The 57,671-nt window shown below is 57.6% G+C and carries 49 protein-coding genes and 2 tRNA genes (1 of these 51 running past the window's edge); 27 read left to right on the plus strand and 24 right to left on the minus strand.

Features of this window, described 5'->3' with window-relative positions; genetic code table 11:
• Positions 1 to 47: 47 nt before the first annotated feature.
• Positions 48 to 124: transfer RNA gene (locus GWQ27_RS19670), tRNA-Met, on the minus strand.
• Positions 125 to 217: 93 nt separating this feature from the next.
• Positions 218 to 294 (minus strand) — tRNA-Met (locus GWQ27_RS19675).
• A gap of 196 nt (positions 295 to 490) precedes the next feature.
• Between GWQ27_RS19675 and glgX the strand changes: the two genes are divergently transcribed.
• Positions 491 to 2,554: a glycogen debranching protein GlgX gene (gene glgX, locus GWQ27_RS19680; protein ID WP_275908136.1), complete on the plus strand. Its 2,064-nt coding sequence runs from the start codon at positions 491 to 493 to the stop codon at positions 2,552 to 2,554.
• Positions 2,555 to 2,641: 87 nt separating this feature from the next.
• Here the strand turns inward: glgX and GWQ27_RS19685 are convergent, their stop codons facing one another.
• The 3 genes from GWQ27_RS19685 to GWQ27_RS19695 form a co-directional block, all read right to left on the minus strand.
• Positions 2,642 to 3,361 carry a hypothetical protein gene (locus tag GWQ27_RS19685; RefSeq protein ID WP_017412051.1) on the minus strand — a complete coding sequence of 240 codons (720 nt, stop codon included), beginning with the start codon at positions 3,359 to 3,361 and terminating at the stop codon, positions 2,642 to 2,644.
• Between the two features lie 169 nt (positions 3,362 to 3,530).
• Entirely contained in the window at positions 3,531 to 5,168 is a 1,638-nt protein-coding gene (locus GWQ27_RS19690; RefSeq protein ID WP_125606796.1) for an ATP-dependent endonuclease, read from the minus strand.
• Between the two features lie 262 nt (positions 5,169 to 5,430).
• Complete coding sequence (locus tag GWQ27_RS19695; RefSeq protein ID WP_139040931.1) at positions 5,431 to 6,318, minus strand: helix-turn-helix domain-containing protein; 888 nt, start codon at positions 6,316 to 6,318, stop codon at positions 5,431 to 5,433.
• 155 nt (positions 6,319 to 6,473) lie between these two features.
• Here GWQ27_RS19695 and GWQ27_RS19700 point away from each other — a divergent pair, with 155 nt between their 5' ends.
• Positions 6,474 to 7,391, plus strand: a complete 918-nt coding sequence (locus GWQ27_RS19700; RefSeq protein ID WP_159166319.1) for an EamA family transporter — start codon at positions 6,474 to 6,476, stop codon at positions 7,389 to 7,391.
• Between the two features lie 57 nt (positions 7,392 to 7,448).
• Positions 7,449 to 8,306, plus strand: a complete 858-nt coding sequence (locus GWQ27_RS19705) for a LysR family transcriptional regulator (protein WP_275908137.1) — start codon at positions 7,449 to 7,451, stop codon at positions 8,304 to 8,306.
• Between the two features lie 48 nt (positions 8,307 to 8,354).
• Here GWQ27_RS19705 and GWQ27_RS19710 read toward each other — a convergent pair whose 3' ends face one another.
• Together GWQ27_RS19710 and GWQ27_RS19715 are read right to left on the minus strand one after the other, a co-directional pair.
• Entirely contained in the window at positions 8,355 to 9,134 is a 780-nt protein-coding gene (locus GWQ27_RS19710; protein ID WP_005311090.1) for a TSUP family transporter, read from the minus strand.
• A gap of 197 nt (positions 9,135 to 9,331) precedes the next feature.
• Positions 9,332 to 10,099, minus strand: coding sequence for a tRNA-uridine aminocarboxypropyltransferase (locus GWQ27_RS19715; RefSeq protein ID WP_275908138.1), 768 nt, complete (start codon positions 10,097 to 10,099; stop codon positions 9,332 to 9,334).
• Positions 10,100 to 10,264: 165 nt separating this feature from the next.
• Here GWQ27_RS19715 and GWQ27_RS19720 point away from each other — a divergent pair, with 165 nt between their 5' ends.
• Positions 10,265 to 10,678, plus strand: coding sequence for a VOC family protein (locus GWQ27_RS19720; RefSeq protein WP_099993092.1), 414 nt, complete (start codon positions 10,265 to 10,267; stop codon positions 10,676 to 10,678).
• Positions 10,679 to 10,739: 61 nt separating this feature from the next.
• Here the strand turns inward: GWQ27_RS19720 and GWQ27_RS19725 are convergent, their stop codons facing one another.
• Together GWQ27_RS19725 and GWQ27_RS19730 are read right to left on the minus strand one after the other, a co-directional pair.
• Positions 10,740 to 11,729, minus strand: a complete 990-nt coding sequence (locus GWQ27_RS19725) for a D-alanine--D-alanine ligase (RefSeq protein WP_275908139.1) — start codon at positions 11,727 to 11,729, stop codon at positions 10,740 to 10,742.
• 202 nt (positions 11,730 to 11,931) lie between these two features.
• Positions 11,932 to 12,540, minus strand: a complete 609-nt coding sequence (locus tag GWQ27_RS19730) for a 2OG-Fe(II) oxygenase (RefSeq protein ID WP_034523454.1) — start codon at positions 12,538 to 12,540, stop codon at positions 11,932 to 11,934.
• A gap of 277 nt (positions 12,541 to 12,817) precedes the next feature.
• On the opposite strand from GWQ27_RS19730, the gene GWQ27_RS19735 reads away from it, so the two are divergent.
• Positions 12,818 to 13,294: a glutathione peroxidase gene (locus GWQ27_RS19735; RefSeq protein ID WP_265463315.1), complete on the plus strand. Its 477-nt coding sequence runs from the start codon at positions 12,818 to 12,820 to the stop codon at positions 13,292 to 13,294.
• Between the two features lie 217 nt (positions 13,295 to 13,511).
• Positions 13,512 to 14,900 (plus strand): DEAD/DEAH box helicase, encoded by a 1,389-nt coding sequence (locus GWQ27_RS19740; protein ID WP_275908140.1) that lies wholly within the window; start codon positions 13,512 to 13,514, stop codon positions 14,898 to 14,900.
• A 140-nt stretch (positions 14,901 to 15,040) separates the two neighbouring features.
• Here the strand turns inward: GWQ27_RS19740 and GWQ27_RS19745 are convergent, their stop codons facing one another.
• The 3 genes from GWQ27_RS19745 to GWQ27_RS19755 all read right to left on the minus strand — a co-directional run bounded on the left by GWQ27_RS19745 (position 15,041) and on the right by GWQ27_RS19755 (position 18,106).
• Positions 15,041 to 16,831, minus strand: coding sequence for an NACHT domain-containing protein (locus GWQ27_RS19745; RefSeq protein WP_275908141.1), 1,791 nt, complete (start codon positions 16,829 to 16,831; stop codon positions 15,041 to 15,043).
• Between the two features lie 79 nt (positions 16,832 to 16,910).
• Positions 16,911 to 17,756 (minus strand): DUF5718 family protein, encoded by an 846-nt coding sequence (locus GWQ27_RS19750; protein WP_275908142.1) that lies wholly within the window; start codon positions 17,754 to 17,756, stop codon positions 16,911 to 16,913.
• Between the two features lie 41 nt (positions 17,757 to 17,797).
• A complete protein-coding gene (locus tag GWQ27_RS19755) occupies positions 17,798 to 18,106 on the minus strand; it encodes a hypothetical protein (protein WP_265422834.1) in 309 nt (102 codons plus the stop codon).
• A gap of 79 nt (positions 18,107 to 18,185) precedes the next feature.
• Here GWQ27_RS19755 and cyaB point away from each other — a divergent pair, with 79 nt between their 5' ends.
• The 6 genes from cyaB to GWQ27_RS19785 all read left to right on the plus strand — a co-directional run bounded on the left by cyaB (position 18,186) and on the right by GWQ27_RS19785 (position 22,282).
• Complete coding sequence (gene cyaB, locus GWQ27_RS19760; protein ID WP_058406976.1) at positions 18,186 to 18,728, plus strand: class IV adenylate cyclase; 543 nt, start codon at positions 18,186 to 18,188, stop codon at positions 18,726 to 18,728.
• Positions 18,729 to 18,807: 79 nt separating this feature from the next.
• Positions 18,808 to 19,320, plus strand: a complete 513-nt coding sequence (locus GWQ27_RS19765) for a DUF4823 domain-containing protein (RefSeq protein WP_265422835.1) — start codon at positions 18,808 to 18,810, stop codon at positions 19,318 to 19,320.
• Positions 19,321 to 19,345: 25 nt separating this feature from the next.
• Positions 19,346 to 19,738, plus strand: coding sequence for an NUDIX domain-containing protein (locus GWQ27_RS19770; RefSeq protein ID WP_275908143.1), 393 nt, complete (start codon positions 19,346 to 19,348; stop codon positions 19,736 to 19,738).
• 196 nt (positions 19,739 to 19,934) lie between these two features.
• Positions 19,935 to 20,441, plus strand: coding sequence for a GNAT family N-acetyltransferase (locus GWQ27_RS19775; protein WP_275908144.1), 507 nt, complete (start codon positions 19,935 to 19,937; stop codon positions 20,439 to 20,441).
• Positions 20,442 to 20,686: 245 nt separating this feature from the next.
• A complete protein-coding gene (locus GWQ27_RS19780) occupies positions 20,687 to 21,805 on the plus strand; it encodes a glycerol dehydrogenase (RefSeq protein WP_275908145.1) in 1,119 nt (372 codons plus the stop codon).
• Positions 21,806 to 21,922: 117 nt separating this feature from the next.
• On the plus strand, positions 21,923 to 22,282 hold the full coding sequence (locus GWQ27_RS19785) for an antibiotic biosynthesis monooxygenase (RefSeq protein WP_275908146.1): 360 nt from the start codon (positions 21,923 to 21,925) through the stop codon (positions 22,280 to 22,282).
• A 24-nt stretch (positions 22,283 to 22,306) separates the two neighbouring features.
• Here GWQ27_RS19785 and pdxY read toward each other — a convergent pair whose 3' ends face one another.
• From pdxY to GWQ27_RS19800, 3 genes are all read right to left on the minus strand, one after another.
• Positions 22,307 to 23,170, minus strand: coding sequence for a pyridoxal kinase PdxY (pdxY, locus tag GWQ27_RS19790; protein ID WP_059111957.1), 864 nt, complete (start codon positions 23,168 to 23,170; stop codon positions 22,307 to 22,309).
• 377 nt (positions 23,171 to 23,547) lie between these two features.
• A complete protein-coding gene (locus GWQ27_RS19795) occupies positions 23,548 to 24,303 on the minus strand; it encodes a DUF429 domain-containing protein (RefSeq protein WP_275908147.1) in 756 nt (251 codons plus the stop codon).
• Positions 24,304 to 24,381: 78 nt separating this feature from the next.
• Entirely contained in the window at positions 24,382 to 24,945 is a 564-nt protein-coding gene (locus tag GWQ27_RS19800) for a phaC PHA synthase (RefSeq protein WP_275908148.1), read from the minus strand.
• A gap of 317 nt (positions 24,946 to 25,262) precedes the next feature.
• On the opposite strand from GWQ27_RS19800, the gene GWQ27_RS19805 reads away from it, so the two are divergent.
• From GWQ27_RS19805 to ybcJ, 4 genes are all read left to right on the plus strand, one after another.
• Positions 25,263 to 25,613 carry a phasin family protein gene (locus GWQ27_RS19805; RefSeq protein ID WP_021138288.1) on the plus strand — a complete coding sequence of 117 codons (351 nt, stop codon included), beginning with the start codon at positions 25,263 to 25,265 and terminating at the stop codon, positions 25,611 to 25,613.
• A 93-nt stretch (positions 25,614 to 25,706) separates the two neighbouring features.
• A complete protein-coding gene (locus GWQ27_RS19810) occupies positions 25,707 to 27,491 on the plus strand; it encodes a class I poly(R)-hydroxyalkanoic acid synthase (protein ID WP_265448364.1) in 1,785 nt (594 codons plus the stop codon).
• Positions 27,488 to 27,892 carry a MaoC family dehydratase gene (locus GWQ27_RS19815; protein WP_265422841.1) on the plus strand — a complete coding sequence of 135 codons (405 nt, stop codon included), beginning with the start codon at positions 27,488 to 27,490 and terminating at the stop codon, positions 27,890 to 27,892. The genes GWQ27_RS19810 and GWQ27_RS19815 overlap by 4 nt, the downstream gene beginning before the upstream one ends.
• A gap of 175 nt (positions 27,893 to 28,067) precedes the next feature.
• Positions 28,068 to 28,301 carry a ribosome-associated protein YbcJ gene (gene ybcJ / locus GWQ27_RS19820; protein ID WP_005311045.1) on the plus strand — a complete coding sequence of 78 codons (234 nt, stop codon included), beginning with the start codon at positions 28,068 to 28,070 and terminating at the stop codon, positions 28,299 to 28,301.
• Positions 28,302 to 28,446: 145 nt separating this feature from the next.
• On the opposite strand, the gene GWQ27_RS19825 is transcribed toward ybcJ, so the two are convergent.
• The 4 genes from GWQ27_RS19825 to GWQ27_RS19840 all read right to left on the minus strand — a co-directional run bounded on the left by GWQ27_RS19825 (position 28,447) and on the right by GWQ27_RS19840 (position 35,585).
• Positions 28,447 to 28,920 carry a DUF4442 domain-containing protein gene (locus GWQ27_RS19825; RefSeq protein WP_058394447.1) on the minus strand — a complete coding sequence of 158 codons (474 nt, stop codon included), beginning with the start codon at positions 28,918 to 28,920 and terminating at the stop codon, positions 28,447 to 28,449.
• 157 nt (positions 28,921 to 29,077) lie between these two features.
• Complete coding sequence (locus tag GWQ27_RS19830; protein WP_265421441.1) at positions 29,078 to 30,829, minus strand: ABC transporter transmembrane domain-containing protein; 1,752 nt, start codon at positions 30,827 to 30,829, stop codon at positions 29,078 to 29,080.
• A 76-nt stretch (positions 30,830 to 30,905) separates the two neighbouring features.
• Positions 30,906 to 32,642, minus strand: a complete 1,737-nt coding sequence (locus GWQ27_RS19835; RefSeq protein WP_265421440.1) for an ABC transporter transmembrane domain-containing protein — start codon at positions 32,640 to 32,642, stop codon at positions 30,906 to 30,908.
• Between the two features lie 141 nt (positions 32,643 to 32,783).
• Complete coding sequence (locus GWQ27_RS19840) at positions 32,784 to 35,585, minus strand: response regulator (RefSeq protein WP_275908149.1); 2,802 nt, start codon at positions 35,583 to 35,585, stop codon at positions 32,784 to 32,786.
• 141 nt (positions 35,586 to 35,726) lie between these two features.
• Here GWQ27_RS19840 and trxC point away from each other — a divergent pair, with 141 nt between their 5' ends.
• Both trxC and GWQ27_RS19850 read left to right on the plus strand, forming a co-directional pair.
• Entirely contained in the window at positions 35,727 to 36,161 is a 435-nt protein-coding gene (gene trxC, locus GWQ27_RS19845; RefSeq protein ID WP_034523445.1) for a thioredoxin TrxC, read from the plus strand.
• A gap of 158 nt (positions 36,162 to 36,319) precedes the next feature.
• Positions 36,320 to 37,705, plus strand: a complete 1,386-nt coding sequence (locus GWQ27_RS19850; protein ID WP_021138281.1) for a DASS family sodium-coupled anion symporter — start codon at positions 36,320 to 36,322, stop codon at positions 37,703 to 37,705.
• Between the two features lie 65 nt (positions 37,706 to 37,770).
• Here GWQ27_RS19850 and GWQ27_RS19855 read toward each other — a convergent pair whose 3' ends face one another.
• A complete protein-coding gene (locus tag GWQ27_RS19855; protein WP_021138280.1) occupies positions 37,771 to 40,248 on the minus strand; it encodes a glycogen/starch/alpha-glucan phosphorylase in 2,478 nt (825 codons plus the stop codon).
• 387 nt (positions 40,249 to 40,635) lie between these two features.
• On the minus strand, positions 40,636 to 40,833 hold the full coding sequence (locus GWQ27_RS19860; protein ID WP_005311031.1) for a DUF4250 domain-containing protein: 198 nt from the start codon (positions 40,831 to 40,833) through the stop codon (positions 40,636 to 40,638).
• Positions 40,834 to 41,065: 232 nt separating this feature from the next.
• Between GWQ27_RS19860 and GWQ27_RS19865 the strand changes: the two genes are divergently transcribed.
• Entirely contained in the window at positions 41,066 to 41,557 is a 492-nt protein-coding gene (locus tag GWQ27_RS19865) for a cell division inhibitor (protein WP_099993470.1), read from the plus strand.
• Between the two features lie 291 nt (positions 41,558 to 41,848).
• Here the strand turns inward: GWQ27_RS19865 and GWQ27_RS19870 are convergent, their stop codons facing one another.
• On the minus strand, positions 41,849 to 43,372 hold the full coding sequence (locus tag GWQ27_RS19870; protein ID WP_275908150.1) for a fumarate hydratase: 1,524 nt from the start codon (positions 43,370 to 43,372) through the stop codon (positions 41,849 to 41,851).
• Positions 43,373 to 43,667: 295 nt separating this feature from the next.
• On the opposite strand from GWQ27_RS19870, the gene pabB reads away from it, so the two are divergent.
• From pabB to GWQ27_RS19885, 3 genes are all read left to right on the plus strand, one after another.
• Positions 43,668 to 44,957, plus strand: a complete 1,290-nt coding sequence (pabB, locus tag GWQ27_RS19875; protein ID WP_275908153.1) for an aminodeoxychorismate synthase component I — start codon at positions 43,668 to 43,670, stop codon at positions 44,955 to 44,957.
• 74 nt (positions 44,958 to 45,031) lie between these two features.
• Entirely contained in the window at positions 45,032 to 45,598 is a 567-nt protein-coding gene (locus tag GWQ27_RS19880) for a CoA pyrophosphatase (protein ID WP_059113760.1), read from the plus strand.
• Positions 45,599 to 45,814: 216 nt separating this feature from the next.
• Positions 45,815 to 47,113: a serine/threonine transporter gene (locus GWQ27_RS19885; protein ID WP_034523441.1), complete on the plus strand. Its 1,299-nt coding sequence runs from the start codon at positions 45,815 to 45,817 to the stop codon at positions 47,111 to 47,113.
• Positions 47,114 to 47,615: 502 nt separating this feature from the next.
• On the opposite strand, the gene sstT is transcribed toward GWQ27_RS19885, so the two are convergent.
• On the minus strand, positions 47,616 to 48,866 hold the full coding sequence (gene sstT, locus GWQ27_RS19890) for a serine/threonine transporter SstT (protein WP_059113759.1): 1,251 nt from the start codon (positions 48,864 to 48,866) through the stop codon (positions 47,616 to 47,618).
• 338 nt (positions 48,867 to 49,204) lie between these two features.
• Between sstT and GWQ27_RS19895 the strand changes: the two genes are divergently transcribed.
• From GWQ27_RS19895 to GWQ27_RS19910, 4 genes are all read left to right on the plus strand, one after another.
• A complete protein-coding gene (locus tag GWQ27_RS19895; RefSeq protein WP_275908151.1) occupies positions 49,205 to 51,130 on the plus strand; it encodes a RecQ family ATP-dependent DNA helicase in 1,926 nt (641 codons plus the stop codon).
• Between the two features lie 568 nt (positions 51,131 to 51,698).
• Positions 51,699 to 53,621 carry a PrkA family serine protein kinase gene (locus GWQ27_RS19900; RefSeq protein ID WP_021138270.1) on the plus strand — a complete coding sequence of 641 codons (1,923 nt, stop codon included), beginning with the start codon at positions 51,699 to 51,701 and terminating at the stop codon, positions 53,619 to 53,621.
• Positions 53,622 to 53,646: 25 nt separating this feature from the next.
• Entirely contained in the window at positions 53,647 to 54,918 is a 1,272-nt protein-coding gene (locus GWQ27_RS19905) for a YeaH/YhbH family protein (protein WP_058394461.1), read from the plus strand.
• A 10-nt stretch (positions 54,919 to 54,928) separates the two neighbouring features.
• Positions 54,929 to 56,446 carry a SpoVR family protein gene (locus tag GWQ27_RS19910; protein ID WP_169046198.1) on the plus strand — a complete coding sequence of 506 codons (1,518 nt, stop codon included), beginning with the start codon at positions 54,929 to 54,931 and terminating at the stop codon, positions 56,444 to 56,446.
• Positions 56,447 to 56,505: 59 nt separating this feature from the next.
• Here GWQ27_RS19910 and fadR read toward each other — a convergent pair whose 3' ends face one another.
• Positions 56,506 to 57,219, minus strand: coding sequence for a fatty acid metabolism transcriptional regulator FadR (gene fadR, locus GWQ27_RS19915; RefSeq protein WP_059113755.1), 714 nt, complete (start codon positions 57,217 to 57,219; stop codon positions 56,506 to 56,508).
• Positions 57,220 to 57,552: 333 nt separating this feature from the next.
• On the opposite strand from fadR, the gene nhaB reads away from it, so the two are divergent.
• On the plus strand, positions 57,553 to 57,671 hold the 5' portion of the coding sequence (gene nhaB, locus GWQ27_RS19920; protein WP_021138266.1) for a Na(+)/H(+) antiporter NhaB. 1,462 nt of this gene lie beyond the right edge of the window; 119 of the gene's 1,581 nt are visible here — the first part of the coding sequence; it begins with the start codon at positions 57,553 to 57,555; its stop codon lies off the right edge, out of view.

Here is a 57,671-nt window from a genome sequence, read left to right on the forward strand (position 1 = left end):
CTTTACGTTCACCGCTTGGCATCAGCCTCGCCGTGAGCACAAATAGTTGGTTGCGGGGGCCAGATTTGAACTGACGACCTTCGGGTTATGAGCCCGACGAGCTACCGAGCTGCTCCACCCCGCGTCCATATTTTTTCCGAATTGGCCGAGCAGTAGCCAGTTCGAATTATCTTTGTCTTCAATGCGTTAATCAGCGTTTTCGACTCTGATACCCAGATGGTTGCGGGGGCCGGATTTGAACCGACGACCTTCGGGTTATGAGCCCGACGAGCTACCGAGCTGCTCCACCCCGCGTCTGAGGTCGCCAATAATAGGCGCCAGCGCTCAGATTGCAAGTAAATATCCTAAAAAAACTTCATTCGAAGGTTAAAGCGGCACAAATTGAAGAAATTTGCAACAGGGCGCTGTTTTTTCAGACAAGCAGGTTTGGGGCCAGCTTGGCGCACTACACTCAAAAGGCTTGTCACTCCTCTTTTTAGGTAGCCTTATCATGCGCATATCCGCCGGTCATTGCCGTCAATTGGGGGCCACACCCGAGAACGACGGCGTCAACTTTGCCATCTGGGCCCGCCTGGCCAGTCGGGTTGAACTGCTGCTCTTCACCAGTGCCGATGATGACACCCCTGAGGTGATAGTGCTCTCCCCCCGTCTCAACCGCACCGCTTACTACTGGCACATCCATATCGAAGGCATTCCACTGGGCCAGCGCTATGCCTATCGCATCCAGGGCCCCTGGCGTCCCTACTACGGTACCCGCTTCGATGCAGACAAGGTACTGCTGGACCCCTATGGTCGCAGCATTGAGCTGGGGCCGACCTACGACCGCTGGGCTGCGGCCCGTCCCGGCAGCAACCTGGCTGTGTGTGCCAAGAACCGGGTGGTGGAGACCCGCGACTATGACTGGGAAGGGGACAAGCTCCCCGCTCACTCCCTCTCCCGCTCCGTGATCTACGAGCTGCATCTGGGGGGATTTACCAAGTCGCCGAGCTCGGGGGTGGATCCTGCCCTGCGCGGCACCTATCTTGGCCTCATCGAGAAGATCCCCTATCTGCAATCCCTCGGCATCACAGCCGTCGAGCTGCTGCCGGTGTTCCAGTTCGATCCCCAGGATGCTCCCAAGGGGCTATCCAACTACTGGGGCTACAGCCCTATGTCGTTCTTTGCCCCCCACGCTCAATATGCCAGTGGCGGCGATCCGCTCACCGAGTTCAGGGACATGGTCAAGGCCCTGCACAGAGCCAATATCGAGGTGATCCTGGACGTGGTTTACAACCACACGGCCGAAGGGGGCGACGATGGCCCCATCTTCTCGTTTCGCGGCATAGACAACGAGGCTTACTACATCCTCGACAGCAATCAGAAGGACACCAACTATTCGGGCTGCGGCAATACCTTCAACGGTGCCCACCCAGTGGTGCTGCGCATGATCATGGACAGCCTCCACTTCTGGCGCCAGGAGATGCACGTGGACGGCTTTCGATTCGATCTGGCCGCCATACTGTCGCGGGACGAGTCCGGCATGCCGCAGGCCAATGCACCAACCCTGCGCACCATAGACACGGATCCCCGCATCGCCGACATCAAGCTCATCGCCGAGGCCTGGGATGCGGGTGGACTCTATCAGGTGGGCAGCCTGGCCGGCGCGCGCTGGCGTGAGTGGAACGGCCAGTTCAGGGATGACGTGCGCCACTTTCTGCGTGGGGATGACAACGCCGTCACCCCCTTCGTGGAGCGACTGTGCGGCAGCCCGGATATCTATCACTATCACCACGCCGATCCGGAGAAAAGCATCAACTTCGTCACCTGTCATGACGGTTTCACCCTGTGGGACTGGGCCAGTTATGACCACAAGCACAACGAGGCCAACGGCGAGCAGAACCGGGACGGGTGCGATCACAACTTCAGCTGGAATCATGGCCATGAAGGGGTCACTGAGGATCCTCACGTCAATGCGCTGCGCATACGCCAGGCCAAGAACATGATGGTGGCCACCCTGTTGTCGGTGGGCTCCCCCATGCTGCTGATGGGGGACGAGGTGCTGCGCACCCAGCATGGCAACAACAATGGTTACTGCCAGGACAACGAAACCTGCTGGATGAACTGGCAAACCAGTACCATGGGACAGGAGATGTTCCGCTTCATGAAGGAGCTGATCCAGTATCGCAAGCACCTGTTCCAGCGACCGGAGCAGGAGAGCATGCCGCTGTCGCTGACCGAGATCCTGCGTCACAGCGAGATCTGCTGGCACGGGGTCAATGCCGCCCAGCCAGACTTCAGCCCTCACTCCCACGCCATCGCCATGTCGGCACTTTCCAGCGAAACCAAGCTGGCACTCTATGTGCTGTTCAATGCCTACTGGGAGCCGCTCACCTTCAATCTGCCAAGCCCCCCCAAGGGGGTGGGCGGCTACTGGCGCCGGATCCTGGATACCGCCCTGCCCTCCCCCCACGACATCTGCACCTTCGGCATGCCGCTGGAGGGGCTGACCCGGGAGTACCTGGCACAGCCGCGCAGCAGTTGCCTCTTTATCTGCGGGGCGGATGACTTCTACTAGGCCCGGATTGCACTGTTGCGGCCATCAAAAAGCCCACCCTGAGTGACTCGGGGTGGGCTTTTCTATCTCATGCAATGCGGTACGCTATCAGGTCAGCTGGTGCAGCACGCTGGTCGCCGCTATCTGGGCAATGACGAGGCCGCACAGGGCGGTGGAGACCACAACGGGCGCCGTCTCTTTTTGCAGGTAGATGGGACTGAACCAGAGCAGCAGGGCTGCAATCAGCAAGATGGCCTGGGTCAACACACCGGGGATCAGGGCATCAAGCGCGGCACCATTGCCCTGCCAGCCCACCAGCACGGCCAGCCAGAGCAGGCTCAGCATGGCAGCCACCAGCCCCGCCAGTGGCAGCAACAGATTGAACGCCTGCAGACGGTGGCGGGCCCGCAGCAGCATCAGGTGCGCGAAGGCAGCCCCCAGCAAGGTCATTTGCAGCAGGCCGCTCAGCCAGCCCTGGATCTGCAGCAGGCCGACCCCATAGACCAGCAGCGGCATGGCAGGCAGCCAGAGCAGGGTGGACGGGATGGCACGCTTGCCCTCCAGCCGTGACTGGGCAAGGGACAGCACTATCCCCAGGATCAGGGCGGCGCCACCGCTCCAGACGAGCCAGCTCGCCACCTTGGCCTCCACCGCCAGCATCAGTGAGAGCCCGGTGATCACCCAGATGGAGAAGAGCTGGGCCGTGATCCGCGAGCGCTGGCCCGGGCAGAGATCACCGCGCCACAACACTATGCCGAGGGCAATGAGGGCCCCCAGCGCCATCAAACCTGTCAGGGGAAAAAGCCAAAAAGGGAGTTGGACGAACATGACGCCTCCAGCAGCAAAGATTCGGGATGCGCCTGTGGGGCGCCAGAGAAGGGGCCGAGTATACCCAAACCCAGCCATGTCCCCAATCTCTGCAAGCGCCTTGCGAGGGATTTGACGCTCAGCGCCATCTGGATGACAAGGCGGGATCACACTTGGCCGGCACAGACCATCAGCCCTGACCGCGCGCCAGTGCCACCACCTTGGCAAACATCTGCCGGATCACAGATGGTATCTGCTCGCCTCCCAGGCGCTCAGCCTCCTCCACCACCGCCAGCGCCATGCCAGGCTTGCTGCGATGATGAATGGCCTTGTTGATGATGCGCCCGGCATTGAGGGTCGAGCGACCACCGACCCCGGCCTCACGCCTGAAAACCGCCTCGAAGCCGTTGTGATAGAGGTAGTGCTCGATATCAGCCGCCGGCAACTGGGTCAGCCGGTCTCGCTCCCGCTCCCCCTTGAGCAGCGCCCGGGCCGAGGTGGCGTATTTGATCCCCGCCTCGTCACCGTCGGTGAGCAGATGCCACTCGATGCCAAAGTCGCGCGCCACCTTGATGAGGGGCGACTGACCGCACTGGGCAAATTCGATGATGCGCACCCCTTCCGCCCGCAGGCTGTAACCGCAGATCTGGGCCAACTCGGAGAGCAGCCAGATCTCGGTCTCCCCCTCCACCAGCAGCCAGCAACGGGCAAACATCGACATGGGGCGATTGATGCGCACATGGAAGGCAATCTTGCGCAGATCATCGCTGCTGTAACGCTCGCCCCCCAGCTGATGACAGACGATGTCCTGCTGACGGCGCACCAGACGGCGCACCTGATTTAGAGGCAGGGAGGAGAGCAGGTCACCTGAATTGGTGGTCAGCAGCTTCTGGCCAGGCAGGTGCTCCAGCAGACCCCAGGCCAGCGCCATCATGGTGGGGTGCAGGCGACTCTCTGGGTCTTCCAGGATCATGATGGGCCGTGCCCCCTGTTCCAGCTCACGGTTGCCACGGGCGTTGAGCAGGGTGGCCGCCATGCCTGCCATCGCCAGTTGCAGCGCCCGGTTGTCGGCATTGCGCAGCAGCGTCTGCAGATTGCCGGGATTGCGCAGTGTCATGGGGCGATTGACGATGTCCCGCTGGCTGCGAGGCTTGTGCTTCATGGGGGCAAGGGCGTTGAAGTAGTGATCCATCAGCTGGCGCACGGCCTGCAGCGCCTCTTTCAGCTCAGCCTCACCGATGCGCTGGGGTTCGTCGATGAGCTTGTCGGCGAGCTGGCTCAACCGGTTCTGTGACAAATCCCCCCACTGCAACATCTCGACCCCGTTGCGTGCGGTGCGGGCATCCCGCAGCCGGAACACAGGGTTCATGGTGATCAGCAGGCAGACCAGTTCATGGGCATTGTCGATGGGCAGGCTCTTGCCGATGCCGTCGAGAAAATCATGGGTGGTGAGCACTGAACCATCGGCCTGCAATTCGGCACTGGCACGGTAGTGAATGCGGTGGAATTTGTCTTTGTGCTTGACCCAGGAGGCGCCAAGACGGGCAAGGCGATGGGAGTGCAGACACATCTGGGGTCTGTGTTCACTGAAGGTGAGCACCAGTTGCAGATGACGGGCGGGTGCGAGTTCGGGATCTTCCGGTTGGTGAAAATCATCGCTGCTGAACTGATAGGGTTCGGCATCCTGCCCCAACAGACACCAGAGGGCGCGCAGCAGGCTGGATTTGCCCCAGGCGTTCTCACCGATGAGAACCGTGGTGTTATCCAGCCCGAGCGAGAGGCGATTTATCCCGCGAAAACCTTTGACTTCAATGCGTTCCAGAAACATGCAGCCATATCCAATCCATTCAGATGGCGCAATAGTGGCAAAGTTGCCGGAAAAAACCTATCGGGTCGTATCGATTTTCAGCGGGAACTGTGAGGCACTACGGGTTCGGGAGGGGTGGGAATACAGGTGCGATCTTGGGGAGCATTCCAGTGGCTGAACCAAAGGTGACGAGTACGGGTCTGGCGTTTGCGATAATTCAATGGGCATTCCTTTCAATGGGTAAGTGGCAGATGGTACACCTCTTTTGCCCAGAGTCTCAGCGTTATCTGTGACGAGAAGATGACAATTGTGTACGCCACTGGCCCGGAGTGAGGCCAAACGCCTCGCGAAAACGATTGCCAAAATGCGCCTGGGAGGAGAAACCGCACAGGATGGCAATGCTGGCCAGGGAGTCGGATCCTGCCAGCAACTGTTTGGCCCGTTTGAGCCGCAGCCCAAGCAGATAGCGATGGGGCGGACACCCCAGACTCTGGCCAAACATGCGGGCGAAGTGATATTCGCTGAGGCTCGCCTGCTGTGCCAGCTCAGCCAGGGTAACCGGCTCGGCCAGATGGGCTTGCAGGTACTCCTGCACCCGCCGGATCACACCGGGTGCCAGGCCGCCACGCACCTCGGGCAGGCTCGGCGCCTCCCGGGTGTGGTGGCGATAAGCATGCAGCATCAGCATCCAGACGCCGTGGGAGAGCGCCATGCGGTCGATGCCGTGCTGCCACTCCAGCTTCATCAACTGTGTCTGTACCAGCGCCGATGCCTGGGGGTCATCGATGAAGGTCTTGTCTTCCAGCAGCAGATGGCGCCCCTCCTTGTCGCAGACCTGCTCGGCGATGCGGGTGAGGTGGGCCGGCGTGAAGTAGAGGTGGAAAAAGCGGAACTCTTCGCGCACCAGCCATTCGGATCTGTGATGATCCGGCATGATGCAGACCTTGCCGGTGCCGCCATGGCCGCCGGGACCATCGAGGCGCTCAGTCTGCTCGCCCCCTTGCAAATAGACGCTCAGGGTATGGTGACCCGGCTTGTGATAGCGGGTCTGATCGTAGCAGTTGCGCCAGCTGGCTACCCCAAGGCCCGGCTCCAGCCAGCAGGAGTCTTCCAGCCGCGCTCCCGTGCTGACCAGTGCATCAAATACGCCCGCCTGTCTTATCTGTTGCACCTTGCTGCCTCGCCCATCATGCCTTGCGGCCATCTTACCGCGCCGCTGGGCCAAACGCTGCGGCCCTGCGGAAAAAACCGCAAGATGGTGCAAGCCAGTCGCTCCGGCCCGCGCCATGCTGCTTCTCATGCCCTCTTCACGTAACCGGATCCCTCATGAACCTACTGCTCTATCTTGCCACCGTCCTTATCTGGGGCAGCACCTGGATCGCTATCGCCTGGCAGCTCGGCCCCATTCCCATCGAGGTCTCAGTGCTCTATCGCTTCCTGCTGGCGGCGCTGGCGCTGTTTGCCCTGCTCACCGTCAGCGGCCGTTTCCCGCGCCTGCCCTGGGCGGGCCAGCGCTACGCGGCCCTGCTCGGTGCCCTGCTCTTTTCCACCAACTTTCTCTGCTTCTATCACGCCACCCTCTACATACCGAGTGGCCTGTCAGCGGTGATCTTCGCCAGTGCCAGCATCTTCAACGGCCTCAATCTCTGGCTGTTCGAGGGCAAACGCCCCAACTTGCGCTGGCTGCAAGGATCCTTGCTGGGATTGTTGGGCACACTGTTGCTGTTCTGGCCCGTGCTGGCGGATGCGCAACTGGGTGCAAACGGCTGGAAGGGGTTGCTGCTGGCCTGTGGCGGCACCCTCTGCTTCTCGCTGGGCAACCTGGTCTCTGCCCGCGGCCAGCGTCACGGCTATCACGTGCTGCAACTGGTGCCCTGGGGCATGGTATACGGCGTCGTGCTGTTGCTGGGCTGGGTCACCCTGCTCGGCCAATCCCTGACCATTCCGACCGACGGCCATTATCTGGCGGCCATGGTCTATCTCGCCCTGTTCGGCTCTGTCATCGCCTTCACTGCCTACCTCACACTGGTGGGCAGGATTGGCGCCAGCAAGGCCTCCTACGCCACTGTGCTGTTCCCGCTGGTAGCGCTCACGCTCTCGACGTTTTATGAAGGGTTTGTCTGGCAGACGGTCTCAGTGGTGGGCGTTGTGATCAGTTTGCTCGGCAATCTGGTGATCTTCGCCCCACCCGTGCGGGAGTGGCGCTGGCGGCCTGCCAAGGCGGTGAACGACACTTGCTCCTGACGCCATCAGCCCCTAAGGTAACGCCATTCGATATACGGTGAGACACCAGGGGCCCTAATGTTACTGGAAGGATTGGAGACACTCAGCCTGCTGGCAAGCGAGGGCACCATGGCCAAAGTGGCCAGTCGCCTCTACATCAGCCAGTCGGCGGTGAGCAAGCGTATTGGTCAGCTGGAGCTGCGCCTTGGCAAGAAGCTGATCGAGCCGGATGGCCGCCAGATCCGGCTCACTCCCCAGGCGCAGGAGCTGCTCGACCGGGTTGCCCCGAGTCTCGCCGAGATGAAGGGGGTGCTGGCTGACAGCCAGACCCTCACCGATCTGACTCCCCTGCCAGTCGCCTGCTCCGAAACCTTGCTGGCGGGCTACCTCGCCCGCTTCATGCACGACTATCTGGGCCGCGATCCCCATATTGCCCTCTCCACCCATCACACCCCGGTGATCCTGGCGCGGGTGCGCAGTGGCGACGCCCTGCTCGGCATCTGTGCCGGCCGCCTGCCTCCCGGCCATGGCCTGGGAGCCGAGCTATTGCTGGAGGAGCCCTTCTATCTGGTGGGGGACGATCAGCATGAGGCGCCTTCGGCAGATCAGCGCAAGATCCTGACCATGGATCTGGATAACCCCTCCAACCGCTATCTGCGCGACCCGCTGGCGCAATTGGGGTTGGTGCCCGCAATGGAGCTGGACTCCTATCTGGCGCTGATAGAACTCGCCAAGGCAGGCATAGGCCCTGTGCTGCTGCCGGCAGGTCTGCTGGCACTGGTGGGAGAACAGGGGGAAACGGCTCGCCCCCTGCCTGGGCTGGGGCGCCCTTTGCATCTGGTCTATCGCCAGAGCAGCCTGAAGCGGGAACGCATTGCGCAGCTGGTGAGTACGCTGCGCAGGCACTTTCATCATTTCAGCGGGCCGAGTCAATAAACCCGTGCAAACAGTAGAGAGCACGGGTTGATAAGCAGATCTGCCGTCTCACTGGATCCAGGCAAACAGCTCGGGATACTGGCTCCACATCAATTTGGCTGACATCAGCACAGAGACAGTTACCAGCAGGGGCTTGATGAGCTTGACCCCTTTCTTCAGCACCAGTCTGGAGCCAACACGGGCACCGATAAACTGCCCCAGCGCCATGCAGAAACCAACGCTCCACACCACCTTGCCACCCAGAGCAAAAAACAGCAGGGAGGCAAGGTTGGAGGTTAAGTTCAGGAGCTTGGTGTGTGCTGTGGCCCGAGCCATGCCAAAACCCGCCAGCGCCACGAAGCCGATGGCAAAAAACGACCCTGTGCCCGGGCCGAAGAAGCCGTCATAAAAGCCCACTCCGCCCCCCACCAGCAGCGCAAACACCATGGGCGTCAGGCGGCGTGCGCTCTCTGCATCGCTCACTCTGGGGGAGAAAAAGAAGTAGCAGGCAAACGCCATCAGCAGGAAGGGCAAGAGCCGTTCCAGAATGGCGGCGTCTATGGTCTGCACCGCCAGGGTGCCGATGGCGGCACCGATAAAGGTGCAGATCACCGCGGGCCAGATCATGGCCCACTCCAGCAGCCCCTTGCGGGCATAAAACCAGGTGGCAGAGAAGGAGCCAAAACTGCTCTGCAGTTTATTGGTGCCCAGTACCAGCGCCGGCGGCATGCCGGTCGCCAGCAGGGCGGGGACGGTCAAGAGGCCACCGCCGCCGGCAATGGCATCGATAAAGCCGGCAATCAGCGCCACCCCGAACAGGGCGAGCAGGGTAAACAGTTCCAATTCCATCCATAGACCTCGCGAGACAGGGTCGCCCGCCAAAGAGGGGCCCCTTGTTGAATTTGCTGTGTAAACAAGCCGGACAAGCTGACTTGGCCGCTATCCTAAAGGCCATGGGTTCATGAGGCTAACGAAACAGTGGCAGCCAATCGATTCCATATTTTCATCAGTCTTATTCATCTCGCCCTGTTTTCCCCTTCCCGCCATCAGGCGGCGCTATCAGTCAGCGCCTCAGCCGGTGCGCTGGCCTTTATCGCAGCCAACGCCTGCTGCAGTTGCACTTCATCCTCACCGGGTGCGCGACTGACACGGCCCGCCATGTAGCGGCGGCTGAACAGATTGAACCAGAGCTGCAGCGCCTGTCCGGCTTGCAGCTGACCGGCCACCTCCAGCACACAGGCCGCCACTTCGGCGGTACAGAGGTGCTCGTCGCAATTGGCGACCCGCATGCCATAGGTGGAGAGTGCATCCGGTTTGACCGCCAACACGGGAAAACCATCCAGAAAGGGGCTCATGTTGAACATCTTGCGCGCCTCGGGCCAGGTGCCATCCAGCAGGATAAAGAGCGGCTTCTTGCCATTTGCCAAGGCCACGTGTTCGGTCACTCGCGCCGGGTTTTTCTCGCACGCGGGGAACACCACATAGGGCTGCCAAGCGGGATCGGCCAGCAGTGCCAACAACTCAGGATGGGGCTGGGTGCGCTTCCAGAGAAAGGCCCAGGTGGTATCCGGCAGGACGTCGGCGATGAGGCGACCCGTGTTGGAGGGTTTCATGGGCTCGCTGTCATACATCAGCAGGCAGAAGCCGGCCTCGGCCTTGAGCTCTGGCCGCCATTCGCAGGCGCACCAGTCAGAGCGCAACTGGCATGCCTCGCAGCGGGGCACTGTGCCACCACGGGCGAGAAACGGACGAGTAGAGATACTCTTGCGCCATACGCGCAGGCGATTGACGGCGTGATCTGGGATTGGCTTCATGGGGGCGCGGCTCTGGCGGTGCACGTTGCGGAAAAAAGGGGGCAGATTGTAACGAGCCGTCCGCCGCGCAGCAAGGCCCCCCATCCGGGGCAAGCCGGGGTGCCACGCCTCTCTATACTTGGTCGTCAACCCATGCGCCCACGCATGGGACACAGGAGGAAGACAATGGCAGAACAAGATATGGCAAGAGAGCATGCCCTGGCGGAAGGCTCTGCCTTCACCTGGCACGAGCTCTATGTTCCGGACGCCGAGGCCGGGATCCGCTTTTACACGGAAGTGCTCGGCTGGGAGAGCCAGACCATGGCCATGGAGGGAGGCAACTACCCCATGCTGGTCGTCAATGGCAGACCTGTAGCCGGGGTACAGACGACCCGTGACAATCCCGATATGGCCGGTGTTCCGCCGCACTGGGCAACCTACATAGCGGTGGATGACGTGGACGCCAGGGTGGCCAAGGTTAGCCAGCATGGAGGATCCGTGGTGGTGCCGGCCCTGAATATCCCGGAAGTCGGGCGCATGGCCCTGATTGCCGATCCACAAGGGGCGCATATCTGGCTGTTCACCCCTGATCCCATGTGAGCTGGACAAGCTGCAAACAACAGAGGGGCCCGCAGGCCCCTCTGTTGTTGCTGGCAAACCATCAGGCGGGTTTGCGCAGGATCTGCTCGAGGTAGTGAGCAAAGCTGTGACCGTGATGCTCCAGCAGTTTCGGGAACATGGAGATGGAAGTCATGCCGGGGAAGGTATTGATTTCGTTCAGCAGGATCTCGCCCTCTTCCGTCAGGAAGAAGTCGATGCGCGACAGATGGGTCAGTTTCAGCTGACGGAACGCCTTGAGGGCATACTCGTGGATTGCATCTTCCTGGGCCTGGGTCAGGCCTTCGGCCTTGAGGCTGGTTGCCGTGTGGCTGGCGCTGCTGTACTTCTCTTCATAGGTGTAGAACTTGTCCTGCGGCACGCAGATCTCGCCAGGGTAGGTGGCAATGAGCTCGTCACCGTACTGGTAGACAGCCACTTCCAGCTCGCGGGGCTTGACCGCTTTTTCGATCAACACCTGCTCGGAGTAACCGAAGGCATCCTTGATGCCCTGCACCAGATCGGTTTCGTTGCTGGCGGAGTAGCAGCCCACGGAAGAGCCCTGGGAGGCGGCCTTGATGAAGACCTTGCCCCACTTGGCCAGGGCGGCTTTTGCCTCGGCCAGGGCGGCGTCGTTCTGTTCGGTCAGGAACAGATAGGGGGTGTTGGGAATGCCGATGGCGGAGAGCCACAGCTTGGTGCTGATCTTGTTGAAGCAGATCTTGCTCGCCTCGGCATCGCAACCGAGATAAGGCAGGCCCGCCAACTCGAGGAAGGATTGCAGATCGCCGGTCTCACCCGGGTAGCCGTGGATGCAGGGCACCACGTAGTCCACCGGACGGGCCACGCTGTCAAACGAGAGCAGCTTGTCCAGCCCCAGCTTGCACTCGCGGCCATCGGCAGAGAGCCAGCGATCGGCAAACATCTCGACCCGGGTCACTTCGACACCGGGCACCAAACCGAGTTGTTGCTCAAGGAAATTGGCGCTGCGCAGAGAGACTTCGTGCTCGGCGCCGCCGCCGCCGCACAGCAGCAAGACATGCATGTTCTTCATTAGATGTGATCCCTTGGGAGAAGCGGCTTCGTCATGACAATGTGATAAATCAACCGCACTAAAAATGGACGAAGCCAGATACGAACATAAGTGCGAGCCAGTGTAGCAAGGGAAATAAAGCCTTGTCAGCTGATGGGGGCACCATCAGGCAGCCACGGCCCGTAAAAATCCCTTCTTGTGTCAAAAACGGGATGAAAAGGGCTCAGCGCGGCGGATCCACACGCCCCATGCCGTTGCCATTGACCCGAAACCAGCCGGCTATGCTGTAACGCTCACGATTGGCGGGCAGTACCTCGTGGGGGAACTCCTCCGACAGGAACAATACCAGCCGCCCTCCCTTGGGAGAGACATCCATCAAGAGCTGCTCGTCGTTGTCATAGACCCTGAGCACACCGCCCGCCTCAGGTTGCCAGTCGTTGTTGAGGTAAAAAACCGAGGTGAGACGGCGGTTCGACCGACCAGCGAAAGCATCGCGATGGGTGGCATAAAAATCCCCGCTGCGATAACGGGCAAAGTGGGCCTCGTAATCGAACAGCCCCAGCATCAGCATGCGGTTGGCGGCGAGGCGCAGGGACTCCATGCGACCGAGATAGTCCGCCACTGGCGCGCCAAGGGAAGGCTCCAGCCAGTGGATTTGATCACGGCGAATATCGGGATTGCCCTGATGCAGACTTTCCCGTCCAATCCCGGCCGGATGCCACGCATGGGGCAGACAGGCTTTGAGGGCATCCACCTCAACGGCGGTTAAAAAGTCATCCACAATCACCCATCCCCGGGTGTAAATGGCATCCATGACAGCTTGATAGTCCAAGATTGGCTCGCAATAAGTGGAGAGAGGGCGCTTTTTAGCGACTTCCTGGCCTGAGCACAAACCAGTTTGCTTCTCCTGAGAAGTCCCACCATCAATACGCTATCCCGCCACAGAAGGCGCCCTTTATCGTACCGGCCTCGCCGCCCTGTGATCTGGCTCGACAAAAGGATGCATGAGGGGAGGCAAACCCGGCACTTGCTGCTTGCCTCGGGATCCCGGGCCCGTTAACGTGCATAACCACTGCCCTGAATGGGCCCCATCCTCTCTGGAGTGCACCATGTCTCTGCCCGATCTTCCCCTGCAACGTCTCGATGGTACCGAGTTCTCTCTCACCGCCCTGCAAGGTCAGGTCATTCTGGTGGTCAATGTGGCCAGCCGTTGTGGTTTTACCCCCCAATACACGGGGCTGGAGGCACTCTATCAGCAGCTGGGACCCGAAGGGCTGGTGATCTTGGGCTTCCCCTGCGATCAGTTCGGCCATCAGGAACCGGGGGATGCGGACGAAATCGCCCGCTTCTGCTCGCTGGATTATCCGGTCAGTTTCCCCATCATGGCCAAGTGCGAAGTCAACGGCGAGCACGCCCACCCCTTCTATCGCTGGCTGAAACAGCAAAAACCCGGGCTGCTGGGGCTGGAAAACGTCAAATGGAACTTCACCAAGTTCCTCATCAACCGTGAGGGTGTGGTGGTGGAGCGCTTCGCCCCCCAGACCAAGCCAGAGAGCCTGCTGGACGAGATAAGCGCACTGCTCTGAGCCTCGCCACGGGATCAGACCCACGCAGCGGCCCGGGCAAGTGACACGGCTGCTGCGTGCAGGCCGCACATCTGCTATATTACGCCCCCATTATCTTTTCTATGTCGTGGCTGGCTACCCAGGTGGTCCGCTGCGTCTTATGTTGTGACAGGCCAGGCGTCAGCGCCTGCCTGTCACTCGTTGAGCCCAAGGCTCACCTCAGGAGTCTCTCTCGAACATGTCATTTAACGAACTGGGTCTGTCACCGCACATTCTGCGGGCCGTCAAGGAATTGGGTTACGAACAGCCAACCCCCATCCAGCAGCAAGCCATTCCGGCTGTGCTGGCAGGCCAGGATGTGCTGGGCGGCGCCCAGACAGGCACAGGTAAAACGGCCGGTTTCACCCTGCCCATGTTGCACCGTCTGATGGCCAACCATGGCCGTGGTGGCCGTCGTCAGGTACGCGCCCTGGTGCTGACCCCGACCCGTGAACTGGCCGCCCAGGTGGGCGAAAGCATCATCAAGTACGCCCATCACCTGCCGTTTCGCACCCTGATCGCCTACGGCGGCGTCAGCATCAAGCCCAACCTGGAGGCCATCAAGCTCGGCGTCGACATCCTGGTCGCGACCCCGGGCCGCCTGCTGGATCTGCTGACCCAGCGCGCCCTCACCCTGACCGAGCTGGAAGTGCTGGTGCTGGATGAAGCGGATCGCATGCTCGACATGGGCTTCATCACCGACATTCGCCGCATCATGAAGGCGCTGCCGGAAGAGCGGCAGACCCTGCTGTTCTCCGCCACCTTCTCCAACGAGATCAAGGAGCTGGCCGACGATCTGCTGAAGAGCCCGACCCTGATCGAGGTGAGCCCGAGCAACAGCACGGCCGAGCAGGTCAACCAGCGCATCATCAAGGTCGACCGCGAGCGCAAGCGCGAGCTGCTCTCCCACATGATCGGCCGCAATAACTGGCAACGGGTGCTGGTGTTCGTGCGCACCAAGCAGATCGCCGACCGTCTCGCCCACCAGATGGAAAAAGACGGCCTCAATACCGTCGCCATCCACGGTGACAAGAGCCAGGGTGCACGCAACCGGGCGCTGGCGGATTTTCGGGAAGGCAAGGTACGGGTGCTGGTCGCCACCGACATAGCCGCCCGTGGTCTCGATATCGATCAGCTGCCCCATGTGATCAACTTCGAGCTGCCGCAAGTGGCCGAGGATTATATCCACCGCATCGGTCGTACCGGCCGTGCCGGTCGTGGCGGCGAAGCCATCTCTCTGGTCAGCCAGGATGAACAGGATCAGCTCAAGGCCATCGAGTCCCTGATCGGCCTCAGCATACCGAGCGAGATCCTGGCCGGTTATGAGCCGAGCGGCAAACCGACTCGCCAGACCCTGCCGGGCAGCAAGCCGGTACAAAACCCGCCGCGGGATCGCGGCCATGCCAACGCCAAGCACAATGCCAAGGCGCCCGCCAAAGGCAGGGGCAAGCCCAAAGCCGATGGCAGCAAGCAACCGGCGCCGGTGCGCCAGAAGGATCGCGGTGGCGTGGACGCAGGGCTCACCCCGATGCGCCGCCTGCCCCGGGCCCAGCGCGACAGCTATCAGGACAACTCCAACGAGGAGTAAGGCCGGACATGAGCTGCCCGCACTGAAAAATAAAAAACCGCCTCGGCGGTTTTTTAACAAATGGAAATTTCGGTCAGATTTATGAGAAATATATTGTATGTATTTTCCCTATCTACTTTTATGCCTATAAAAACTTACAGTTAATCAAACAAACCGTCATCTATATTTTCTTGCTCGGTCTCTTTTATCATTATTTCGTAATTTCTGCCTTTCCTGTAAAGCCTACTAATTATGTGTTCAGTGAATTTAAATGCCGCTTTTTTTGCCCTATCATCTGCCATTATCTTATTAAGGTCAGACTCATAACTAACATGTTCCACTTCCGGCACACAGTTCTTAATTGGCTCTATTAATTTCGTTTTTGTTATCTGTTGAAGTAAGAAAGATGAACACAACATAACAATCTCATGCAAAGGTGTTGATATATCATCATCGAATGAAACTTGTGCTTTAATTAATCTATCCCTGCCTACATGAAAAGTCACCTTATAACCACCAAGAATAGATTTAACTAGAGACATAGTTATTTTTGGCGGCTCACCATCAAAATTAGATGAATTACCTACAATTTTCTTTACGCAGGGAATGAAAAAGTATTTTGCGTATCTATACTCATCTATTTCAGATAGAAATTTAATCTCTGCTATCCAATCTTGCCTATATTTTTTGGCCAATTCAGAATATATTTTCTTTGCATTATTTTCAGGGACCCTACGTATGTATGAGGCAGTAAAGTACTCTTGTATACTTTTATGTATAAAACGCCACTCATCACCTTCGCTAATTATTAAACATGTCACATCAGATATATCACTTATAAAGTCATCTGCTTCTGTTTCAATGTTTGCCTTTTTAAGGCTACACTCAGCAGTAGTTAACATTTCATCCACTGTTAGATTCTGTTTTTTATGTTTTTTTGATAGATAACAAAAATATTCAAAACCATCCCTGAATTTTGTATCGTTTAACTTTGTTTTTCTTGGCCTCACATAAGATGGCTTTGTTCCGTCATGTCGCTGTAGCAGTACTCGAAAAAGCGAGTCATAAAAGTCTGATAACTGATCCGGAATTTGCTGATAAGATTTATACGATATTACAAGTAGGGTTATAAATAAAGGCGTACACAATATACCTTTAATATCTTGCTTGTGAGACTCAACAACTTTTATTAAAGCATCAGCATACTCTCTATTGTCAGATATTTTATATACAACCTCTTTATATTCATGTTTAATAAGTTTATCCAATTGAATAACATCTAGGCACGCAAGAGACCTAATTGTTTGAAAAGGCCTTGATGTTATTAGTAAGCGGCATTCTCTCTGAGCAACACATAGAGACTCAATTTCACCTACAAGTCTATCTCTAACTTCCGGATTTACTTCATCAAAACCATCCAAATAAATCGTAACCTTTCCTTTCTTTAAAAATTCATAGAATGAATCTTTATCCACCTGAAGACCAAGAATCTCTAAGTATCTTGCTATATAATCAAATATACATTCTTCCTTTCTTATTCTTCTTAGCTCAATAAATATAGGGATTCTTGTGCCTTCTAAAAGTTCTTGAGAACAAAGATAACGCATTAGCATTGACTTGCCTTGTCCTGCTATACCCTCTATTAATACACAACGCCCTCTTGGTATATCATCAACACTAAATACTTTCATTCTCTCTGTCCCGACCTTTATATGAGGAGGGACATAAAATTCCTTTAAATCTACAGCTCTATCAATTTGCCAGATGGTTTTTACATTTCTTATCGACTTTACATGGACTGATAAATCTTCGACCCCGCGCTCGGCCCTCCATTTCGCAACAGCAATCTTAGATTTCCCTTTTAAAAAATCATATAAGTCAGAAACCCCCTTCTTAACTGACTCTGAAATAACAGTATTTGCAGCTACAGCCATGATGGTTGACTCGATCATAAAGACACAATCCTTTGGAAATAAAAACATGTCATCATATATACTGGGCTTCATAGGCCCAATATATATGGGAAATATATTAGCGGGTTTTAACCGCTTGCAGCAGGGCTGACACATCCGGCCCGAACTGACGGGTGCGAATGGCCTCGCGGATATCACTTTCGCTATAACGGCTGGCCGGATAGACCAGCACACAGGACGTATCGCCGGGCTTGAGGAAGTGGGTCTCACCAAACGAGGTATAACGGGTGGCGCCTATGCTGATCAGTGCATGTGAAGGGTGCCCAGCCTGGGCCAGCAGCCCCTGAATATGCTCTGCCGGGCCCTCATCCTGCTGATGGTTGAACTTGTCGATGGCCCAGTCCAGCAGCTGTCGATGAAAATAGCTGTAATCAACGGCGGCGCTGTCTACCCCGTAAGCGTACAGCTCGCCGTCACGCTCCAGATAGCAGGCGATGCGATAGTCATCAAGCTCGCAACCCGCGGTAAAACCAGTGAGTGGCAGCAGATTGGCTGCCAACCCCTTGCTCTCTTCCCCCCAGTTTTTCTTCTCGCTGATCTTCTTAGCATTGGGACGACGAATGGAGCAGTCGTTATAGGCCCCAAAGGCGCGAGGATGGATGGCAACTACCTGGGTGCCTGCGTACTCCAGCTCGCACCAGAGCGCCACTTCCGGCTCGATCTGCACCTTCTCGTCACCACTGATCGCCGCCTCTGGCAGCAAGATGGCCTTCTCGCTCAGGGAGAAGACGCCGAGCTGACCCGGGTGACCCGGCACATAGAAGGGAAACAGCGCCTTGGGCGCTGTGGTATCACGCACCACCACAGCCACGAAATCCGAGGCTTCTCCAGCTTGCTCCAGGTGGCCGGCAAAGTTGCCCGCCACCCCGAGTCCGATAAATTTGCTCTCTGCTGTCACTTGCATCTGATCACCTGCATCTTGCCAAAGCGGGGGTAGCTGGCCTATCAAGCGGAAGCAGCTACCGCGAAAGTGGCAAGGATTAAACCACAGGGGCCTGTTCCCGCCCAGTCCGGGCGCCCCATCCTGTGCGCCAGCGCGAACTTTTTGGCGCCCATTGGTGACTCTCTAACCAGGGACTCACCACCTGTTAACACCCGTTTTTCATTCCCTCTCTTGCTGACAGAGTGGCGGCCAGCCAGATCACTGACAAAGGCAATACGCCGATCAGCCACGCCTGCAGAAAAGCGCTCTACTGGAAAATCACAAAGCGCAAACGAACCCGACGGGAAACAGAGCGTTTCCATCTCCAGCAAGGCTGACCCCTTGGGCCACCCCCTCAACTTTGGTAGGCTGCCACCCAGCAAACGCCAGCAGCTTACAAGGACAGCCTCAATGTCACAGGATCATTTTCAGGGCCGCTATGAAGTCGAATTCAAATATCGACTGGATGACAGACCCGCCTTCATCTCCACGCTCAAGACGCTGGATCCGGAAGTCATGCTGGAAAACAATCTGGAACAGGACAGCTACTTCGACACACCGGAACCTACCCTGGCCACAGAGGGCAAGAGCCTGGTGATCCGTACCATGCAGCCTTCCGGCATAAAGCTCTGGATCGTCAAGGGGCCCGAGCGGGATCGCTGCGAGGCGGTCAATATCACGGACGCCGACAAGGCTGCGAGCATGCTGCAGACCCTGGGTTATCAGCAGGTGCTGGCCATCAGCAAGCGGCGCAGCATCTACTTTGTTGGCCCCTTCCACGTCACGCTGGATCACTTGGACGGGCTCGGCGACTTTGCCGAGCTGGCCATCATGACCGATGACGAAGATCGGTTGGAGGAATATAGAGCCGAGTTGGAGCATCTGGCGATAAAGCTGGGCTTGAAGCAGCGAGAATATCGATCCTATAAGGAGTTATGTGAGCTTAATCAATAAGTTATATTTTTAACTTTGGTATAAAAATCACGCTTTATCTAAACATCAAAAAACAACTGATTAAACAAAGGAATGTATTTTGAAACCCTATCTCGGTGCCCTTTTTTCCTTGCTTGCTGTCGGCTGCAGCTCGACCTATCAACAAGCCGATGTACAAACGATGACCAATAAACTCGATGCCAGTCAGGGGGTACTCATTTCGCAACCCCAAGATGGGTCATATGAAACTACGCAGTATCAGAATTCGGGGCAAATGACGGCCCTGGCAATCTATGCGGCATTTTCCAAGAAGGCTCACAGAGTCGAGATCACGACCAGTTGTCATGGAGATCCTTGCCTGACCAACATTGAGCCGACTCAGTTCAGATATTATGTGAAACCCGTCATTCTACATTGGGAGGAACGGGCAACAGAATGGTCTGGAAAACCGGATGTAATTGAAATTCAGGTAGTTATCTACGATACCTTGAGCAAAAAGAGCATAGCCAACAGCTCATTTAAGGGAAAAAGCAAATGGGCTACATTTGGTGGTGATCATCCACAAGATCTGCTGCCGGAACCGACTGAAAAATACGTGAATGCTCTCTACTGACCATTTGAACCACCGGGACACAATCATGATCGACAAACTCGCCTGGCTGACCTTCAAGGATCAGCAACTGCTCTGCGCCCGTTCCCACGGCAAGGCCATCTACTACATTCCCGGCGGAAAACGCGAAGCGGGAGAGAGCGATGAAGCGGCGCTGATGCGAGAAATCGAGGAGGAGCTGAGCGTGACCCTGCAAGCCGACACCTTGCGCCTTGCCTGCGAATTCAGCGCCCAGGCCGATGGCAAGCCTGAAGGTGTGCAGGTCCGATTGCGCTGTTACACCGGCGAGGCCAGCGGTACACCTGTTGCCTCGGCCGAGATCGTCGAACTGCGCTGGCTCGATAGCCGCCACCTCGAACAGATTTCCCCCGTGTCCCGCCTGCTGTTCGCCTGGCTGGTAGAGCAAAACCTTATCCGCTAAGACGTGCGGCTGATGAACCCGTGGTGGGGCTGATGGACAAGCGTGATCCTGCGCACCCTGCAGAGGTGCCCGACTTGAAATCGGCATCAGAAAAGGCGAGTCTGACCAGTCATGCTGATGACACTGGATTGTATCTGTGCATTCAGCCGCAGCGGGCCAGACCCGCTGTCGCGACCACGTTTGACAAGGACTCTCGATGGACATAGTTGAGGTTGATACCACCCTGGGCATCAAGCCTGCGCTCATCACCCTGCTGCAAGACAGCGTGGCCAATGGCGCCTCGGTGGGATTTTTGCCGCCACTGACAGAAGATCAGGGACTGGGATACTGGCAAGGGATCGAGACTGAGCTGGCAGCAGGCAGGCGTCGGCTTTGGGTTGCCTTCGAGCAGCACCACCTGGTCGGGGCCCTGCAACTGGCGCTTTGCACCAAGGCAAATGGCCGCCACCGGGCCGAGGTAGAAAAACTGATGGTGCACAACCACGCCCGTGGCAAGGGCGTCGGCCGCGCCCTGATGGCAGCCATGGAGCAAGGCGCCCGGGATAAGGGACGCACCCTGCTGGTGCTCGATACCCGGGTCGGCGACGTGGCATCCAGCCTCTATCGCCAGCTCGGTTATCAGGAAGTTGGCCAGATCCCGGACTTTGCCCGCAATGCCGACGGTACCCTGGCCGCCACCCTCTTCTTCTACAAGCAGCTCTGATAAATGCCCTCCGGGAAAGCAAGGCGCCACTCTTTCCCCGGAGGGCGCATTGTGCTGCGGCGTTGCGCGCTTGTTCAAGCAGGGCACGCCCCTTTGCAAAAACAATCAAAAACGCCAGTTGATTAATTTTGACAAGGAGCCTGCGCCATTACCCCTTCACCTGATGGCGAGCGAGGCGTATTGTGTGGCAGGAAGACCCGTTTGCATACCTAACGGGTGTCACTCACTGCCTTGAGGAATCCTGCATGCCTATTCTGCCTCGTACCGTCACCTCCCCCAAAAAGTTCATCATAGGTCACGACCTTCTGCCTCAACTCCATGATCATGTGAAAGATTTTGGCGACAACGCCCTGCTCGTCAGCGATGAGTTCATCCTGGAGCGGGTGCGCGAAGAGGCGCTGGCCGGTCTGCTGCAAGCAGGCTTGAAAGGACGGGTCGAGAAGTTCAACTACGAATGCACCGATATCGAGATCCGTCGCCTCTGCGATCTCGCCGAACAGCAGGGCGCCAACGTGATCGTCGGTATCGGCGGCGGCAAGACCCTGGATGTGGCCAAGGCGGTTGCCTTCTACCTGCGCCGTCCCGTTGTGCTGTTCCCCACCATTGCCTCCACCGATGCGCCCTGTACCGCGCTGGCGGTGATTTACAATCAGGCGGGCGAGTTCGAGCGCTACCTGTTCCTCCCCCAGAACCCGGACGTGGTGATCGCCGATACCGCCATCATAGCGGCGGCCCCTGCCCGCTTCTTCGCCGCTGGCGTGGGGGATGCCCTGGCCACCTATTTCGAGGCCCGCGCCTGCTATCGGGCCGATGGCATCAACCTGGTGGGCAAGCGCCCCTCCCGTACCGGACTTGGCCTGGCAAAACTCTGCTATGAGCTGCTGGGGGAAAACATAGAAATGGCGATGGATGCCATTCACCATCATGTCACCACACCGGCGCTCGAGCAGATCATTGAAGCCACCATCTACCTGAGCGGCGTCGGCGCCGAGGCCGGTGGTCTGGCGGCAGCCCATGCGGTCAACAACGGCATGTCGGTAGTACCTGACTTGCACCGGGCACAGCACGGGGAGAAGGTGGTATTCGGTCTGCTGACCCAGCTGGTGCTGGAACGCGCGCCCCAGACCGAGGTCGATGAGGTCATGCGCATCATCCAGGTTGCCGGTCTGCCCATGACCTTGCAGGAGATGGGGCTGACCCGTTTCATCGAGAGCGAGTGGCGCAAGGTGGCAACGCTTGCCTGCGATCCCCTCGACACCATGGTCAATATGCCGATGGCCGTGAGCGAGCAGGATGTTTACAACGCCATGATAGCGGCCAACGCCATGGCCGAGCGCTATCGGGCCCGTTATCCGCGGGATTGATCCGGGATAAAAACCCTTGATGATCGCCAACGAACAAGGCCAGCCTGACGGCTGGCCTTGTTCGTTGTGGCCTGAACTGCTGAAATGGCGCTTCCCCCGTCAAGACAAGGAGTCATCATGATATTGGAAGTCGCCCATCTGCAGGTTGTCCCGGGTCAGGCCGCCGCCTTCGAACAGGCTTTTGGGCAAGCCCAGACCATCATCAGCACCATGCCAGGGTACGCCGGACATCAGTTGCAGCGCTCGCTGACCGATCCTCACCGTTATCTGTTGCTGGTCAGCTGGCAGCGGCTCGAAGATCACACCCAGGGCTTTCGCGGCTCCGCTCAGTACCAGCAATGGAAGGCACTGCTGCACCACTTCTACGACCCCTTCCCCACAGTGGAACACTATCAGGCAGTGGAACACTGTCAAGGAGTGGAACACTGTCAGGCAGTCTCGTTGGGAGTGAACACGGCGGCCCTGCCTGCTGTGTGATCATGGGCTCGCAAGCCTGGATGATCAGGCCAACCGCTCGGCGCGCACCTTGATCACTGGCTCGGCAAACGCATCCTGGGCTGAAATCAGTTGCAGTTCGTAAGCCTCTGCCTGCCAGGTGTGCAGCATCACAGTATCCACCGCCGCATTGGTTCGCTCAAAGGCAGTCACGGCATCGTAGCCGGTCTGCAGATTGGCCAGCATCAGAGCACTGATAAGATCCCCTACCCCCACTGGTTGGCGGGCAAACGCATAGAGCGGACGGGCGATCAGATAATCGCCCTCGGGGGTGGCCAGCAGCATCTCGAAACGACCCGACTCCTGTGCGGCACGCCCCAGATGCTTGACCAGTACCATCTTGACCCCCTTGGCCAGCAGCTGATGGGCAGCCACCCGGGTCTGGGCCAGATCCGCCAGGTGGGTGTCACACAGTGTCTCCAGCTCCAGCAAGTTGGGAGCCATGATGTCGGCCACCGGCAACGCCTGCTCGGTGAGAAAACGGGTGACACCGGGGGCGACTATGCACCCCTTCTCCGGATGCCCCATGACGGGATCGCAGAAATAGATCGCATTGGGATTGGCGGCCTTGACCGCGGCCACCACCGCCAGGATCTCGTCCCCCTGCTCGGCCGAGCCGAGATAACCGCTCAACACGGCGTCACACTGGCCCAGCACCTCGATATCACTCAACCCCTTTACCAGGGCGCTGATGTGACCGGCAGGCATCGCCATCCCCTGCCAGCCCGCCGCGTACTGGGTGTGGTTGGAGAATTGCACCGTGTTGACGGGCCACACCTCCATGCCGAGACGGCGCATGGGAAACACGGCGGCGCTGTTACCGGCACAGCCAAACACCACGTGGGACTGGATAGAGAGAATGCGTTTCATCGACATCACCGCAGAGAAGATCAGGGAAAGGCGCAATATATCGGATGAGGAGATTGCACTTCTACTTTTGTGCGGCACAAACCGCTATTTAGCCCCGAAAATCACCATCAAACGATGAATTTGTCATCACAATCCCACCCCATGCCCTGTTAGTGCCATTTTTGCCCTGCCAGACCAGGGGCGGTTCCCTCTGGCTTGACCGAGTTTCACAGGGTGATCCCATGATTTTGTTTGATGGCATATGAGAGCAATAAGTCAGCATCGGATCTGGTTGCGTGATGGCACTGAGGAAAGCAAAGAAAAACCCGGGTGCCCTGTATAACACCCTGCAGAAAAGAAGCAGAACAAGGCCGAGAGGTCAGTATCCGGCCCTGCTTTCAAGGGCGCGCGAAGTGATAGACCCAGCCTTCATCCAGTACCATGTCGGCGGGCGCTTGTATCAGGGGTGGCAGCAGATACACAGTCCCCTTGGCGGCGTATTGCAGCGCCATCAGGGCGCAGATGGCAGCGTCATAGCGATCCGTGCCCGTCGCCAATTCTGCAGGCAGATGGGGTTGCAGCTCGGCCCTGACCGCGGATGCCTTGCCACCCACTTTGGCCAAAGCGGGATAGACCTCCAGCACGGCGCGATCGGCCTGAGACTGCAGCTTGGGTACGAGTTGCAGATCCCCCAGCCGGGGCAGCATGGAGAGCGCCAGCGTGGCGTTGTTGCCGAGCCGGTCGAAGGTCGCGGAGAGGGGCTTCTTGCCATATTGCCGGTGCAGCCAGCGCTCGCAATCGCGATAGGCATAAGGGTTGTCAATTTCGCGCTGGGGCACAGCGCACTCGGTCGCCCTCCCCGCCAGCAGATCGCCCAGGGCACGTGGAAAGGCGAGCGGCGCATCGATACCCAGTGCCAGCTGCGGGCAAGCCAGCACCTGCATCAGATTCATCTCATCTTGCAGCGCCGGGCGCAGCAGGGCATCCAGATCCGGCGCCACCCGCGAGCTCAACCGGAACAGGGGCGACACCCCAAACCAGTGCAGGCACTGCTCGCGCGCCTGCCAGCCCACCACGGCCACCGCCTGGGCATTGCCCTGCCAGCCTCTCACATCCCAGCCGATGCCGATGGCGTCCATGTGTTCCATTGTCATGCCCGTGTCACCTCTGCGCGCTATCAATGGAGCACAGGGTAATGGCTGCGGCCCCTAAAGCAAGGCCGGGAGCCGGCCTTAGAAAGATTTCTTGAAATTGATCAGCGGCAGTATGGGGAAAATACCGTTCTCGGCGTAGTTGGCCAGACCGATCTGCAGCCCGTCCAGATGCTTGGTGGCATTGATGAAACCCAACTGGAAGGTGGTGCGTTCGGCATAGTTGACGAAGCCCACGTTGGCCAGAGCATTGCCCTTGGCGATGTTGACGGCGCCCCAGTTCAGGCCCTGCACATTGTTGGTCAGATTGACGAAGCCAAGGTTTACCCCCTTGTCCTGTCCCTCGTGCCAGTTGACGGCATTGATGGCCACCCCATTGAACTGGTGGCGCACCCGTCCGGCGCCGAGGAAGACGCCAAGCTGCAGACCGCTGAACTGATCCACATCGGAGAGGGCCAAGATGGGCAGATCTATCCCTTTCACCTGACCGGTGTGGCCATAGAGAAAGGAGGCTCTGGCGCCTTCAACCTGATGAGAGGCAGGCAGATTGACACCGGGCAGCGAGACCTGAATCGGGGTGCTGGCATGGGAGACACCGCTCAGGGCTAAAGAACCACAGGCAAGCAAGAGGTGGGCAGGTTTCATCGGGGCTTTCCTTGACGGTCAGAGAGTGGCGCCAGCCTATCAGTACTGGCAGGAAGGAACGAGACCGGGCAGGCGTGGCTGCGTCATTCCCCGTCTGAATTCACTCGGTCACCTGGCCAGACCAGAATCAAAATTTAAGCAAAAATTAACATTTATATTATTTACATCAAGCCTCATTTGGTAACACAATGCTCAAACGTGCGTTTGAACAGAGCAAACGACACGCAACGACTTCAGGATGTAGTCGAACTGATGTAACCAAAGAATGGGCCTGTCGGCCTTTTGCAATACCCTGCTGTCAACCACGGAGACGCGCGATGAATATGGACGTAATCAAGACCTTTACCGAGCAGATGCAAGGCTTTGCTGCCCCCCTCACCCGTTACAACCAGCTGCTGGCCAGCAATATTGAACAACTGACCCGGTTGCAGCTGGCTTCCGCCAATGCCTATGCCGAACTGGGATTGAGCCAGTTGCAGGCGGTTGGCAAGGTGCAGGATGCCCAGAGCTTGGCGGCCCTCGGCACTGTGCAGCTGGAAACCGCCAGCCAGCTATCCCGCCAGATGCTGGATGACATCCAGAAGCTCAATGCGCTGGGTCTGCAGTTCAAGGAAGAGCTGGATACCCTGGCGGCCGACGGCATCAAAAAGAGCACGGGCAAGGCCTGATATCCCCCTGGCTGCCCGATGCGGGCAGCCACATCTCCCCATGACCCGACACGACAGGCTCGCCCTGTCACGGGTGTGGGTGAAGGAGAGAACATGAGCCAATCATCTTACGGCCCGCTGTTCGAGGCCCTGGCCCACTATAACGACAAGTTGCTGGACATGGCCAAGGCACAGACGGAGCGCACGGCGCAGGCGCTGTTGCAGACCAATCTGGACGATCTGGGCCAGGTACTGGAACAGGGCACTCAGCAACCCTGGCAACTGATCAATGCCCAGATGAACTGGTGGCAGGATCAGCTCAAGCTGATGCAGCACACCCTGCTCAAAAGCGCAGGCCAGGAGAGCGAGCCGGTGATCACACCCGAGCGCAGCGATCGCCGCTTCAAGGACGACGCTTGGCGTGACCAGCCCCTTTATGACTACCTCAAGCAATCCTATCTGCTGACCGCCAGGCACCTGCTGGCCTCGGTAGATGCGCTGGAAGGGGTGCCCCAGAAGAGCCGGGAACGACTGCGCTTTTTTACCCGCCAATACCTTAATGCCATGGCGCCCAGCAACTTTCTGGCCACCAACCCCGAGCTGCTCAGGCTCACCCTGGAATCCGACGGCCAGAATCTGGTGCGCGGACTGGCCCTGCTGGCCGAGGATCTGGAGCGCAGCGCCGATCAGCTCAACATCCGCCTGACCGACGAGTCCGCCTTCGAACTGGGGCGGGATCTGGCCTTGACGCCGGGCCGAGTGGTGCAACGCACCGAGCTCTACGAGCTTATCCAGTACAGCCCGACCACGGAAACCGTGGCCAGGACACCGGTGCTGATAGTGCCGCCCTTCATCAACAAGTACTACATCATGGACATGCGGCCCCAGAACTCTCTGGTCGCCTGGCTGGTCGCCCAGGGCCAGACGGTATTCATGATCTCCTGGCGCAACCCGGGGGTGGAGCAGGCCAATATCGATCTCGACGACTACGTGGTCGATGGGGTGATCGCCGCGCTGGACGGCGTGGAAGCAGCCACCGGCGAGCGTGAGGTGCACGGCATCGGTTACTGCATCGGCGGCACCGCCCTGTCGCTCGCCATGGGCTGGCTGGCGGCGCGGCGCCAGAAACAGCGGGTGCGCTCCGCCACCCTGTTCACCACACTGCTCGATTTCTCCCAGCCGGGGGAGCTTGGCATCTTCATCCACGAGCCCATCATAGCGGCGCTGGAGGCCCAGAATGAGGCCAAGGGCATCATGGATGGACGCCAGCTGGCGGTCTCCTTCAGCCTGCTGCGGGAAAACAGCCTCTACTGGAATTACTACATCGACAGCTACCTCAAGGGCCAGAGCCCGGTGGCGTTCGATCTCCTTCACTGGAACAGCGACAGCACCAACGTGGCGGGCAAGACCCACAACAGTCTGCTGCGCCGTCTCTATCTGGAGAACCAGCTGGTGAAGGGGGAACTCAAGATCCGCCACACCCGCATCGACCTGGCCAAGGTGAAGACCCCTGTGCTGCTGGTCTCGGCCATGGACGATCACATCGCCCTCTGGCAGGGCACCTGGCAGGGCATGAAGCTGTTTGGCGGCGAGCAGCGCTTCATCCTGGCCGAATCGGGCCACATTGCCGGCATCATCAACCCGCCTGCGGCCAACAAGTACGGCTTCTGGCACAGCGATGCGAGCAGTGACACCCCGGACGCCTGGCTTGAGCAGGCAACCCATCAAAGCGGCTCCTGGTGGCCCGAGATGGCAGCCTTCATCAAGGGGCGTGAAGAGGAGGCCACGTCCGTACCCGCCCGCATCCCGAGCGAGGGACTGGAGGCGGCCCCCGGCGGTTATGTCAAGGTGCGGCTTAACCCTGTCTTTGCCAACACCCCGGAGGAGGAGCCCGCATGAACACACTCCCCCTTGAAATTGGGCAAAAAGCCAGCCTGACCAAACGGTTCGGCGCGGCCGAAGTCGCGGCCTTCGCCGGCTTGTCGGAGGATTTCAATCCCTTGCACCTGGACTCGGCTTTTGCCGCTACCACGCCATTCGAGCGTCCCATAGTGCACGGCATGCTGCTGGCCAGCCTCTTCTCCGGGCTGCTAGGCCAGCAGTTGCCAGGCAAGGGCGCCGTCTATCTGGGGCAGAGCCTCTCCTTCAAGCAGCCGGTATTTGTGGGAGATGAGGTGACGGCCGAGGTGGAGATCATCGCCATGCGCAGTGACAAGCCCATCATCACCCTGGCCACCCGCATCCTTGCCGCTGGCGGCGCCCTCGCCGTGACCGGAGAAGCCGTGGTGAAGGTGGGCTGACATCAATACTTGCACTCCCTGAGTCAGCCCGGCACCCGCTGGGCTGACGCTTGTCGTTCACATTGTCACGCTGCTTTTATGATGCCTTCTCTACCCCGCCCTTTCATTGCTGGCCTGAACTGCCTAAAATACTCGCCCTGCTGTTTCAGCCATTCATCCATCTAGAGGATTTCCCATGGAGACGTTTCTGCTCGAAGGCCACCCCTTCGTTGCCTTGTGTGACCTTATCAAGCATCAGGGTTGGGCCGATTGTGGCGGCGCGGCCAAGGCGCTCGTCGCCGACGGTCTGGTGGAAGTGGACGGTCAGGTCGAGACCCGCAAACGCTGCAAGATAGTGGCCGAGCAAGTGGTCAACTTCAACGGCATGAAAGTCGTGGTAAAAGAGGGCGTGAGCCCTGAGATCCTCTGATCCCCGCAAGCACTACCAGAAGATCAGAAAAGTGACCTAGTCAGTGGCTGGCATCCGCGACATGACAGTCGTGATGCAAGCGGAACCGAGCCAGAAGACCGGCCGCTTCCCTCCTGCCAGGAGGTGCAAGTGAGCCGGTTGCTGACTAGCTGGCCTTGATCGACAAGGTCAGCACAAAGCGCGCCATCGCCTCATCCCCATTCAGTGACGGGCAAGTCGCCACCACCTGGATGGGACGATTGACTCTCTGCCCCGTCGCCAATGATTCGTCGATCATGGCATCTATCTCTTCCCCGGCGGCGCAATCAAACTGCACATCCGCCTCGGGCCGCTTCAGAAACTCCCCCTGTACATCTTTAAAAGCAAAATGTACCTTCTTGCCTCTCGTCCGTCCCTTCTCCATTACCAGCAATCCCCCCACCAGATCGGCACCGGTCGCCAGGGCGCCGAAATACATGCTGCCCAGATGGTTGCGAGTACGCCAGCCAAGGGGAATGCGAATGCGCAATGCCTTCGCATCCATCCGTTCGATCACGGGGGCACAAAAGCCGATAACGGGAATGTAGCGCCAGGCAAACAGCCGGAGCGCCAGATTGGCTTTGAAACGTTGCAGGTCCATATGCAAACTGATCCGATGAGTTAATGTAAACAGCATGTTGCCACGCAACTACCCTGCTCTACAAGGTTGCCGATCACGCTTCTGCTGCTTGTCGGTGAACACAAAAAAAGAGAGGGAGCCCTCGGGCTCCCTCTCTTTTTTACAACGGGCCTTGCGATCAGGCCCGTTTCTCTTCCAGCCAGGCCCCCTGACTCTGCATCTCGAACAGCTGGGCGTAGTGTCCTCCCTGCGTCATCAGCTCACCGTGGGTGCCCCGCTCATTTACCTGACCGCGGGAAAGCAGCAGGATCTCGTCGGCATCGACTATGGTCGAGAGCCGGTGAGCGATGGCGATGGTGGTGCGGCCACGGCGGGCTGCTGCCAGCGCCGTGGAGAGCGCCAGCTCGGTCTGGGAATCCACGCTGGCGGTGGCTTCATCCAGGATGAGGATGCGCGGATCCCCCACCAGGGCGCGGGCGAAGGAGAGCAACTGCCGCTGACCGGCGGAGAGGTTCTTGCCCCCCTCCTCCATCAGGGTACCCAGCCCATCCGGCAGACTCAGCACGAAGTCTGCCAGTTGTACCTCGGTCAATGCCTGCCAGAGCCGTGCCTCATCGATGCCGTCACGGCCGAGCCGCAGGTTTTCCGCCAAAGTTCCAACGAAGATAAAGGGATCCTGCTGCACCAGACCTATGCTGCGGCGCACCGCCGCCAGCGACAGTTCAGCCATGGGATGATCATCGAAGCGGATGGTGCCCTGATCCACCGGATAAAACCCCATCAACAGGCTGATGATGGTGGACTTGCCACTGCCGGTGTGACCCACCAGCGCCAGCATCTGGCCAGGGCGAGCGGCAAAGCTCACCTCCCGCAGCACCTGTTGCTGGCCATCGTAGGAGAAGCTCACCTTGTCGAAGCTGACCCGCCCCTGCAACGCAGGACTCTCGCCTTGCGTGCTCTCACGGGACTCGTCGAGCAGAGCAAATACCCGCTCCCCGGCCACCATGGCCTGTTGCAACTGGTTGAGCTGGTTGGTCATCTCGATGAGCGGCTCTATCATGCGACCCAGATAGCTGATGAAGGCGTAGAGCACCCCCACCTGGATGGCGCCACCGGCACTCAAGCCCTCGCGGGCAAACAGGGCCAGCAGGCCGATCAACACCATCATGTAGAAGAGGTCGATAAGGGGGCGCAGCAGTATGCCGTTGATCTTGAGGCTCTTGAGGCGCGCCGACCAGTGCTGCTGATTCACCTCGGCAAAAGCGTTGGCAAAGTGGCGCTCCTGTACCATGGCCTGAATGACCGGCATTCCCTGCAGCGACTCATTGAGGCGGCTGTTGATGTCGGAGAGCAGGCTGCGGGTCGCCCGTACCACGGGCACGCTCAATTTCTGGTAGAGCCACATCACAGCCGCCACTGCCGGCAGCAAGCAGGCGCACACCAGCATCAACCGCACATCCAGCAGGGCCATGGAGATAAGGATGCCACACAGCAGCACCACTTTTTGTACCAGCAGGCCGATCACCTGCACATAGAGGTTCATGATGGCCTCTGTGTCGTTGGTGATGCGGGAAATAAGCGAGCCGGAGCGATGTTGGTCAAAGTAGCGGGCCGGCAGCCGGATCGCGGTGGCAAACACTTGCTCGCGCAAGGTCTGCACCACAGCCTGGGCGATGCGGTTGAAACGCAGGGATTGCAGATAGAAACCCGCCGCCGAGAGCACTTGCAGGCCAAGATACCCAGCCGCGATGGCAGCAATGGGAGGCCACACCAGCTGGCGGGGTGCCAGATAGTCATCGATAAAGAGCTTGATGAGCAGAGGGCCGGCCACTTCGGCGCCGGTGGCCAGCAGCAGGCAGATCCCCGCCTGAACCAGCCAGCGAGGATAACGGGCGCAATAAGCGAGCAGGCGTTTGATCGTTGGATTCACAGCGTCTCCCCACATCTTGTTTCAGACGCGAGTAACGGGCGCAACCAGGCAGTCAGTCGCCATTCAATGGTCGGGTTCACAAACTCTCCTCTACATCTTGTTCCAGTCGCTGGTAACGAACCATGTCTGCATACCAGCCGTTGTGGGCCATCAGGGCGCCATGGCGGCCCCGCTCGCTGATGTAGCCCTGCTCCAGCACCAGGATTTCGTCGGCCTGCTCCACTGCCGTCATGCGATGACTGACCAGGATCAGCGTGCGTCTATGGGCCTTGAGCGCTTGCAGTATCTGCTGCTCGGTATGGGCATCCACCGCCGACAAGGCATCGTCCAGCACCAGGATTGGCGCCGCCAACAGCAGGGCGCGGGCAATGGAAAGTCGCTGTTTCTGACCACCAGAGAGGGTCACACCCTTCTCCCCCACGTCGGTCTCATAGCCCTTGGGGAAGCGGCAGATGTCATCGTGCACACAGGCGATGCGCGCCACCCGCTCTATCTCCTCCTGGCTGGCATCGGGCCGGCCAAGGGCGATGTTGGCCGCTATGGTGGTGGAGAACAAAAACGGCTCCTGGGGCACATAGGCAAACTGGCCGCGCAGATCGCCAAGGGCCAGCTGCGCTATGGGCACGGAGCCCATGGTGAGCTCACCAGACGTGGGATTGGCAAGGCGCATCAACAGCTTGAGCAGCGAGCTCTTGCCAGCCCCGGTGCGCCCGACGATCCCCAGCATGCCGCCTCTGTGGAGGGTGAAGTCGATATTGCGCAGCAAGGTGCGCTGCTCCAGCTGATAGCTCACCCCCTTGGCCTGGAGCGGGAAGGGAGAGACAAACATCGCCTGCTCCGTCGGCTCTTCGATGTCGCTGCGCTCGGCCAGCATGCTCTCGATGCGTGAATAGGCGGCGCTGCCCCGCTCTATGATGTTGAACAGCCAGGCGATGGCAAACATGGGCCAGATGAGCTGACCCAGATACATGGTGAAACTGGTGAGCTCCCCCAGCGTCAGCTCGTCACGCACCACCAGCACGCTGCCACCGGCAACGGCGAGAAAGTAGGAACAACCGATACAGAGGTAGATGACGGGGTCGAACTTGGCATCGATGCGGGCCACCGCCATGTTGCACGCCCCCGCCTGTCGGGTCAGTTCGGCAAAGCCCTTGTCTTCCAGGGATTCAACCGCATAAGACTTGAGCACCCGCACGCCAGAGAGCGCCTCCTGGGTCTTGTTGTTGAGACGGGAGAAGGCTCCCTGCGCCGCCTTGAACTCCTTGTAGATCTGGGTACCGAAGCGGTTCATGAAGAATGCCATCACAGGCAGGGGCAGCAGGGAGAGCAGGGTCAGCTGCCAGGAGTACTGGCTGCACATGATGGAGAGCACCAGCACCCCGACTATGATGGAGTCCACCAGGGTCAATACCCCTTCCCCGGCTGTCATCTCCACCGCCTGGATATCGTTGGTGGCGTGAGCCATCAGATCACCGGTGCGGTGGCGCTGGTAAAAATCGGGGCTCATGCGGGTGAAGTGGCTGAACAGTCGGTTGCGCAGCACATAGGCAAGCCGATAGGAGGCACCAAACAACATGACCCGCCATACGTAGCGCAGCAGATAAATGAGCAGACCGAGCACAAACAGCCCCGCCAGATAGCCCATCAGGGTGTCGTTGTCGAGAGAGCCTTTGGCGATGCCATCCACCACCCAACCCACCACCTTGGGCGGGATCACGGTCAACAGTGCCACCATCATCAGCAAGGAGATGGCGATCAGATAACGCCGCCACTGCTCCTTGAAGAACCAGCCCAGCCTTGAGAATACACTCACGTAGATGTCCTTTGTCGCGGCCAGCCCAAGGCTGCCGCCCGTCACGGGGAAACGTAATGCAATCGCCCCCAGAAGGGGGCGATACGAGAGGGTCATGATAGCCTGAAGTGACTGGCTTGAGAATTATTGCTATTTGTCTCCCTACAATAAGCGATCATCTCGCTGCCCCACGGGGCTGTATGGTGATTCATGCTGCTCTCCGGTCAGCAGAAAGTGAGATACCTCCTCCCGGGTCTGACTGAATACCTGCTGCAACTGCTCCAGATCCGGCTCGGTCAACTCCTCTTGCTGGCGAAGTCGCCACTCCAAATCACCGGCCATGATCTGCAGGCGAGCAGCGGAGATATTGGCCGACACCCCCTTCAGGGTATGCAACAGACGACAGGCCACTTCGGGTTGCTGGCGACGCAGGGCGGAGCGGATCTCCCACAGATCATCCTTGTGCTCGGACATAAACAGCTTGAACAGGATCTGCAGCGCCTCCTTGTCTTGCTCCAGCCGTTTGAGGGCATCTTCCAGATCCAGTACTCCCATCAGATCAGGGGGTTTCACCTCCAACGGGATCCGGCGCTCGCCGTTGGCGCTCTTCACCCACTGCAACAGGTTGTTGTAGAGATCCAGCTTGCTGACCGGCTTGGTGACATACCCGTTCATACCGACACCGAGGCAACGCTCCCTGTCACCGGGCATGGCACTGGCCGTCAGCGCTATGATGGGCACGTCATGCTTGTCGACCATTTTGCGGATCTGGCGGGTCGCATCCAACCCATCGAGTACCGGCATCTGCAAATCCATCAGGATGACGTCAAAAGGCTGCTCGGCTACCCGTTCGACCGCCTCGCGCCCGTTACCTACCACGGTCACCACGGCATCGATCCGGCGCAGATACTCGATGATGAGTTGCTGGTTGACTCTATTGTCCTCCGCCAGCAAGACCCGGACACCTTGCAGCAGCTCACGAAAGTGCTGCTGATCTCCCTGGGCTTCTGCCTGGCGGACTTGATGATCATGGGAGCTGCCATTGAGCAGCTCATCCACTTTGGCCAGCAGGGAATTCTCGGTCATGGGCTTGGGCAGAAAGTGGGTCAGGCCCATGCTCTCCATCCGCCCGTGCAGCCCCTCCTTGGCCCAGGCACTGGTCATCAGGATTGGCAGTCGCCGCCACTGGCTGTGCTGGTACATTTCGAGGGCCAGATCCAGGCCATCCTCCTGTCCCATGCGCCAGTCCAGAATGGCCAGCCGGATATTCTGCCCCTCTTCCCGCAGCACCTGACGCGCCCGGGAGAGGCTGTTGACGGCCACGACCCGGACACCGGCACGGCCGAGAATATCCTTGGCCAGGTCCAGCACCAGTTCATTGTCATCCATCACCAGAATGAGCGGCTGATGCTCGAAAAAGACCCGGCGGCCCGATACCCCGTACACCGCCTTGGTCATGGGGATCTCGAACTGGAATACAGAGCCGGACCCCGGCTTGCTCTGCACAGTGATCTGCCCGCCCATCAGTTCGACCAGACGCTGGGAGATATTGAGGCCAAGACCTGATCCACCATATTTGCGGGTGTTACCCGCCTCCAGCTGGGTGAAAGGCTGGAACAGCTGGTCCTGCTTATCCTCGGCGATGCCAATCCCGGTATCCCGCACGCTGAAACGCACCCGCATGGGATGCTGGTTGACCAAGGTGATGACCACTTCCACCTCGCCCCGCTCGGTAAACTTGATGGCGTTGTTGACCAGATTGACCAATACCTGGCCCAGGCGCAGCGGATCGCCGCGCAGGAAATCGGGCACAGCCGGGGACTTGTTGATGATAACCTCGACCTGCTTGCGCTCGGCCAGATCGGCAAACATGCCGGCGAGCGAATCTATCTGCTCGCTCAAGTCAAAATCGATCTCTTCCAGGGTCAGCTTGCCGGACTCCACCTTGGTCAAGTCCAGAATGTCGTTGATAAGCAGCAGCAAGGTATCTGACGAAGACTTGATCTTGCTGAGGTAATCCCGCTGCTGCTGATCCAGCTCGGTTTGCAGCGCCAGGGAACTGAAACCTATGATGGCATTCATGGGAGTGCGGATCTCGTGGCTCATGTTGGCCAGAAAATCGCTTTTTGCCTGCGCCAGCAAGCCGGTCTGGCGTGACAACTCGCTCAACTTCTGGTTGCGACGCCACAGGGTCACCGCCACCAGCGCGAAGCAGACCATGGCGCCCGCGAGTACCATCAGGTAGAAACGGCTCTTGAGGGAGGAGGCTTGCTCCATTTTGCTTTGTTTCCAGACCGACAAGCCATCCAGCTCATGCATGTCGATAACCTGGTTGCGCAACACATGGTAATCCACCACCTGACGGCTGACGTCCTCGCTCAACTGGGCAAGCCCGGCCACCTGGGGATACTCGGGATAGGCGGTCTTGAGTCGTTGCTGCAGCGCTTGCAGTTGCCGTTGCTCACCCCTGTCCCAGCTGCGCTTGAGGTAGTGGCTAAGCTGCGCCAGTTCGACCAGATCAATGGCCAGCGCAGAGCTGGCAGGCAGGGTCGCCAGCAAGGCATTGAGCTGCTTCTGAAAAGGCTGCTCTATATACTGGATGGCCATCTCCATGGAGTAGAGCTTGGCCAGGTCCAGCAGGTAGCTGTCGATATCGTGCAGCAGGGATTGGGAGTTGGGACTATCGGCCGTATCCGGATCGTTGCGCACCTGGCGCACGAAGCTGTCCAGGTTGCTCGACAACTGGTTGAGGCGTTGCTGTACATTGCCATCATTGGCTTTCTCGCGTCCCAGCAGATAAATAGTGTCGGTATTGACCCGATTGAGGATCAATTCCGCTGCCACACTCAGCTCGGAGGCCTTGTGTTGCTGGCTGAGCAGTTGCCAGCAATAGCCGGCAAACGCCAGCAGCGCGACGATGATCAGGCTCAGGACAACACGATTGACCCGTGTCACATTATTCATCCCGTCTCGATTCTCATGTCATGACCGTGTATCCGCCAACGGACCACTGGCTGTGAAAGATAACTGACTGCTATGTTACCGTTACTCTGCCCTGTCAGTGCAATAAAGATGTTGCAGGGCTTATGCTTACAGGAATCAATTATGTCATTTATCACTACCTATTGTAGCCATTGCTTCACCAGAAACCGCCTGCCCGCCGAAAAAATGGATTCAAATGCGAAATGTGGCCGCTGCAAGTCCTCGCTGTTTGGCACCACCCCTGTCATCGGCCGTGAGGATCAATTCGATACCCTGATCCAATCCGACCTTCCTGTCGTGGTGGACTTCTGGGCCAGCTGGTGCGGACCATGCTTACAATTTTCACCAATTTTTCAGCAAGTTGCCAGCGAGCTTGAGCCCAACTTCCGTTTTGTCAAAGTCGACACGGAACAACAAGCTGCCATCGCAGCCCGTTACGCCATCCGCAGCATTCCCACCCTGATGATATTCAAGCAGGGCAAGATGGTGGCACAACGCAGCGGCTCTCTGCCCAAGAGCCTGTTCAAGGAGTGGGTGACCTCCGTCATCCAGCCCTGAATGATAAATAATTGTTTAATTTTTGTTTTTTAAGTGTTTCTTGCCGATTTGACTCTGTGAGTCCCGGCATGGTTTGACGACTTTCCCCTGTTTCAAACAGGGGAATAATTGTAATCTCGGCAACACAACAACAACCATAAATTAACCGAGAGAACAATATGCACACATCGGCTGTACCCTCGACTACTCCATCTCGCTGGCTGGACATCAAATCCGGGATTGTCATCCTGGATGTGCTGTTGCTCTGTGCCATGCTGGCCTGGCTGCCGTTTGATCCCATGGTCAACAAGGGGCTGGGGATCCTGGTCTTCATCGCCATTCTCTGGCTGACCGAAGCCCTGCACGTCACCATCACGGCGCTGCTGGTGCCCCTGCTGGCCACAGTGCTCGGGGTGTTTGACATGGGCAAATCCCTCACCGACTTTGCCAACCCCATCCTGTTCCTGTTTTTCGGTGGTTTCGCCCTCGCAGCCGCCCTCTCCAAGCAGGGGCTGGATACCCTGATGGCAGGCAAGGTAATGCACCTGGCCAATGGCCATCTGGGTTGGGGTGTCATACTGCTGTTTACCATCACGGCGGCCATGTCCATGTGGATCAGCAACACGGCAACCACCGCCATGATGCTGCCGCTGGCCATTGGCATGCTGGCGCGTCTCGACAGCCAGCAGGATCGTGCCACCTTCGTCTTCGTGCTGCTGGGTATCGCCTATAGCGCCAGCATAGGCGGCATCGGCACCCTGGTCGGCAGCCCACCCAATGCCATCGCCGCCGCCCAGATGGGAATTGGCTTTACCGACTGGATGAAGTTTGGTGTGCCTGTGGTGCTGATCCTGATGCCTTGCGGCATTGCCCTGCTCTATCTGGTGACGCGTCCGCAGCTCAACCACAGAGTGGAGATCCAGGATGTCACCATCAACTGGACCCGCGAGCGCAAGGTAACCCTGGCAATCTTCCTGACTACGGTCGTACTCTGGATCGGCTCTCAACCCATTGCCAAGGCACTGGGGGGCATCCCGCAATTTGACACCCTGATCGCCATGGGTGCCATCATTGCCATCGCCGTCAGCCGGGTCGCCAGCTGGGATGACATCAATCAGAACACCGACTGGGGCGTGCTGATGTTGTTTGGTGGTGGCCTGACCCTGAGTGCCATTCTCAAGGCAACCGGTACCAGTGCCTTCCTGGCCAGTCACCTGTCGGCCGTATTGGCCGATGCCAATATCTTCATCATTCTGCTGATGCTGGCGGCATTCGTGGTGTTCCTGACCGAACTGGTCTCCAACACCGCCACCGCCGCCCTGCTCATCCCGCTGTTTGCCGGTGTTGCCGAAGCCCTGGGGGTTTCTCCTGTCGTCATGGCCGTGTTGATCGCCATAGGTGCTTCCTGCGCTTTCATGCTGCCGGTTGCCACCCCACCCAACGCCATCGTCTTCGCCAGCGGTCATATCCGCCAGAAGGAGATGATGAAAGCCGGGATGGCCCTCAACATTGTCTTTGTCATTCTACTGGCGGTCCTGGCCTACTTTGTTGGCGACATTCTCTGATCCCCAAGTGGCCCTTGAAACAAAAAGCCCTCGCATTGCGAGGGCTTTTTCATATCAAGAAGTTATCAACCTTGTACGTTGCAGCTCTTCAGGTTCCAGATCCGATCCACGTAGTCCTGGATGGAACGGTCCGAGTTGAACTTGCCCATGGTAGCCGAATTGATGATGGCCTTCTTCGCCCACAGCGCCGGATCCCGGTACCAGGTATCGATGAGCTTGTGCGCATCGGAGTAGGAAGCAAAATCGGCCAGGGTCAGGTAGGGATCCCCCCCTTCCAGCAAGGAGCGCTTGATGGAGGAGAGTTCCCCCGGCTTGCCCGGCGTGAAATAGTCGGTGTCGAACCAATCCAGCACGGCCTTGAGCTCGGAGTTGGCATAGTAGAAATCGTACGGGTTGTAGCCGCGCGCCTTCAGAGACTTCACCTCATCCACGTTCAGACCGAAGATGGCGCAGTTTTCGGCACCCGCCTCTTCCGCGATCTCGATATTGGCCCCATCCAGCGTGCCTATGGTGATGGCGCCGTTCAGTGCCATCTTCATGTTGCCGGTACCGGAGGCTTCGTAACCGGCAGTGGAGATCTGCTCGGAGACATCGGCCGCCGGGATCAGCTTCTCGGCCAGACTCACGCGGTAGTTCGGCATGAACACCACTTTCAGCTTGCCCTGGATGCGAGCATCGTTGTTGACCCGCTCCGCCAGCTTGTTGATGGCGTAGATGATGTCCTTGGCCAACTTGTAACCGGGCGCCGCCTTGGAGCCAAAGATGAACACGCGCGGGTGCATGTCATAGTCAGGGTTCGCCAGCAGACGACGGTAGAGCGCCATGATATGAATGAGGTTCAGCTGTTGGCGCTTGTACTCGTGCAGACGCTTGATCTGGACATCAAAGATCGCCTCGGCACTCACATCGATGCCGGTTTCGGCCTTGATGACCTTGACCAGTTTCTCCTTGTTATGACGCTTGATGGTCATGAACTGCTGCTGGAATGCCTTGTCGTCGGCAAACTTGGTGACGGCGCGCAGCTTGTCGAGCTGCAGCGGCCACTCTTTGCCCACCACTTCGTTATAGAGCTCGGCCAGCTCTGGGTTGCAGGCCAGCAGCCAGCGACGTGGGGTCACGCCGTTGGTAACGTTGCACATCTTCTCTGGCCACAGCTCGGCGAACTCGGGGAAGAGATCCTCTTTCACCAGCTTGGAGTGGATCTCGGCCACGCCGTTCACCTTGGACGAACCGATCACGCACAGGTTGCCCATGCGCACCTTGCGTACATCCCCCTCTTCGATGATGGAGAGCTTGGCCTTGATGGCATCGTTGCCTGGCCACTTGGGTTCGACCAGATCGCTCAGGAAGCGGGCGTTGATCTCGTAAATGACTTCCAGGTGACGGGGCAGCACCTTCTCAAACAGGCTGACAGACCACTTCTCCAGCGCTTCCGGCAGCAGGGTATGGTTGGTGTAGGAGAAGACCCGATAGCAGATGGCCCAGGCGGCATCCCAGTTCAAGTCTTCCTCATCCACCAGCACCCGCATCAGCTCAGGGATAGCTACGGTCGGGTGGGTATCGTTGAGCTGAATGGCAATTTGCGCGGCAAAATTGCTGAAGTCACTGCCATGCACCCGCTTGTAGCGGCGCATGATGTCCTTGATGGAGCAGGCACAGAAGAAGTACTGCTGGATCAGGCGCAGCTCTTTGCCCGCATCTGTTTCATCATTCGGGTAGAGCACCTTGGAGATGGTTTCGGCCTGGGCTTTTTCAGCCTGGGAATCGATGTAACCACCGGCGTTGAACACGTCCCAGTCGAAAAACTCGGAGGCGCGGGATTCCCACAGACGCAGGATATTGACGGTGTGACCGCCAAAGCCCACCACAGGGATATCCCAAGGCACCCCTTTGATCTTGCGGCCTGCGTGCCATACCTTCTTCAGGCCACCCTTGTCGCCGAACACGGTTTCCACATAGCCGTAGAGCGGGATCTCCTGCACGGATTCCGGGCGGCAGATCTCCCAGGGATTGCCATATTCACGCCAGGAGTCCGGGCGTTCGATCTGGCGACCATCCTTAATCTCCTGACGGAACAGGCCGTGCTCGTAATGGATGCCATAACCGACAGCCGGGTAGTTCAGGGTGGCAAGGGAGTCGATGAAGCAGGCAGCCAGGCGGCCAAGGCCACCGTTGCCGAGCGCCATGTCCGGCTCTTGTTCACACAAATCGGTCAGTTCCAGACCGAGTTCACCCAGCGCCTCTTCACACACTTTGTACAGGGAGAGGTTGTGCAGGTTGTTGGAGGTCAAACGCCCCATCAGAAATTCAGCAGAGAGATAGTGAATCGCACGAGTATCTTTCTTGAAGTGAGTCTGCTGAGTACGGGTCAGGCGCTCGTACACCTGTTCGTTGACGGCGGCTGCGGTTGCTTTCCACCACGCTTCTGGCGAGGCTTTCTGTTCGCTTGTACCCAAGGTAGAACGCAGGTGACGCACGATACTCGCCTTGAGCTGATCTTTATCCAGTTGGAGATCCTGGTCTGTCTTCTTCTTGGTAGCCATAAACCATTTCCTTCGTTACAGAATAATAAAATTGTTATCCCATCAGGGACCGGTGCTGTTGTTATCTCAGAATATGTTCCGGCGTGGGCATACTAGCTAAAGCCGATGGTTTAAAAGTTAACGCAAGTCACACTTTAACGTATAAAAATGACAGTTCAAGCTTGAAAACCCTTTCCTGAAACTTATTAACCAGGAACGCAAATTTCATTTAAAATCAGCAATTTAACAAATAAATGCAAATATAAATCCGTGAATAGGTTTTCAATCATTGCCAAGTACTGAAAATCCATGAAAATAACTGAAAATTCAGCGCACATTGAAAACGATTTCAATGTGCGCTGTTCATAAAGCAAGATTGGACCCCCGATGACGACGATCGACTCCCCTTCAACCATGGGCCTTGAACTGATTGCTCATGGGGTCGTAGTGATAGCCTATCTGCATTAACCGGGTAGCCAGTTGATCCTCCGTCATGTCGTAATAAGCCAGTAGCTCCTCCAGGCCATCACACTCCAGGCGCAGCTTTTCATTGATGATCCCGAGCAGGATATTGGCATCCAGCCGTTGCAAGGTACTGACGTCCATCTTCATCTCTCCTCTTCATCCAGATACTGTATAACCATGGGCGCCACCTCCCTCTTTGTCCACAGCCTAAAAAATAAGCGCCCCGGTAAAAATAAAATATCTTTTACAATCAATTATATGAGTTCATCCCCTGCCAGCTTGATCACATTTTTGGCCATAAATGGCTTGTCACTGACCTGAGTTGCAACTACTGTATACACATACAGCATGGTTATCCATACAGGACAAACATATGAGCCAGCCCATGAGTCACCTCCCTTTCGCCGCGTCTGTCAGCATGAGCAATCCCTGGCCAACCCGCCATCAAAGCAAGGTGGAAGAAGCGTGCCACACCGCGCCTGCCAACGATGAGCTGCCATTGCTTGATGAGCTGGTGAGGTTGAGCCATGGCGACACGGGCTGGATCCTGCTGATTGCCCCGCCAGGCCTGCCAGTGGCCAAACAGCTGCAGGCTCAGGGGATCAACCCCGCTCGGGTGCTGGTGGTTCACAGCCCCAAGATCAAGAACTGGCAGCTAATGCTGGAGCAGAGTCTGGGCAATGGTCACTGCGCAGCCGTCTTGACCTGGCTGCCTGCACAGGTTTCGCTGGATCGCGTCAAGCTGAGCAAACTGGGGCAACGCTTCGGGGTGCTGACCCGCTTTTTCGAGCCTGCAGGAACGCTACTGCCCGTGCACAGCGGCCCGCTGGCCTACGGCGGACAGGATGTCTACCTCAACCACTGATGGTCCAGAACAGCCTGGAGACTCGGAATCGCCGTGAAGAAATGGACCAAGGGGAGAAGGGATCAGGCAAGAGCGCCAGAAAAGGGCCCTAGAAGAGTGACCAAGCAGAAGTGACTCGTCTGGTCTGTGCGCCTGAGCCAGTACCAACGCCAACCTGCGGGGCGATAGAAAAAGGCGACCCTGAGGTCGCCTTTTTACGCTGTCACCCAATGTCACAGACGGCCTGGTCGTTTGCTCATGCCACCCCACAGGAATGATGCGAGTATCCTTGGCCCTGGCTCAACACGACGCTCAGGAGAGCTTGCCATCCAGCTCGGCAATCTTGGCCGACCAGTAGGCCGGGCCTGTTTCGTGGATATTGTTGCCTTGAGAATCAACAGCCACCGTCACTGGCATATCTTCCACCTCGAACTCGTAGATGGCTTCCATACCCAGATCGGCAAAAGCCACCACCCGCGACTTCTTGATCGCCTTGGCGACCAGATAGGCTGCGCCCCCCACGGCCATCAGATAAACGGCTTTATGCTGCTTGATACTCTCGACAGTTTTGGGGCCACGCTCTGACTTGCCGATCATGCCGATGAGACCGGTTTCCCCCAGCATCATGTCGGTGAACTTGTCCATTCGGGTGGACGTCGTGGGACCGGCAGGGCCAACCACTTCGTCACGAACCGCATCAACCGGGCCAACGTAATAGATGAAACGGTTGGTGAAATCGACCCCTTCCGGCAGACCCTCGCCATTTTTCAACATGTCGGCAATGCGCTTGTGGGCTGCATCGCGACCGGTAAGGATCTTGCCGGAGAGAAGTACTGTGTCGCCGCTCTTCCAGCTGGCGAGCTCCGCCTTGGTGATACCGTCAACATTGACACGACGCACATTGGCCCCGGCTTCGCGGGTGATCTCCGGCCAATCGGCCAGTTTCGGCGGGGTCAACTCGGCCGGCCCCGAGCCATCCAGCTCGAAGTGGACATGGCGGGTGGCGGCGCAGTTGGGGATCATCACCACCGGCTTGGAGGCGGCATGGGTCGGGGCACTCTTGACCTTCACGTCCAGCACTGTGGTGAGGCCGCCCAGACCCTGAGCACCGATCCCGAGCTTGTTGACCTTGTCATAGAGTTCGACCCGCAGCTTCTCTTCGGTGGTCTTGGGAACACGGGCGATAAGCTCCTGAATATCGATGTGCTCCATCAAGGCTTCCTTGGCCAGCACGGCCGCCTTCTCGGCGGTGCCACCAATGCCGATGCCCAGCATACCGGGCGGGCACCAGCCGGCGCCCATGGTCGGCACGGTTTTCAGTACCCACTCGACGACATCGTCGGATGGGTTGAGCATCACCATCTTGGATTTGTTCTCGGAGCCGCCGCCCTTGGCCGCTATGCTCACTTCCACCTTGTTGCCCGGGATCATGTCGATATGCACGACAGCAGGGGCGTTATCCTTGGTGTTCTTGCGGCTGCCGGCCGGGTCGGCCAGCACGGAGGCGCGCAGCGGGTTGTCCGGATTGGTATAAGCACGGCGCGTCCCCTCATCCACCATCTCCTGTACCGTCATGTCGCTGTCCCACTGCACCTGCATGCCTATCTTGACGAAGCAGGTAACGATACCGGTATCCTGGCACAGGGGACGATGTCCTTCGGCTGACATGCGGGAGTTGATCAGGATCTGGGCCAGGGCATCCTTGGCGGCCGGGTTGACCTCACGGTCATAGGCAGCCTTGGCAGCATGGACGAAATCAAGGGGGTGATAGTAGGAGATGTACTGCAGGGCGTCGGCGACGGAATCGATAAAATCCTGTTTTTTAATGATGCTCATATCATCCTCACTGGTCCTTGTCTCCGTCGTGGTGGCAGAGCAAGGGCTTCCATATGAGCCGTGCTTCGGTGTCATAGTGTCAGGCGATATGCCTGTCGGCCCGATAGACAACGGCGTGTTTGTTCTAAAAATTCCGATGCCTATGATACGCTTGCCCCCCCATACCGGCTAGGGAGCAGGGTGCAAACTGTTGCCTGTGTAACAAAAAATGAAACCAACTCTTCATATCCACCACTTTGATCACCAGACAGCGCTGCATGCGTTGTTTGCCCGTCTGCATCATCAGCCCTGGGCCATGTTGCTCGAATCGGCCGGCCAGCAGGGAGCGGACAACCGCTTTGACATCATCAGCGCCGACCCGCTGGCAACCCTGCAGACAGAGGGGCCACTGACCTGGATAACCCGGGGCGAACAGTGTCTGTCGTTTGACACGGATCCCCTGACCCTGCTGGCACAATGGCAACGGGAGCTGCTGGGCGAGAAAGCACCGCACTGTGACGAATTGCCCTTTATTGGCGGCGCCCTCGGGCTGTTTGGCTATGATCTTGGCCGTCGATTCGAGCGATTGCCGACACTGGCCGCACAGGATGTGTCCGTCCCGGACATGGCAGTCGGCATCTATGACTGGGCCCTGCTGCGCAACGTAGCAAGCGGCGCCTGGCAGCTGGTGCATTGGGGTGATGAAGCAGGCCTCCATCGCCGGCTGCAGTGGCTGGCCGCGCAGCACGAGATGCCAACACCGCCATTTGCCCTGCAGAGCGAGTGGCGCAGCAACATGAGCCGCGCCGAGTACGGCGAGAAATTTGCGCGAGTACAGGCTTACCTGAGTGCCGGGGACTGTTATCAGATCAACCTGACCCAGCGCTTCAGCGCCGCCTATTGCGGCGATGAGTGGCAGGCTTATCAGGTGTTGTCCCGCGCCAACCGGGCTCCGTTTTCGGCCTTTGTTCGCCTGCCACAGAGCGCCATTCTAAGCCTCTCCCCCGAGCGGTTTCTGCTGCTTGATGATCGCCATATAGAAACCAAGCCCATCAAGGGTACCCGCCCCCGACTCGCCGATCCGCAGCAAGATCGGGCCAGCGCCCTCGAGCTGGCTGGCGCCGACAAGGACAGATCAGAGAATCTGATGATCGTGGATCTGCTGCGCAACGATATCGGCAGGGTGAGCCGTCCGGGCTCCGTCAGCGTGCCCAGCCTGTTTGCCGTGGAGTCGTTCCCGGCGGTGCATCATCTGGTGTCCACCATCCACGGCGAGCTGGATAGCCGCTGGCAGGCGGTGGATCTGCTGCGCGCCTGTTTCCCGGGCGGTTCCATCACCGGCGCCCCCAAGATCAGGGCCATGGAGATCATCGAGGAGCTGGAGCCCCAGCGCCGCAACGCTTACTGTGGCAGCATCGGCTATCTGAGCCAGCATGGCCGGATGGACACCAGCATCTGCATCCGCACTCTAATAGCGGCAGACGGCCAACTGCACTGCTGGGCCGGGGGTGGCGTCATCGCCGACTCCGATGTGGACAGTGAATATCAGGAAACCTATGACAAGGTGGCCCGCATACTGCCGTTGCTGGATAGGCTGAGAAGCTGACAGAATGGATAACGGAGTGACCAGAAAAGAAGCCCAAGCGCAGGATTGAGAGACGATTCGAGAAAATAAACAAGATGGACCGCGCCGAACTGCTGACCCGCTTTTTACTGCAACGCCCTGCCCCCGCCCATCGCCTGACGGTGGCAGGGCTCAAACCTGCTGCCGTCTTGCTGCCTCTGGTGGAGCGTGCTGACGGCTTGCAACTGCTGCTGACCCGCCGCAGCGCACACCTGCGTCATCATGCGGGACAGATAAGCTTCCCTGGCGGGCGGCAGGATCCGGGCGATCACACCCTGATCCACACGGCATTGCGGGAGACCTGGGAGGAACTGGGCATCATACCGGCTCAGGTCGAGATCATCGGTACCCTGGCCCCCCTCAACACCATTTCCCAATACGATGTGCTACCCGTGCTGGGGCTGGTTGCCGCCGATTATCAACTCACCTTGAGCCAGGATGAAGTGGCTCAGGCCTTTGAAGTACCACTCCATCATCTGCTGGACCCACGCCACCACATAGCCCTGACCATTCCAAGGGCCGATCAGCTGCACACCATCTACTGGATACCCTGGCAGGATCACTTCATCTGGGGGGCGACTGCCAGCATGATCCGCCAGCTATCCCACCAACTTGCCATGTAACATTTTGCAAACATATTCCAGTGCAATATTTGCGCGTTAACAATAAACTAACGTATGGATTTCTAAAAAAAAATTGATTTTTTATTCTTTCGATCACATTTCTATAAAAGTGTGAGGGTTTATCCCTCGCAAAGGTGAATTTGATCAACATTTTTGATTAAAAAAACCGTATCCTTGCGCCGACTCAACAAAAAACACACATTCGGGGTGAGACACATGTCAAATACAGTCACAGGCGCACAGGACGTTGCAGCCGCACAGGAGCAAGGAACGAGCTCAATCCAATCTCGCGGTTGGAGCAAACAAGACTCTACCTGGGTTATCAGCCTGTTCGGCACTGCCGTCGGCGCGGGTATCCTGTTTCTGCCCATCAACGCTGGCATGGGTGGCTTCTGGCCACTGGTGGTCATGGCGCTGCTGGTCGGTCCCATGACCTATCTGGCCCACCGTGGCCTGGCCCGTTTTGTACTTTCGTCCAAGCGACCCAATGCCGACATCACCGAAGTAGTGGAAGAGCATTTCGGGGTGGGCGCAGGTAAATTAATCACCCTGCTCTACTTCTTTGCCATCTACCCCATAGTGCTGATCTACGGTGTCGGTATCACCAACACGGTCGAAAGCTTCATGGTCAACCAGTTGCAGATGGCTGCCCCTCCGCGCTGGATCCTCTCCATCGTGCTGATCATGGGCATGATGTCTGTGATGCTGGCCGGCGAGAAGCTGATGCTGAAGGTCACAGAGTTCCTGGTCTACCCGCTCATCGCCATCCTGGTGGGTATCTCCTTCTACCTGATCCCTGACTGGACGGGTGCCGCCCTGTCCCAGGTGCCGTCTGCCAAGGATTTCGCCACTACCTTGTGGCTGACCATCCCGGTACTGGTGTTCTCCTTCAACCACAGCCCTGCCATCTCCAGCTTCTCTTTGGCCCAGCGTCGTGATCATGGCGAACATGCGGTCGAGAAGTCCGATGCCATTCTCAAGCGCACTGCCACCATACTGCTGGGCTTCGTGATGTTCTTCGTCTTCTCCTGCGTCATGAGCCTGACCCCGGCCCAGCTGGCAGAAGCCAAGTCACAGAACATTGCCGTGCTCTCCTATCTGGCGAACCAGCACGCAAGCCCCCTCATCTCCTACTTCGGTCCGCTGGTTGCGTTTGTCGCCATCGTATCCTCCTTCTTTGGCCACTACCTGGGTGCCCGTGAAGGTCTGAAAGGGATGATCGTCCAAAACATGCGCAAATCCGGCAAAGAGCCGAACCACAAGAAGGTGGAGATGTTCATCATCGCCTTCTTCGTCCTCACCCTGTGGGGCACGGCCATTGCCAACCCCTCCATCCTGGGCATGATTGAATCTCTGGGTGGCCCCATCATCGCCACCATTCTGTTCATCATGCCGATGTACGCCATCAAACGCGTGCCAGCCATGGCGAAATACCAGGGACACATCAGCAACGCGTTTGTTGCTCTGATGGGTACCATTGCCATCTCCGCCATCCTTTACCAGCTGTTTGGCTAATCACCAGACCATAACGGTAAAGCAAATGCCCGCCAGTGATGGCGGGCATTTTTTATGCACAAATAACCCATTCCTCCAATGGTAAACCGCACTCTCCAGCGGCAATGCCGCTATCCACGAACGCAATAGACCCAGCCCTTGGCGATGCGGGACTCGGCTCAGCCAGGGCGTCTTCGAGAAGCACGGCTCGGCCAGCTCTCATCGCATTGCCTGGCCGGCGCGTAGCTTGTCTCCCTTGAACACCCCAGCCACACTCCTTGCTCCTTTCATGACAGGATCCCGGTTGTCGTATGCTGGCCGGACATGGGAAGCGGCTGACAGCTAGCCCATCCGGCGGGTATGTCTGTTGGCATGCTGGCCCCTGTTTACGCCATGACCTTCAGCCCACACGCTTCCATCCCATCGAAGGGATCTCATATCCTGATGCATTCGGCCAGCGATAGCGCACATAAAAAAACGCCCTCACAAGAGGGCGTTTTCAATGGTTTGATGAAGCTGACTATCAGGCTTCGCGGCTTGGCAGCGGCGCGGCATCCAGCAGGGTTTCATCTTCGGCCATACAGGCAGCTGCGGTGAACAGCACGTCGGTGGAGCTGTTGAGGGCTGTCTCGGCAGAATCTTGCAACACACCTATGATAAAGCCCACGGCAACGACCTGCATGGCGATGTCGTTGCCGATGCCAAACAGGCTGCACGCCAGCGGGATCAGCAGCAAAGAGCCACCAGCCACACCGGAGGCGCCACAGGCACTGATGGTAGCCACCACAGAGAGCAGCACAGCGGTAGCCAGATCCACTTCCATCCCCAGTGTGTGCACCGCCGCCATGGCAAGCACTGTGATGGTGATAGCGGCGCCGGCCATGTTGATGGTGGCGCCCAGCGGAATGGAGACCGCATAGGTATCTTCCGGCAGACGCAGTTTTTCACATAGCGCCATGTTGACCGGGATGTTGGCGGCGGAGCTGCGAGTAAAGAAGGCGGTCACGCCGCTCTCTTTGAGGCAGGTCAGCACCAGCGGATAGGGATTGCGTCTGATCTTCCAGAACACGATGAGCGGGTTGACCACCAAGGCGATGAACAGCATGCAGCCAATCAGCACCAGCAGTAACTGGGCGTAACCAAACAAGGCATCGAAGCCGGTTTCGGCCAGAGTGGATGCCACCAGCCCCAGAATACCGAGGGGCGCGCAGCGGATCACTACCTTGACGATGGCAGAGACACCGTGGGACAGGTCGGTGATCAGGGCCTTGCTGCTGTCATTGGCGTGACGCATGGCGATGCCCAGGCCGATGGCCCAGGCCAGAATGCCAATATAGTTCGCATCCATCAGCGCCTTGACCGGGTTGGTCACTATGTTGAACAGCAAGGTTTGCAATACGTCTGTGATGCCCCCTGGCGGCGTGATGTCCGCCGTGTTGGCCACCAGATGCAGGGTGGTGGGGAACAGGAAACTGGCAATCACCGCCACCAGGGCCGCGGCGAAGGTACCGAACAGGTAGAGGGCCAGCAGCGGGCGAATATTGGTTTTCTGGCCCTGCTTGTGGCCGATGATCGCCGCCATCACCAGCACGAATACCAGCAGCGGCGCGACCGCCTTCAGTGCACCGACAAACAGGCTGCCGAGCAGACCGACTGCTTTGGCCCATTCGGGCATGAACATGGCAAGGAGGATACCGAATACCAGACCGACCAGGATCTGGCTTACCAGACTGGTGCTGTTGACCAGTCTCATGAGGGGGTGTTGTTGTGTCATCAAATAGTCCCTGAGCACCGAAGTGCGTGAATCATTAGTCCTGTTGGCAACCACTACACCAGGCGACACCCATGTCACAGGCTGGCGTCGTCTGCCCCGGCAAGCCTTCTATTGAGCCAGTCCGGAAACACACGGGGTTACGGACAAGGAATATCCCATCTGCAATCGCTTTTTTCCACATAATCACTGAAAAATATCCGGTTTACCTCACAAAAAAACTACAACAATGCGATAACACAATATCAACAGCGCCCAAATGGACGCTGTTTTCCTCTGAAGGGTAGTTCAGGCACTCCCGAGCGGTGGTATTATGGTGGTTTTGCACTGGAGTCCCTGCCATGATCTCATCCCTCTTGACCCGCCACTTCGGCTTCGACCAGTTAAGGCCCGGTCAGGAGGCGGTGATCAGCCGGTTGCTGGCAGGCCAGAGTGCGGCTGCCATCTTCCCCACCGGCTCCGGCAAATCCCTCTGTTATCAGCTGCCAGCACTCGCCCTGCCCCACCTGACCCTGGTGATCTCCCCCCTGATCGCGCTGATGCACGACCAGCTCGCTTTTCTCCACAGCAAAGGGATTGCTGCGGCTACCCTGGATTCGAGCCAGACACCGGAGGAAAGTCGCCGCGTGATGCAGCAGGTCAGTGACGGTCAGCTCAAGATCCTGATGATCTCGGTAGAGCGACTCAAGAACGAGCGCTTTCGTCGCTTCATCCAGCAGGTGCCGCTGTCGATGCTGGTGGTGGATGAAGCGCACTGCATCTCGGAGTGGGGCCACAACTTTCGACCCGACTACCTCAAGCTGCCGACTTATCGCCACGAGCTGAAGATACCTCAGGTACTGTTGCTGACCGCGACCGCCACCCCGGCTGTCATGACCGACATGCAGGCCAAATTCGACATCGAGGATGAGGGTCTGGTCGTCACCGGTTTTTATCGCGCCAACCTGGATCTGGCGGTCGTGCCGCTGCCCGCCGAGGCGCGTGATGACTGGCTGCAAGCAGAAGTACGACGAGAGCCTACGGCCCCCACCATCATCTATGTCACCTTGCAACACACGGCGCAGCATTGTGCCGACCTGCTGCTGCGGGCAGGGATCAGGGCAAGTGCCTATCACGCCGGGCTCGACTCGCCCCTGCGCAGCCAGATCCAGCATGACTTCATGGCTGGCAAGGTGGACTGCATTGTCGCCACCATCGCCTTTGGCATGGGGATCGACAAGGCTGATATTCGCCGGGTCATCCACTATGACTTGCCCAAATCCATCGAAAACTACAGTCAGGAAATTGGCCGTGCCGGGCGGGATGGGCTCCCTTCCCGCTGCATAGTGCTGGCCAATCGCGCACAGCTCCCCGTGCTGGAGAATTTCGTGTACGGGGATACGCCGGATCGCGCCGCCATAGTGACGCTGCTCGAGATCCTGCAGCAAAGCGGCAGCGAGTGGGAGTTTGGTCTGCTGCGTCTCTCCAACGACACCAACATACGTCAGTTACCGCTCAAGACCCTGCTGGTCTATCTGGAAATGGCGGGTGTCATCATGCCTGCCTACAGCTACTTCGCCGAATATCGCTTCAAGTTCATGCTGGACAAGGCCGAGATCCTGACCCGTTTCAATCCCGACCGACGCCAGTTTCTGGAGCAGCTGTTTGCCTGTGCACCGCAGGCCCGCAGCTGGTGCACCATGGACTTCGATGCCCTCTGGCAGGGTTATCAGGGGGAACGGCACCGTGCGGCAGCAGCCCTGGATTATCTGCAACAACAGGGCTGGATAGAGCTGGAGAGCAAGCAGATGACCGATGTCTATCGGGTGCTGCGCCAAGATGTTGATATCAATGCATTGGCAGACGAGCTCTATGCCCTGTTCGAGAAGAAGGAGTTGAGTGAACTGGCTCGGCTGCAGGCCTTGCTGGCCTTTTTTACATCAAGCCACTGCCTGAGTCAGGAGCTGGCCCGCTACTTTGCCGACGAGCAGGCACCCAGCAAATGCGGACACTGCTCCGTCTGCCGTGGCGAGGTTGCCGTACTGCCGCCACTGCCGACCCTCACCCGGCCCAACGAAAAGGGGTTGCGTTCCTGGTGCGATCCCCTGATAGCCTTGTGCCACACCAGCCATCCTCGCATTCTGACCCGTTTTCTGTGCGGTATCGCCACGCCATTGACCACCCGGGTCAAGGCAAAAAGCCTGGCGGGATTTGGCCAGCTGGCGGCGCATCCATTCGCCGAGGTGCTGGCAGCGGTATCACGGCTCTACCCCACCCCTGACAGTTGATCATGCCAGTGTACATCTACAACCCGCTGAAAAAATAAGACCCTCGCATATGCGAGGGTCAAGCCAACGGAAACGTGCTTAAACAGAGCTTTGTATCAGCAGCCATCACTCTCTTGCTAAAGCGATGGCTGCCGACACAGGGCCAATCTAGAGCAGCAAAAATGTAGCGTCAATGTAAAAATTAGAGCTTTAACACCAAACAAGTATCATTCCGCTGACGTAAACGTAATAGCCATTTCCATTCGATTTTCCTCCTTCCCTTGCCCCGTCTGCGTTACAGCCAACTGACCCGAACAATGCGTTGTCATTTCCATTTTTTGGCAAACATTTATTTTTTATCTCTTTGACATTTACCTCACTATCGTGGCAAAAATAATTTAACAGTCAGTAACATAGGTGTGTCACTGATTGCGCCTTCCCGCATCAGGATCGGGAAGTACCCTTGCAAATTTAAACCAATAGATGGTGATGGATTACTGGGGGCTGTTGACTAGGCTTAATGAGGTAAACAGAACAAAAGTAGTGATCCACTCTTTTCAGGGTAAGCGACTATAACGAGGGCAAAGTTATGGGCATCTTCGAGCATTATCAACAGCGATACGAGAAAGCCAGGGAAGAGGAGTACAGCATCCAGGAATTTCTGGATATGTGTAAGCAGGACAAAGCCTGCTACGCCTCCGCTGCCGAACGCTTGCTGGTCGCCATCGGCGAGCCGGAAATGATCGATACTTCGGTCAATCCCAGACTCAGTCGCCTTTTTTCCAACCGCGTCGTTGCACGCTATCCCGCCTTCAAAGATTTCTACGGCATGGAAGAGGCCATCGAGCAGATCGTCTCCTACCTCAAGCACTCGGCCCAGGGGCTGGAAGAGAAGAAGCAGATCCTCTATCTGCTGGGACCGGTTGGCGGCGGCAAATCCTCTCTGGCTGAGAAGCTCAAATCCTTGATGCAAAAAGTGCCTGTCTATCGCATCAAGGGCTCACCGGTCAATGACCACCCCTTCTGTCTGTTCGACATCGAAGAGGATGGCGAGCTGCTGGAAAAAGAGTACGGCATTCCGCGCCGCTATCTACGCCCCATCATGTCACCCTGGGTGGCCAAGCGACTGCACGAGTTCGGTGGCGACATCTCCAAGTTCAAGGTAGAGAAGGTCAACCCCTCCATCCTCGATCAGATTGCCATCGCTAAGACAGAACCGGGTGATGACAACAACCAGGATATCTCCTCTCTGGTCGGCAAGGTCGACATCCGCATGCTGGAGCATTATGCCCAGGATGATGCAGATGCTTACTCCTACTCAGGTGCGCTGTGCAAAGCGAACCAGGGGATCATGGAGTTCGTGGAGATGTTCAAAGCCCCCATCAAGGTGCTGCATCCTCTACTGACCGCAACCCAGGAAGGGAACTACAACGGCACAGAGGGGCTCTCCGCCCTACCCTTCGACGGTATATTGCTGGCTCACTCCAACGAATCAGAGTGGCAGCAGTTCCGTAACAACAAGAACAACGAGGCCTTCCTCGATCGGGTCTACATCGTCAAGGTGCCTTACTGCCTGCGCGTCTCGGAAGAGGTGAAGATCTACGAAAAACTGCTGATCAACAGCGAACTGACCGACGCCAAATGTGCCCCGGGCACACTGGAACTGCTGGGTCAGTTCTCCGTCCTCTCGCGTCTGAAAGAGCCGGAAAACTCCAGCCTCTACTCCAAGATGCGGGTCTATGATGGCGAGAGCCTGAAAGACACGGATCCCAAGGCCAAGAGCTATCAGGAGTACCGTGACTACGCCGGTGTGGATGAGGGCATGAATGGTCTCTCCACCCGTTTTGCGTTCAAGATCCTCTCTCGCGTTTTCAACTTCGACCACGCGGAAGTGGCGGCCAACCCGGTACACCTTTTCTATGTGCTGGAGCAGCAGATAGAGCGTGAGCAGTTCCCGCAGGAGCTGCACGATCGCTACCTTGAGTTCATCAAGGGCTATCTGACGCCGCGCTATGTGGAGTTCATTGGCAAGGAGATCCAGACCGCCTACCTCGAATCCTATTCGGAGTACGGCCAGAACATCTTCGATCGCTACGTCACCTATGCCGACTTCTGGATCCAGGATCAGGAGTACCGTGACCCCGAGACTGGCCAGCTGTTTGACCGCGCGTCGCTCAACAGCGAGCTGGAGAAGATTGAAAAACCCGCCGGGATCAGCAACCCGAAAGATTTCCGCAACGAAATCGTCAACTTCGTGCTGCGAGCCCGGGCCAACAATGCAGGCCGTAACCCCAACTGGACCAGTTACGAGAAGCTGCGCACCGTGATCGAGAAGAAGATGTTCTCCAACACGGAAGAGCTGCTGCCGGTTATCTCCTTCAACAGCAAAACCTCGGCTGAGGAGCAGAAGAAGCACGATAACTTTGTCGAACGGATGATGGAGAAAGGCTACACCCGCAAACAGGTGCGACTGCTCTCCGAATGGTATCTCAGGGTACGCAAGTCATCCTGACCCTGCCGTGGTTCAAGGGGGAGTTATGGCGCATTTTATCGACCGCAGGCTCAACGGCAAAAACAAAAGCGCTGTCAATCGGCAGCGCTTCATCCGCCGCTACAAGAAGCAAATAAAACAAGCGGTCTCGGATGCTGTCTCCAAGCGCAGCATTCAGGACGTGGACAAGGGCGAGAGCATCAGCATACCGACCAAGGATATAGGCGAACCCCATTTCCATCAGGGGCAAGGCGGTAAGCGGGAAATGGTGCATCCCGGCAATGACCAGTTCGTCTCCGGTGACAAGATTGACCGTCCCAAAGGAGGGGGCGGTGGTCAGGGAGCGGGCGAAGGTCAGGCATCCAATCAGGGGGAAGGCGAAGATGACTTCGTGTTCCAGATCTCCAAGGATGAGTATCTGGATCTGCTGTTTGAAGATCTGGAGCTGCCTCGCTTGCAGAAAACCCAGCTCAACCAGTTGATGGAGATGAAGACCTACCGGGCGGGCTACACTTCCAACGGAGTGCCAGCCAATATCAACGTGGTGCGTTCTCTGCAAAACTCGCTGGCGCGGCGCATGGCACTGCAAGCCGGCAAGAAACGCCAGTTGCATGAACTGGAAGAGAGGATGGCCCTGCTGGCAACCGATCCCAACGAGCATTTCGCCGAAATCGCCCTGCTTGAGAAGGAGATCCGAGAACTGAAACGGCGGATCTCAGCTGTGCCCTTCATCGACACCTTCGATCTCAAGTTCAACAACTTTGTCAAACGGCCCGTGCCGTCCAGCCAGGCAGTGATGTTCTGCCTGATGGACGTATCGGGTTCCATGGATCAAGCCACCAAGGAGATGGCAAAGCGCTTCTATATACTGCTCTACCTGTTCCTGAGCCGGACCTACAAGAACGTGGAAGTGGTCTACATTCGCCATCACACCCAGGCCAAGGAAGTGGACGAACACGAGTTCTTCTATTCCCAGGAAACGGGTGGCACCATAGTCTCCAGCGCACTCAAGATGATGAACGACATCATCAACGAGCGTTACCCGGCCAACCAGTGGAACATCTATGCGGCGCAAGCGTCCGATGGTGACAACTGGGCTGATGATTCGCCGCAATGCCGGGAGATCCTGACCCGGGATATCATGCCGCGGGTGCGGTACTACTCCTATATAGAGATCACCACCCGCGCCCACCAGACCCTGTGGCACGAGTACGAGTCGGTGGCCAGCCAGTTCCCCCACTTCGCGATGGAGCACATTCGCAAGGTCGAGGATATTTATCCGGTATTCCGGGAGCTGTTCAAGAAGCAAGCGGCGTGAGGGAAGTCATATGGTAGAAACCGCAAGAAAAATACCGCCATTGGACGATGGCCCGGATTGGAACTTCGATCTGCTGGAGACTTATCATCAGGAGATAGCCCGGGTCGCCAGGTTCTATCGACTGGATACTTACCCCAATCAGATCGAGGTGATCACCGCCGAGCAGATGATGGATGCCTACTCCAGTGTCGGTATGCCCATCGGCTATCAACACTGGTCATTTGGCAAACGCTTCATCCATACCGAACGCAACTACAAGCGCGGTCAGATGGGGCTGGCCTATGAGATCGTCATCAACTCGGATCCCTGCATCGCTTACCTGATGGAGGAGAACACGATGCCGATGCAGGCGCTGGTCATGGCGCACGCCTGTTATGGTCACAACTCTTTTTTCAAAAACAACTATCTGTTCAAAACCTGGACCGATGCCTCCTCCATCATCGACTATCTGCTGTTTGCCAAAAACTACATCACCGAATGCGAAGAGAAACACGGCATCGATGCGGTGGAAAAGTTGATCGACTCCTGTCATGCCCTGATGAACTTCGGAGTGGACCGTTACAAGCGGCCCCAGAAGATCTCGCTGGCAGAGGAGAAGCGTCGCCAGAAGGCACGGGAAGATTATCTGCAGACTCAGGTGAACGAGCTGTGGCGCACCCTGCCCAAGCAGCACAAGGCCTCCGGTGTTGAAGACAGACGCTATCCGGTTGAGCCCCAGGAGAACATTCTCTACTTCATCGAGAAGAATGCCCCTCTGCTCGAACCCTGGCAGCGCGAGATAGTGCGCATAGTGCGCAAGATCAGCCAGTACTTCTACCCGCAGAAACAGACTCAGGTGATGAATGAAGGCTGGGCCACCTTCTGGCACTACACCATCCTCAACCACCTGTATGACGAGGGCAAGATCAGCGATCGCTTCATGATAGAGGTGCTGCACAGCCACACCAACGTGGTGTACCAGCCCCCCTACAACAGCCGCTACTACTCGGGGATCAACCCCTACGCCCTTGGCTTTGCCATGTTCACTGATCTGCGCCGCATTTGCGAAAACCCGACCGAGGAGGACAGATACTGGTTCCCCGATTATGCCGGCACCAACTGGGTTGATACCCTGCATTTTGCCATGCAGAACTTCAAGGACGAGAGCTTCATCAGTCAGTTCCTCAGCCCCAAGGTGATGCGGGAGATGAAGCTGTTCGCCATCGACGATGATGACTTGAAGAACTATCTCAAGGTATCTGCCATTCACAATGAGGAGGGTTATCGGCTGGTACGCAATACCCTGTCAGCTCAATACAACTTGAGCAACCTGGAGCCCAATATTCAGGTCTATAACGTGGCGGTGAAGGGAGATCGCTCATTGACCCTGCGCTATGTGCCGCACAACCGGATCCCCCTTGGAGATTCACGCCACGAGGTGCTCAAGCATCTGCACCAGCTGTGGGGATTCGATGTGTTGCTGGAGCAGGATAACGGCGACTTGCCTGCCGACATCATAGGTCGCTGCCCTGACAAAAAACCGCTCTGAGACCACATTCAACCATAAAAAAACGCGCCAGAAGGCGCGTTTTCTCTTTGCATCAACAATCAGTTGTCACACAGATTGCTCGGCATGTCCTGGCGCAGACGGGTCCACAACTTGCCAGACTCGATACCGTACTGGCGTACCGTCATGAACACGGCTTCATGATTCTTGGTCTCGGCCAACCCCAACAAGACCTTGTAGTAGGCATCCGCCGTTTCACGAGCCTGCTTGTCAGAGAAATAGTAACGTCCGACCCGGCTATACAATCCCTTGAAACCATTGAGGATCAGGGCATAGATAGGATTGCCGGAGGCAAAGGCGAGCTGGTGATGCAGACGATAATCAAACTCCGCATACGCTTCCGGGGTACTGTCTACCGCATTGGCACCGCGCAGTATCTCGGCTGCTTGATCCGGGTTGTTGCGAATGGCACCACGAATGAAGATGGTGCAGATGTTGGTTCGTGCCGACAGCAACTGCGCCACCAGATCCGGCACCTTGTCCTGATCCAGACGGGCCAAGGTTTCCAGGATGTTGAGACCCGAGGTCTCCCAGAAATTGTTTACCTTGGTCGGCTTGCCATGCTGGATAGTGAGCCAGCCATCGCGGGCCAGACGCTGAAGCACTTCGCGCAAGGTAGTACGAGTCACCCCGATAAGCTCGGACAGCTCACGCTCGGCCGGCAGTATGGATCCTGGAGGAAAGCGATTGTTCCAGATGGACTCGATGATGTATTCCTCGGCAAACCCTGCAGGGCTCTGCGCTTTTATGACCATGTAGTGACTCTGTTTAGTGCGTAAAAAGGCCCACGAATAATAGCAAAGCAGAAAAGGCTGGCAAGCAGAAGGTCAGTCCTCTGCTCACATAAGCCGAACTTGATGTTAAATAAATGTATTGAATATCGAGAAAGGTGCCAAGCAACGCCACCCCCTGTCGATAAAACAGACATTATCTTGGGCAAGGGGCACTATGTTATTTATAGTTAGTGCTCTTTTTGATTAAAATCATGAAGAATCAATCTGATATGGGACAGCATCCGGATATTTAAGGACGAGTCTGTCTTGACTGCACAGAAGCAGACACCAACAACGAAACAGAGATCCATTATTATGCCAATCAGCTTAGGGAACGCATTTGCCAAGAACTTTTTGGGTCATGCGCCAAAGTGGTACAAGAGCGCAATTCTGTTATTTCTGGTGATCAACCCGATCGCCTTTTATCTCGATCC

Origin of the sequence: Aeromonas sp. 5HA1 (assembly GCF_029237245.1) — a bacterium.
GTDB classification, from domain to species: domain Bacteria; phylum Pseudomonadota; class Gammaproteobacteria; order Enterobacterales; family Aeromonadaceae; genus Aeromonas; species Aeromonas salmonicida.

What these genes read in the sequence shown, in the direction of transcription:
- glgX (WP_275908136.1), top strand. Translation starts at nt 491, where the DNA reads ATGCGCATATCCGCCGGTCATTGCCGTCAATTGGGGGCCACACCCGAG.
- GWQ27_RS19685 (WP_017412051.1), bottom strand. Translation starts at nt 3,361, where the DNA reads ATGTTCGTCCAACTCCCTTTTTGGCTTTTTCCCCTGACAGGTTTGATG.
- GWQ27_RS19690 (WP_125606796.1), bottom strand. Translation starts at nt 5,168, where the DNA reads ATGTTTCTGGAACGCATTGAAGTCAAAGGTTTTCGCGGGATAAATCGC.
- GWQ27_RS19700 (WP_159166319.1), top strand. Translation starts at nt 6,474, where the DNA reads ATGAACCTACTGCTCTATCTTGCCACCGTCCTTATCTGGGGCAGCACC.
- GWQ27_RS19705 (WP_275908137.1), top strand. Translation starts at nt 7,449, where the DNA reads ATGTTACTGGAAGGATTGGAGACACTCAGCCTGCTGGCAAGCGAGGGC.
- GWQ27_RS19710 (WP_005311090.1), bottom strand. Translation starts at nt 9,134, where the DNA reads ATGGAATTGGAACTGTTTACCCTGCTCGCCCTGTTCGGGGTGGCGCTG.
- GWQ27_RS19715 (WP_275908138.1), bottom strand. Translation starts at nt 10,099, where the DNA reads ATGAAGCCAATCCCAGATCACGCCGTCAATCGCCTGCGCGTATGGCGC.
- GWQ27_RS19720 (WP_099993092.1), top strand. Translation starts at nt 10,265, where the DNA reads ATGGCAGAACAAGATATGGCAAGAGAGCATGCCCTGGCGGAAGGCTCT.
- GWQ27_RS19725 (WP_275908139.1), bottom strand. Translation starts at nt 11,729, where the DNA reads ATGAAGAACATGCATGTCTTGCTGCTGTGCGGCGGCGGCGGCGCCGAG.
- GWQ27_RS19735 (WP_265463315.1), top strand. Translation starts at nt 12,818, where the DNA reads ATGTCTCTGCCCGATCTTCCCCTGCAACGTCTCGATGGTACCGAGTTC.
- GWQ27_RS19740 (WP_275908140.1), top strand. Translation starts at nt 13,512, where the DNA reads ATGTCATTTAACGAACTGGGTCTGTCACCGCACATTCTGCGGGCCGTC.
- GWQ27_RS19745 (WP_275908141.1), bottom strand. Translation starts at nt 16,831, where the DNA reads ATGATCGAGTCAACCATCATGGCTGTAGCTGCAAATACTGTTATTTCA.
- GWQ27_RS19750 (WP_275908142.1), bottom strand. Translation starts at nt 17,756, where the DNA reads ATGCAAGTGACAGCAGAGAGCAAATTTATCGGACTCGGGGTGGCGGGC.
- cyaB (WP_058406976.1), top strand. Translation starts at nt 18,186, where the DNA reads ATGTCACAGGATCATTTTCAGGGCCGCTATGAAGTCGAATTCAAATAT.
- GWQ27_RS19770 (WP_275908143.1), top strand. Translation starts at nt 19,346, where the DNA reads ATGATCGACAAACTCGCCTGGCTGACCTTCAAGGATCAGCAACTGCTC.
- GWQ27_RS19775 (WP_275908144.1), top strand. Translation starts at nt 19,935, where the DNA reads ATGGACATAGTTGAGGTTGATACCACCCTGGGCATCAAGCCTGCGCTC.
- GWQ27_RS19780 (WP_275908145.1), top strand. Translation starts at nt 20,687, where the DNA reads ATGCCTATTCTGCCTCGTACCGTCACCTCCCCCAAAAAGTTCATCATA.
- GWQ27_RS19785 (WP_275908146.1), top strand. Translation starts at nt 21,923, where the DNA reads ATGATATTGGAAGTCGCCCATCTGCAGGTTGTCCCGGGTCAGGCCGCC.
- pdxY (WP_059111957.1), bottom strand. Translation starts at nt 23,170, where the DNA reads ATGAAACGCATTCTCTCTATCCAGTCCCACGTGGTGTTTGGCTGTGCC.
- GWQ27_RS19795 (WP_275908147.1), bottom strand. Translation starts at nt 24,303, where the DNA reads ATGACAATGGAACACATGGACGCCATCGGCATCGGCTGGGATGTGAGA.
- GWQ27_RS19800 (WP_275908148.1), bottom strand. Translation starts at nt 24,945, where the DNA reads ATGAAACCTGCCCACCTCTTGCTTGCCTGTGGTTCTTTAGCCCTGAGC.
- GWQ27_RS19805 (WP_021138288.1), top strand. Translation starts at nt 25,263, where the DNA reads ATGAATATGGACGTAATCAAGACCTTTACCGAGCAGATGCAAGGCTTT.
- GWQ27_RS19810 (WP_265448364.1), top strand. Translation starts at nt 25,707, where the DNA reads ATGAGCCAATCATCTTACGGCCCGCTGTTCGAGGCCCTGGCCCACTAT.
- GWQ27_RS19815 (WP_265422841.1), top strand. Translation starts at nt 27,488, where the DNA reads ATGAACACACTCCCCCTTGAAATTGGGCAAAAAGCCAGCCTGACCAAA.
- ybcJ (WP_005311045.1), top strand. Translation starts at nt 28,068, where the DNA reads ATGGAGACGTTTCTGCTCGAAGGCCACCCCTTCGTTGCCTTGTGTGAC.
- GWQ27_RS19825 (WP_058394447.1), bottom strand. Translation starts at nt 28,920, where the DNA reads ATGGACCTGCAACGTTTCAAAGCCAATCTGGCGCTCCGGCTGTTTGCC.
- GWQ27_RS19840 (WP_275908149.1), bottom strand. Translation starts at nt 35,585, where the DNA reads ATGAATAATGTGACACGGGTCAATCGTGTTGTCCTGAGCCTGATCATC.
- trxC (WP_034523445.1), top strand. Translation starts at nt 35,727, where the DNA reads ATGTCATTTATCACTACCTATTGTAGCCATTGCTTCACCAGAAACCGC.
- GWQ27_RS19850 (WP_021138281.1), top strand. Translation starts at nt 36,320, where the DNA reads ATGCACACATCGGCTGTACCCTCGACTACTCCATCTCGCTGGCTGGAC.
- GWQ27_RS19855 (WP_021138280.1), bottom strand. Translation starts at nt 40,248, where the DNA reads ATGGCTACCAAGAAGAAGACAGACCAGGATCTCCAACTGGATAAAGAT.
- GWQ27_RS19860 (WP_005311031.1), bottom strand. Translation starts at nt 40,833, where the DNA reads ATGGACGTCAGTACCTTGCAACGGCTGGATGCCAATATCCTGCTCGGG.
- GWQ27_RS19865 (WP_099993470.1), top strand. Translation starts at nt 41,066, where the DNA reads ATGAGCCAGCCCATGAGTCACCTCCCTTTCGCCGCGTCTGTCAGCATG.
- GWQ27_RS19870 (WP_275908150.1), bottom strand. Translation starts at nt 43,372, where the DNA reads ATGAGCATCATTAAAAAACAGGATTTTATCGATTCCGTCGCCGACGCC.
- pabB (WP_275908153.1), top strand. Translation starts at nt 43,668, where the DNA reads ATGTTGCTCGAATCGGCCGGCCAGCAGGGAGCGGACAACCGCTTTGAC.
- GWQ27_RS19880 (WP_059113760.1), top strand. Translation starts at nt 45,032, where the DNA reads ATGGACCGCGCCGAACTGCTGACCCGCTTTTTACTGCAACGCCCTGCC.
- GWQ27_RS19885 (WP_034523441.1), top strand. Translation starts at nt 45,815, where the DNA reads ATGTCAAATACAGTCACAGGCGCACAGGACGTTGCAGCCGCACAGGAG.
- sstT (WP_059113759.1), bottom strand. Translation starts at nt 48,866, where the DNA reads ATGACACAACAACACCCCCTCATGAGACTGGTCAACAGCACCAGTCTG.
- GWQ27_RS19895 (WP_275908151.1), top strand. Translation starts at nt 49,205, where the DNA reads ATGATCTCATCCCTCTTGACCCGCCACTTCGGCTTCGACCAGTTAAGG.
- GWQ27_RS19900 (WP_021138270.1), top strand. Translation starts at nt 51,699, where the DNA reads ATGGGCATCTTCGAGCATTATCAACAGCGATACGAGAAAGCCAGGGAA.
- GWQ27_RS19905 (WP_058394461.1), top strand. Translation starts at nt 53,647, where the DNA reads ATGGCGCATTTTATCGACCGCAGGCTCAACGGCAAAAACAAAAGCGCT.
- GWQ27_RS19910 (WP_169046198.1), top strand. Translation starts at nt 54,929, where the DNA reads ATGGTAGAAACCGCAAGAAAAATACCGCCATTGGACGATGGCCCGGAT.
- fadR (WP_059113755.1), bottom strand. Translation starts at nt 57,219, where the DNA reads ATGGTCATAAAAGCGCAGAGCCCTGCAGGGTTTGCCGAGGAATACATC.